43 protein-coding genes (1 of these 43 running past the window's edge) are annotated in these 57,671 nt (G+C 70.7%); 20 read left to right on the top strand and 23 right to left on the bottom strand.

Going from position 1 to position 57,671, the window contains the following annotated elements; all coding sequences use genetic code 11:
• On the top strand, positions 1 to 823 hold the 3' portion of the coding sequence (locus ABZ887_RS41280; protein WP_361302092.1) for a hypothetical protein. The gene continues 599 nt to the left of window position 1, outside the view; 823 of the gene's 1,422 nt are visible here — the last part of the coding sequence; the start codon falls outside the window, past its left edge; the stop codon is at positions 821 to 823.
• On the opposite strand, the gene ABZ887_RS41275 is transcribed toward ABZ887_RS41280, so the two are convergent.
• The 8 genes from ABZ887_RS41275 to tkt form a co-directional block, all read right to left on the bottom strand.
• Entirely contained in the window at positions 786 to 2,033 is a 1,248-nt protein-coding gene (locus ABZ887_RS41275) for an ROK family protein (protein WP_361302089.1), read from the bottom strand. The genes ABZ887_RS41280 and ABZ887_RS41275 overlap by 38 nt on opposite strands.
• A 206-nt stretch (positions 2,034 to 2,239) precedes the next feature.
• Complete coding sequence (locus tag ABZ887_RS41270) at positions 2,240 to 2,833, bottom strand: histidine phosphatase family protein (protein WP_361302086.1); 594 nt, start codon at positions 2,831 to 2,833, stop codon at positions 2,240 to 2,242.
• Positions 2,834 to 2,840: 7 nt separating this feature from the next.
• Positions 2,841 to 3,716 carry a phosphogluconate dehydrogenase (NAD(+)-dependent, decarboxylating) gene (gnd, locus tag ABZ887_RS41265; RefSeq protein WP_361302083.1) on the bottom strand — a complete coding sequence of 292 codons (876 nt, stop codon included), beginning with the start codon at positions 3,714 to 3,716 and terminating at the stop codon, positions 2,841 to 2,843.
• Position 3,717: 1 nt separating this feature from the next.
• Positions 3,718 to 5,364 carry a glucose-6-phosphate isomerase gene (gene pgi / locus ABZ887_RS41260; protein WP_361302080.1) on the bottom strand — a complete coding sequence of 549 codons (1,647 nt, stop codon included), beginning with the start codon at positions 5,362 to 5,364 and terminating at the stop codon, positions 3,718 to 3,720.
• Entirely contained in the window at positions 5,357 to 6,292 is a 936-nt protein-coding gene (opcA, locus tag ABZ887_RS41255; protein WP_361302077.1) for a glucose-6-phosphate dehydrogenase assembly protein OpcA, read from the bottom strand. Before opcA ends, pgi begins: the two co-directional genes overlap by 8 nt.
• Positions 6,289 to 7,857, bottom strand: a complete 1,569-nt coding sequence (gene zwf / locus ABZ887_RS41250; RefSeq protein WP_361302074.1) for a glucose-6-phosphate dehydrogenase — start codon at positions 7,855 to 7,857, stop codon at positions 6,289 to 6,291. Before zwf ends, opcA begins: the two co-directional genes overlap by 4 nt.
• Positions 7,857 to 8,999, bottom strand: a complete 1,143-nt coding sequence (gene tal / locus ABZ887_RS41245) for a transaldolase (protein WP_361302071.1) — start codon at positions 8,997 to 8,999, stop codon at positions 7,857 to 7,859. The genes zwf and tal overlap by 1 nt, the downstream gene beginning before the upstream one ends.
• Positions 9,000 to 9,031: 32 nt before the next feature.
• Positions 9,032 to 11,146, bottom strand: coding sequence for a transketolase (tkt, locus tag ABZ887_RS41240; protein WP_361302068.1), 2,115 nt, complete (start codon positions 11,144 to 11,146; stop codon positions 9,032 to 9,034).
• A gap of 145 nt (positions 11,147 to 11,291) precedes the next feature.
• Between tkt and ABZ887_RS41235 the strand changes: the two genes are divergently transcribed.
• Positions 11,292 to 12,188, top strand: coding sequence for an AraC family transcriptional regulator (locus tag ABZ887_RS41235; RefSeq protein ID WP_361302065.1), 897 nt, complete (start codon positions 11,292 to 11,294; stop codon positions 12,186 to 12,188).
• Between the two features lie 83 nt (positions 12,189 to 12,271).
• On the opposite strand, the gene ABZ887_RS41230 is transcribed toward ABZ887_RS41235, so the two are convergent.
• From ABZ887_RS41230 to ABZ887_RS41220, 3 genes are all read right to left on the bottom strand, one after another.
• Positions 12,272 to 13,681: a glycoside hydrolase family 16 protein gene (locus ABZ887_RS41230; protein WP_361302062.1), complete on the bottom strand. Its 1,410-nt coding sequence runs from the start codon at positions 13,679 to 13,681 to the stop codon at positions 12,272 to 12,274.
• Positions 13,682 to 13,915: 234 nt separating this feature from the next.
• On the bottom strand, positions 13,916 to 15,328 hold the full coding sequence (gene proS / locus ABZ887_RS41225; protein ID WP_361302059.1) for a proline--tRNA ligase: 1,413 nt from the start codon (positions 15,326 to 15,328) through the stop codon (positions 13,916 to 13,918).
• Between the two features lie 64 nt (positions 15,329 to 15,392).
• Positions 15,393 to 16,640 carry an Ig-like domain-containing protein gene (locus ABZ887_RS41220; RefSeq protein WP_361302056.1) on the bottom strand — a complete coding sequence of 416 codons (1,248 nt, stop codon included), beginning with the start codon at positions 16,638 to 16,640 and terminating at the stop codon, positions 15,393 to 15,395.
• Positions 16,641 to 16,959: 319 nt separating this feature from the next.
• On the opposite strand from ABZ887_RS41220, the gene ABZ887_RS41215 reads away from it, so the two are divergent.
• A complete protein-coding gene (locus ABZ887_RS41215; RefSeq protein ID WP_361302053.1) occupies positions 16,960 to 19,629 on the top strand; it encodes an FAD/NAD(P)-binding protein in 2,670 nt (889 codons plus the stop codon).
• Between the two features lie 149 nt (positions 19,630 to 19,778).
• On the opposite strand, the gene ABZ887_RS41210 is transcribed toward ABZ887_RS41215, so the two are convergent.
• Positions 19,779 to 20,210: a multidrug efflux SMR transporter gene (locus tag ABZ887_RS41210; RefSeq protein WP_361302050.1), complete on the bottom strand. Its 432-nt coding sequence runs from the start codon at positions 20,208 to 20,210 to the stop codon at positions 19,779 to 19,781.
• 46 nt (positions 20,211 to 20,256) lie between these two features.
• The gene (locus tag ABZ887_RS41205; protein ID WP_361302047.1) at positions 20,257 to 20,535 is read right to left on the bottom strand and encodes an SMR family transporter; all 279 of its coding nucleotides are present in this window, start codon (positions 20,533 to 20,535) and stop codon (positions 20,257 to 20,259) included.
• Between the two features lie 3 nt (positions 20,536 to 20,538).
• Here ABZ887_RS41205 and ABZ887_RS41200 point away from each other — a divergent pair, with 3 nt between their 5' ends.
• The 8 genes from ABZ887_RS41200 to ABZ887_RS41165 all read left to right on the top strand — a co-directional run bounded on the left by ABZ887_RS41200 (position 20,539) and on the right by ABZ887_RS41165 (position 27,610).
• Positions 20,539 to 21,777 carry an AMP-binding protein gene (locus ABZ887_RS41200; protein ID WP_361302044.1) on the top strand — a complete coding sequence of 413 codons (1,239 nt, stop codon included), beginning with the start codon at positions 20,539 to 20,541 and terminating at the stop codon, positions 21,775 to 21,777.
• Complete coding sequence (locus tag ABZ887_RS41195; protein ID WP_361302041.1) at positions 21,774 to 22,031, top strand: acyl carrier protein; 258 nt, start codon at positions 21,774 to 21,776, stop codon at positions 22,029 to 22,031. Before ABZ887_RS41200 ends, ABZ887_RS41195 begins: the two co-directional genes overlap by 4 nt.
• A 116-nt stretch (positions 22,032 to 22,147) precedes the next feature.
• Positions 22,148 to 22,522 carry an ectoine synthase gene (locus ABZ887_RS41190; protein WP_361302038.1) on the top strand — a complete coding sequence of 125 codons (375 nt, stop codon included), beginning with the start codon at positions 22,148 to 22,150 and terminating at the stop codon, positions 22,520 to 22,522.
• A gap of 82 nt (positions 22,523 to 22,604) precedes the next feature.
• Positions 22,605 to 23,813 carry an acyl-CoA dehydrogenase family protein gene (locus tag ABZ887_RS41185; RefSeq protein ID WP_361302035.1) on the top strand — a complete coding sequence of 403 codons (1,209 nt, stop codon included), beginning with the start codon at positions 22,605 to 22,607 and terminating at the stop codon, positions 23,811 to 23,813.
• A 26-nt stretch (positions 23,814 to 23,839) separates the two neighbouring features.
• The gene (locus tag ABZ887_RS41180) at positions 23,840 to 24,526 is read left to right on the top strand and encodes a transglutaminase-like domain-containing protein (protein WP_361302032.1); all 687 of its coding nucleotides are present in this window, start codon (positions 23,840 to 23,842) and stop codon (positions 24,524 to 24,526) included.
• A 74-nt stretch (positions 24,527 to 24,600) separates the two neighbouring features.
• Positions 24,601 to 25,410, top strand: a complete 810-nt coding sequence (locus ABZ887_RS41175) for a maleate cis-trans isomerase (RefSeq protein WP_361302029.1) — start codon at positions 24,601 to 24,603, stop codon at positions 25,408 to 25,410.
• Positions 25,407 to 25,643 carry a DUF6253 family protein gene (locus tag ABZ887_RS41170; RefSeq protein ID WP_361302026.1) on the top strand — a complete coding sequence of 79 codons (237 nt, stop codon included), beginning with the start codon at positions 25,407 to 25,409 and terminating at the stop codon, positions 25,641 to 25,643. The genes ABZ887_RS41175 and ABZ887_RS41170 overlap by 4 nt, the downstream gene beginning before the upstream one ends.
• 176 nt (positions 25,644 to 25,819) lie before the next feature.
• Complete coding sequence (locus ABZ887_RS41165; RefSeq protein ID WP_361302023.1) at positions 25,820 to 27,610, top strand: sulfatase-like hydrolase/transferase; 1,791 nt, start codon at positions 25,820 to 25,822, stop codon at positions 27,608 to 27,610.
• Between the two features lie 33 nt (positions 27,611 to 27,643).
• On the opposite strand, the gene ABZ887_RS41160 is transcribed toward ABZ887_RS41165, so the two are convergent.
• Genes ABZ887_RS41160 through ABZ887_RS41150 form a run of 3 tightly spaced genes read right to left on the bottom strand, consistent with a single transcriptional unit; the run spans position 27,644 to position 30,183 of the window.
• Positions 27,644 to 28,984, bottom strand: a complete 1,341-nt coding sequence (locus ABZ887_RS41160) for a lanthionine synthetase LanC family protein (RefSeq protein ID WP_361302020.1) — start codon at positions 28,982 to 28,984, stop codon at positions 27,644 to 27,646.
• A 9-nt stretch (positions 28,985 to 28,993) separates the two neighbouring features.
• Entirely contained in the window at positions 28,994 to 29,767 is a 774-nt protein-coding gene (locus tag ABZ887_RS41155) for an IclR family transcriptional regulator (protein ID WP_361302017.1), read from the bottom strand.
• The gene (locus tag ABZ887_RS41150; RefSeq protein ID WP_361302179.1) at positions 29,764 to 30,183 is read right to left on the bottom strand and encodes a MarR family transcriptional regulator; all 420 of its coding nucleotides are present in this window, start codon (positions 30,181 to 30,183) and stop codon (positions 29,764 to 29,766) included. The genes ABZ887_RS41155 and ABZ887_RS41150 overlap by 4 nt, the downstream gene beginning before the upstream one ends.
• Positions 30,184 to 30,413: 230 nt before the next feature.
• Between ABZ887_RS41150 and ABZ887_RS41145 the strand changes: the two genes are divergently transcribed.
• The 8 genes from ABZ887_RS41145 to fxsT (ABZ887_RS41110) all read left to right on the top strand — a co-directional run bounded on the left by ABZ887_RS41145 (position 30,414) and on the right by fxsT (ABZ887_RS41110) (position 42,934).
• Entirely contained in the window at positions 30,414 to 31,331 is a 918-nt protein-coding gene (locus ABZ887_RS41145) for an SDR family oxidoreductase (protein ID WP_361302014.1), read from the top strand.
• Positions 31,331 to 32,206, top strand: a complete 876-nt coding sequence (locus tag ABZ887_RS41140) for an amidohydrolase family protein (protein ID WP_361302011.1) — start codon at positions 31,331 to 31,333, stop codon at positions 32,204 to 32,206. Before ABZ887_RS41145 ends, ABZ887_RS41140 begins: the two co-directional genes overlap by 1 nt.
• 10 nt (positions 32,207 to 32,216) lie before the next feature.
• Positions 32,217 to 33,743: a long-chain fatty acid--CoA ligase gene (locus ABZ887_RS41135; RefSeq protein ID WP_361302008.1), complete on the top strand. Its 1,527-nt coding sequence runs from the start codon at positions 32,217 to 32,219 to the stop codon at positions 33,741 to 33,743.
• Positions 33,740 to 34,195, top strand: coding sequence for a MaoC family dehydratase (locus ABZ887_RS41130; RefSeq protein ID WP_361302005.1), 456 nt, complete (start codon positions 33,740 to 33,742; stop codon positions 34,193 to 34,195). The genes ABZ887_RS41135 and ABZ887_RS41130 overlap by 4 nt, the downstream gene beginning before the upstream one ends.
• A gap of 389 nt (positions 34,196 to 34,584) precedes the next feature.
• Positions 34,585 to 36,729, top strand: coding sequence for an FxsB family cyclophane-forming radical SAM/SPASM peptide maturase (locus tag ABZ887_RS41125; protein WP_361302002.1), 2,145 nt, complete (start codon positions 34,585 to 34,587; stop codon positions 36,727 to 36,729).
• A complete protein-coding gene (locus tag ABZ887_RS41120; protein ID WP_361301999.1) occupies positions 36,726 to 37,511 on the top strand; it encodes an AAC(3) family N-acetyltransferase in 786 nt (261 codons plus the stop codon). Before ABZ887_RS41125 ends, ABZ887_RS41120 begins: the two co-directional genes overlap by 4 nt.
• Positions 37,512 to 37,602: 91 nt before the next feature.
• Positions 37,603 to 38,913, top strand: a complete 1,311-nt coding sequence (locus tag ABZ887_RS41115; RefSeq protein WP_361301996.1) for a TIR-like protein FxsC — start codon at positions 37,603 to 37,605, stop codon at positions 38,911 to 38,913.
• On the top strand, positions 38,897 to 42,934 hold the full coding sequence (gene fxsT, locus ABZ887_RS41110) for an FxSxx-COOH system tetratricopeptide repeat protein (protein ID WP_361301993.1): 4,038 nt from the start codon (positions 38,897 to 38,899) through the stop codon (positions 42,932 to 42,934). The genes ABZ887_RS41115 and fxsT (ABZ887_RS41110) overlap by 17 nt, the downstream gene beginning before the upstream one ends.
• Here fxsT (ABZ887_RS41110) and ABZ887_RS41105 read toward each other — a convergent pair.
• On the bottom strand, positions 42,927 to 43,835 hold the full coding sequence (locus ABZ887_RS41105; RefSeq protein WP_361301990.1) for an alpha/beta hydrolase: 909 nt from the start codon (positions 43,833 to 43,835) through the stop codon (positions 42,927 to 42,929). The two genes, fxsT (ABZ887_RS41110) and ABZ887_RS41105, sit on opposite strands and share 8 nt — an antisense overlap.
• Positions 43,836 to 44,001: 166 nt before the next feature.
• Between ABZ887_RS41105 and fxsT (ABZ887_RS41100) the strand changes: the two genes are divergently transcribed.
• The gene (fxsT, locus tag ABZ887_RS41100) at positions 44,002 to 48,045 is read left to right on the top strand and encodes an FxSxx-COOH system tetratricopeptide repeat protein (RefSeq protein ID WP_361301987.1); all 4,044 of its coding nucleotides are present in this window, start codon (positions 44,002 to 44,004) and stop codon (positions 48,043 to 48,045) included.
• Positions 48,046 to 48,176: 131 nt separating this feature from the next.
• Here the strand turns inward: fxsT (ABZ887_RS41100) and ABZ887_RS41095 are convergent, their stop codons facing one another.
• The 6 genes from ABZ887_RS41095 to ABZ887_RS41070 all read right to left on the bottom strand — a co-directional run bounded on the left by ABZ887_RS41095 (position 48,177) and on the right by ABZ887_RS41070 (position 57,518).
• Positions 48,177 to 49,847, bottom strand: coding sequence for a PHP domain-containing protein (locus ABZ887_RS41095; RefSeq protein ID WP_361301984.1), 1,671 nt, complete (start codon positions 49,845 to 49,847; stop codon positions 48,177 to 48,179).
• A gap of 23 nt (positions 49,848 to 49,870) precedes the next feature.
• Positions 49,871 to 51,706: a LamG-like jellyroll fold domain-containing protein gene (locus tag ABZ887_RS41090; protein WP_361301981.1), complete on the bottom strand. Its 1,836-nt coding sequence runs from the start codon at positions 51,704 to 51,706 to the stop codon at positions 49,871 to 49,873.
• A 91-nt stretch (positions 51,707 to 51,797) separates the two neighbouring features.
• Positions 51,798 to 54,755: a glycoside hydrolase family 2 TIM barrel-domain containing protein gene (locus ABZ887_RS41085; RefSeq protein ID WP_361301978.1), complete on the bottom strand. Its 2,958-nt coding sequence runs from the start codon at positions 54,753 to 54,755 to the stop codon at positions 51,798 to 51,800.
• A gap of 11 nt (positions 54,756 to 54,766) precedes the next feature.
• Complete coding sequence (locus tag ABZ887_RS41080; protein WP_361301975.1) at positions 54,767 to 55,696, bottom strand: alkaline phosphatase family protein; 930 nt, start codon at positions 55,694 to 55,696, stop codon at positions 54,767 to 54,769.
• A 47-nt stretch (positions 55,697 to 55,743) separates the two neighbouring features.
• Positions 55,744 to 56,529: a carbohydrate ABC transporter permease gene (locus ABZ887_RS41075; RefSeq protein ID WP_361302176.1), complete on the bottom strand. Its 786-nt coding sequence runs from the start codon at positions 56,527 to 56,529 to the stop codon at positions 55,744 to 55,746.
• Between the two features lie 104 nt (positions 56,530 to 56,633).
• Entirely contained in the window at positions 56,634 to 57,518 is an 885-nt protein-coding gene (locus tag ABZ887_RS41070; RefSeq protein ID WP_361302173.1) for a sugar ABC transporter permease, read from the bottom strand.
• Positions 57,519 to 57,671 lie beyond the last annotated feature (153 nt).

Raw genomic sequence — 57,671 nt, 5'->3', positions numbered from 1 at the left:
GAGGCTGCTCGCCGTCGACCTGAACGCCGATCACCTCGCCGTCATCGTCCTCGACCCACACGGCAACCCCGTCGGCGAGCCCCACACGATTCCCATGGAGTTGACGGGCCCCGCCACCACACGGGACGGGCACCTGCGAGCGGCCGTCACCCTTCTTATCGCTCTTGCCCGCAGCAATGGCTGCACGGGGATCGTGGTGGAGAACCTGGGCTTCGCCAGCGCACGCTGGACTGGCCGGGAGACCATGGGTCGCGGGCGCCGGGGCAAGGCCTTCCGTCGCACCGTGGCCGGGATCCCCACCGCACGCTTCCGGGAACGGCTGCGCGGGATGGCCTACCACCAGGGCCTGGCTGTCATCGCCGTGGACCCCGCTTACACCAGTATCTGGGGCGAGAGGTACTGGAAGAGTCCGCTCCAGCAGCAGACGAAAACCACTGTCACCCGGCACCATGGTGCCTCGGTGGCGATCGGACGGCGTGGCCTGGGACACAGGATCCGGCGTCGGCCAGGTGTGACCGCACCCGACCAGAGGATCGGGCGGCGGAGAGCTACCGGCCAGGCCGTATCCCTGCCCAGGCCGCGCGGGACCACGAGTCCACCCAGGACAGCGGGCACGCCCCAGCAGGGCGGCAAGACCCGACCGTGCCGAAGTGACCAGCTCGTGCTGTTCCCGGACCTCGAAGACCGTTCGCGAGGTCACCAGGCCCCCACCGGCCCGGTTCACGGCGAGTTGGCGAATGCTCGCCAACTCCACAGGAACGGTCAAAACGGCATCCCTTCCGTCGTCATATGCGTGGTGAGGTGCGGCTTCTTGCCGTGGTGACGGTGCGTTTCGCCGCCCTCTGCCCCACGGACTGCAGGGCGCCCTCCAGTGCGAAGGTGGCCGCGCCCAGGCAGACCGGGTCGGTGGGCACGGGGGAGAGGACGATCTCGGTGGCGGCGAACGGCCGCCGCAGCGCGTGCCGTCGGACGGCCTCGCGGACTTCGTCGAGCAGCGGGGCGCCCAGCTTCTTGGCGACCCAGCTGCTGAGGACCACCACTTCGGGGTTGTAGAGGTTCACCAGGTCCGCGATGCCCGCGCCCAGGTAACGGGCCGTGTCGCGGACGACCTTGACCGCCACCGGGTCACCGGCCGCGACCCCGCGGGTCAGGGCGTCGATGGTCGCCGTCTGGTCCTCGGGGTGCAACAGGGTGCTGCGCGGACTGAGTTCGCGCAGGTTGAGCATGATGCCGGGCGCGCCGACGTACGTCTCCACACAGCCGTGGTTGCCGCAGTGGCACAGCCGGCCGTCCAGCACCAGCGTCGTGTGACCCCACTCGCCCGCGCTGTTGCTGACCCCCCGGTAGAGGCCGCCGCCGAGCACCAGCCCGGCCCCGACGCCCGTGCCGAGATTCACCACCACGGCGTCCTCGCGCCCGCGCGCCGCCCCGAACCACAGCTCGGCCACCGCGCTGGCCCGCAGCGGATTGTCCAGGTAGAGGGGGTAGGCGATGTGCTCGGCGAGCAGGTCGAGGAGCGGCACGTCGTGCCAGTCCCAGTTGGGTGCGTACTCGGCGATGCCGGTGGCCCGGTCCACCTGCCCCGGCACGCTCACCCCGACGCCCAGCACCCGCGCGCCCTCGACACCGGCCTGGGCCACCACCGAGCCGACGGCGGTGGCCACATGGGCGACGGCCTGCTCGGGCCGGCTCTCGCCGGGGCGCATGTCCTCCACCGCGCGGGCCAGCACGTTCAGCCCCAGGTCGAACAGTTCCACCCGGACGTACGTCTCCGCCATGTCGACCCCGATCAGCGCGCCGCCCGCGGAGTTGACGGCGACGAGCCCGCGGGGCCGCCCGCCCGCGGAGTCCTCGAAGCCGACCTCCGTGATCATCCGGAGGTCCGTCAACTCGCCGACCAGGGTGGCGACCGTGGCGACGCTCAGCCCGGTGGCGGCCGCCAGCGACTGCCGGGAGGTGGGGGACCGGGCGATGATCTGGCGCAGCACCTCGTAGCGGTTCGCGGTGCGGATGTCACGCGATGTGCGCTTCACGCGGCTGCCCCTCCCATCCCGTCACGGCCGTGCCGGGGCGTACGACGGCACCGGCGCGGCGTCAGGCTATGGGCTTCGCCGAACTTTCGACAAGGGGTTAGGAAAGGGGCCGTAGAAACTCGGGCGTGCTCGATGGTGTGCCCGATGGGCAGCCAACACGTCGTAACGGCCCGTCAGTTGTCACTGACGGGCCGTCACAAGGTTTTCTACGGCTGCTTGTTCCACTCGGTGATCACGGGCCACCCGTGCTCGGTGGACAGCCGGCTGACCGTGCCGGTCGCCAGCTGGAACAACCGGCCCTCGGCGGGCGGCAGTCCCAGGCGGCGCGCCGTCAGCACGCGCAGGAAGTGGGCGTGGGCCACCAGGATCACGTCACCCGTGCCGCCGTTGAGCGCCGCCTCGACCTTCCTGAGCACCCGGTCCGCCCGCGCGCCGATCTGCTCCGGCGACTCACCGGGGTGGCCCTCCGGGCCCGGCGGGACGCCGTCGGTCCACAGGTACCAGTCGGGCCGGGAGCGGTGGATCTCCGCCGTGGTGATGCCCTCGTAGCCGCCGTAGTCCCATTCGTGCAGGTCGGGATCTGGTACGACCCCGGTCAGACCGGCCAGTTCGGCCGTGCGTATCGCGCGGTCCAGCGGGCTGGACAGCACCCGTGCGTAGGTCCGCCCGGCGAGAAGCGGGGCGAGGGACTTGGCCTGTTCCTCGCCGTGCTGGGTGAGGGGCAGGTCGGTCCAGCTGGTGTGCTGGCCCGACACGCTCCACTCCGTCTCACCGTGGCGGACCAGGAGGAGGTCCCCCACGGCACACCTACTTCGACTCGACGGCGTGGCCGCCGAACTGGTTGCGCAGCGCCGCGATCATCTTCATCTGCGGGGAGTCGTCCTGGCGGGACGCGAACCGGGCGAAGAGGGAGGCCGTGATCGCCGGCAGCGGCACCGCGTTGTCGATGGCCGCCTCGACGGTCCAGCGGCCCTCGCCGGAGTCCTGCGCGAAGCCCTTCAGCTTGTCCAGGTGCTCGTCGTCGTCCAGGGCGTTGACCGCGAGGTCGAGCAGCCAGGAGCGGATGACGGTGCCGTCCTGCCAGGAGCGGAAGACCTCGCGGACGTTGTCCACGGACTTGACCTTCTCCAGGAGCTCCCAGCCCTCGGCGTAGGCCTGCATCATGGCGTACTCGATGCCGTTGTGGACCATCTTGGAGAAGTGCCCGGCGCCGACCTTGCCGGCGTGGACGTACCCGTACGGGCCTTCCGGCTTGAGCGCCTCGAAGATCGGGTGGAGCCGTTCGACGTGTGCCTTGTCGCCGCCGACCATCAGGGCGTAGCCGTTCTGCAGGCCCCACACGCCGCCGGAGACACCGGCGTCGACGAAGCCGATGCCCTTGATGCCGAGCTCGGCGGCGTGCTTCTCGTCGTCCGTCCAGCGGGAGTTGCCGCCGTCGACCACCGTGTCGCCCTCGGACAGCAGGTCCTTGAGCTCGTCGACGACGGACTGGGTGGCGTGGCCCGCCGGGACCATCACCCACACCACGCGCGGGGCGTCGAGCTTCTCGACCAGTTCTTCGAGGGACTTGACGTCGGAGACGTCCGGGTTGCGGTCGTAGCCGATGACGGTGTGGCCGGCGCGGCGGATGCGCTCGCGCATGTTGCCGCCCATCTTGCCGAGACCGATCAGTCCGAGCTGCATGTCAGTTCACTTCCTTGAGCGTGCGGTACGTCGAGACGAGGGCGGTGGTGGACGGGTCGAGGCCGGGCACGTCGGCGCCTTCGGTGAGGGCGGGCTCGATGCGCTTGGCGAGGACCTTGCCGAGCTCCACGCCCCACTGGTCGAAGGAGTCGATGTTCCAGATCGCGCCCTGCACGAAGACCTTGTGCTCGTAGAGGGCCACGAGCTGGCCGAGGACCGACGGGGTCAGCTCGCGGGCCAGGATCGTGGTGGTGGGGTGGTTGCCGCGGAAGGTGCGGTGCGCCACCTGCTCCTCGGCCACGCCCTCCGCGCGGACCTCCGCCGCCGTCTTGCCGAAGGCCAGCGCCTGCGTCTGCGCGAAGAAGTTCGCCATCAGCAGGTCGTGCTGCGCCTTGAGTTCACCGCTCAGCTCGGCGACGGGCTCGGCGAAGCCGATGAAGTCCGCCGGGATCAGCTTGGTGCCCTGGTGGATCAACTGGTAGTACGCGTGCTGGCCGTTGGTGCCGGGCGTACCCCACACCACCGGGCCGGTCTGCCACTGGACCGGCCGGCCTTCCCGGTCCACCGACTTGCCGTTGGACTCCATGTCCAGCTGCTGGAGGTAGGCGGTGAACTTGGAGAGGTAGTGCGAGTACGGCAGCACCGCGTGCGACTGGGCGTCGAAGAAGTTGCCGTACCAGACGCCCAGCAGGCCGAGCAGCAGAGGCGCGTTGGACTCGGCGGGGGCGGTGCGGAAGTGCTCGTCGACCAGGTGGAAGCCGTCCAGCATCTCGCGGAAGCGGTCCGGGCCGATGGCGATCACCAGCGAGAGGCCGATGGCCGAGTCGTAGGAGTAGCGGCCGCCGACCCAGTCCCAGAACTCGAACATGTTGTCCGGGTCGATGCCGAACTCCGTCACCTTGCCGGCGTTCGTCGACAGGGCCACGAAGTGCTTGGCCACCGCCTTCTCGTCGCCGCCCAGCCCGTCGAGGAGCCAGGTGCGCGCCGAGGTCGCGTTGGTGATCGTCTCGATCGTGGTGAACGTCTTCGACGCGACGATGAACAGCGTCTCCGCCGGGTCCAGGTCCCGGGTCGCCTCGTGCAGGTCGGCGCCGTCCACGTTGGACACGAAACGGAACGTCAACTCCCGTGCCGTGAAGGCACGCAGCGCCTCGTAGGCCATCGCCGGACCGAGGTCCGAGCCGCCGATGCCGATGTTGACGACGTTCTTGATGCGCTTGCCGGTGTGGCCGGTCCACTCGCCGGAGCGGACGCGCTCGGCGAAGGCGCTCATTTTGTCGAGGACGGCGTGCACGGCCGGGACGACATCGACCCCGTCCACCTCGACGACCGCGTCGCGCGGGGCCCGCAGGGCGGTGTGCAGGACCGCCCGCCGCTCGGTGATGTTGATCTTCTCGCCGCGGAACATCGCGTCCCGCAGCCCGAACACGTCGGTGGCGGTGGCCAGTTCCTGGAGCAGGGCGAGGGTCTCGTCCGTGATCAGGTGCTTGCTGTAGTCGATGTACAGGTCGCCGACCCGTACGACGTACCGCTCGGCGCGCGCCGGGTCGGCCGCGAACAGCTCACGCAGGACGGGCTGTCCTTCGGCCCGGTGGTCCTCCAGGGCGGCCCACTCGGGCCGCCGGGTGAGCTCGGGGGTGTCAGGCATGGGAGACGGTCTCCTTGGTGCCCTCGCCCTGAAGGGCGATGGCGTACATCTCGTCGGCGTCGAGGCGGCGCAGTTCCTCGGCGATGAGTTCGGAGGTGGGGCGGACCTTCAGGGCGAGGGTGCGCGGCGGCTGGCCCGGCAGGGTCAGGCTGGCCAGCGGTCCCTCGGGACGGTCGATGACGATCTCGCCGGTGGCGGTGCCGAGCCGGACCTTCGTGACGACCGGGCCGGGGGAGACCACGCGGTCCACCTTGACCTTCAGCCGTGCCTCCAGCCAGCGGGCGAGGAGTTCGGCGCTCGGGTTGTCCGCCTCGGCCTCCACGGCCGCCGAGGTCACGTCGGCCCGGGCCTGGTCGAGGGCGGCGGCCAGCATCGACCGCCACAGGGTGAGCCGGGTCCAGGCGAGGTCGGTGTCACCGGGCGCGTAGTTGCGGGCGCGGGTCTCCAGTACCTGCATCGGCCGCTCGACCGCGTACAGGTCGGTGATCCGGCGCTGGGCGAGCGCGCCCAGCGGGTCCTTGGACGGGGTGTCCGGGGCCTCCACCGGCCACCACACGACCACCGGGGCGTCCGGCAGCAGCAGCGGCAGCACCACCGAGTCGGCGTGGTCGGAGACCTCGCCGTAGGTGCGCAGCACGACCGTCTCGCCGGTGCCGGCCTCGGAGCCGACCCGTACCTCCGCGTCCAGGCGGGAGGTGGTGCGGTCGCGCAGGGTGCGGGCGTGCCGCTTGATGACGACCAGGGTGCGCGAGGGGTGCTCGTGCGAGGCCTCCTCGGCGGCCTTGATCGAGTCGTAGGCGTTCTCCTCGTCCGTGACGATCACCATCGTCAGGACCATGCCCACGGCAGGGGTTCCGATGGCGCGGCGACCCTGCACCAGCGCCTTGTTGATCTTGCTTGCCGTGGTGTCCGTGAGGTCGATCTTCATGGCCTGCGCCAGCTCCGTCCGTCTCGTGCGAGCATCTCGTCGGCTTCCTGCGGTCCCCAGCTGCCCGACTCGTACTGTGCGGGCTTACCATGCTTTGCCCAGTACGTCTCGATCGGGTCGAGGATCTTCCAGGACTCTTCCACTTCCTGGTGACGAGGGAACAAATTGGCGTCGCCGAGCAGCACGTCCAGGATGAGCCGCTCGTACGCCTCCGGGCTGGACTCCGTGAACGACTCGCCGTACGCGAAGTCCATCGTCACGTCCCGGATCTCCATCGACGTGCCCGGCACCTTGGAGCCGAACCGGACGGTCATGCCCTCGTCGGGCTGGACGCGGATGACGATCGCGTTGGCGCCGAGCTCCTCGGTGGCCGTGGAGTCGAACGGGGAGTGCGGGGCCCGCTTGAAGACCACCGCGATCTCGGTGACCCGGCGGCCCAGCCGCTTGCCGGTGCGCAGGTAGAAGGGGACGCCCGCCCAACGGCGGTTGTCGATGCCGAGCTTGACGGCCGCGAAGGTGTCGGTCTTCGACTTCGGGTCGATGCCGTCCTCCTGGAGGTAGCCGATCACCTTCTCGCCGCCCTGCCAGCCCTCGGCGTACTGCCCGCGCACGGTGTGCTTGCCGAGCTCCTCCGGCAGCCGCACCGACTTGAGGACCTTCAGCTTCTCGGTGAGCAGCGCGTCCGCGTCGAACGCGATCGGCTCCTCCATCGCGGTCAGCGCCATCAGCTGGAGCAGGTGGTTCTGGATGACGTCACGGGCCGAGCCGATGCCGTCGTAGTAACCCGCCCGGCCGCCGATGCCGATGTCCTCGGCCATCGTGATCTGCACGTGGTCGACGTACGACCGGTTCCAGATCGGCTCGTACATCTGGTTGGCGAAGCGCAGCGCCAGGATGTTCTGGACGGTCTCCTTGCCCAGGTAGTGGTCGATCCGGAACACCTGGTCCGGGTCGAACACGTCGTGCACGACCGCGTTCAGGTCCTGCGCCGACGCCAGGTCGTGGCCGAACGGCTTCTCGATGACCGCCCGCCGCCAGGACCCGGCCGGCGGCGTCGCCAGGCCGACCTTCTTCAGCTGCTGGACGACCTTCGGGAAGAACTTCGGCGGCACGGAGAGGTAGAAGGCGAAGTTGCCGCCGGTGCCCCGGGAGGAGTCCAGCTCGTCCACGGCCGACTTCAGCTGCTTGAACGCCGTGTCGTCGTCGAAGTCACCGGGGATGAACCGCATGCCCTCGGCGAGCTGCTGCCAGACCTCCTCGCGGAACGGCGTCCGGGAGTGCTCGCGCACCGCGTCGTGCACGACCTGCGCGAAGTCCTGGTCCGCCCAGTCCCGGCGGGCGAAGCCGACGAGCGAGAAGCCCGGCGGCAGCAACCCGCGGTTGGCCAGGTCGTAGACGGCCGGCATCAGCTTCTTGCGGGACAGGTCACCGGTCACCCCGAAGATGACCAGGCCCGACGGGCCGGCGACCCGCGGCAGGCGCCGGTCGCGCGCGTCGCGCAACGGGTTGTCCCAGTCGGCGGCGGGCACCACCGGCACCCGCACCTCCTTGGCGGTCTCGCTCATCACACCTCAACTCCCTTGCTGTCCAGGGACTTCGCGACGGCGTCCAGCAGGTCCTGCCAGGCCACCTCGAACTTGGCGACGCCCTCGTCCTCCAGCTTGCCCACGACCTCGTCGTAGGAGATGCCGAGCCGCTCCACCGCCTCCAGGTCCGCACGGGCCTGGGCGTAGCCGCCGGTCACCGTGTCGCCGTGGATGTCACCGTGGTCGGCGGTGGCGTCGAGCGTCGCCTCCGGCATGGTGTTGACGGTGCCGGGGGCCACCAGCTCGTCGACGTAGAGGGTGTCCTTGTACGCCGGGTCCTTCACGCCGGTGGAGGCCCACAGGGGGCGCTGCTTGTTGGCCCTGGCGCCGGCGAGCGCGGTCCAGCGGTCGGAGGAGAAGACCTCCTCGTACGCCTCGTAGGCGAGCCGTGCGTTGGCCAGTGCCGCCCTGCCCTTGAGCGCGAGCGCCTCGTCGGTGCCGATGACGGTCAGCCGCTTGTCGATCTCGCTGTCGACGCGGGACACGAAGAAGGAGGCCACGGAGTGGATCGTGGAGAGGTCCAGGCCCTTGGCGGCGGCCTGCTCCAGGCCGGCCAGGTAGGCGGCCATGACCTCGCGGTAGCGCTCCAGGGAGAAGATCAGCGTGACGTTGACGCTGATGCCCTCGGCGATGACCGCGGTGATCGCCGGGAGGCCGGCCTGCGTCGCCGGGATCTTGATCATCACGTTGGGGCGGTCGACCAGCCAGAAGAGCTGCTTGGCCTCGGCGACAGTGGCGGCGGTGTGGTGGGCGAGGCGGGGGTCGACCTCGATGGACACCCGGCCGTCCGTGCCATGTGACACATCGTATACAGAATGCAGGACATCGGCCGCGGCCCGCACATCCCGCGTCGTCATCATCCGTACGGCCTCGTCGACCGTGACGCCCCGCACGGCCAGGTCGGCGAGCTGCTCCTCGTACCCCTCGCCGGAGCCGATGGCGGCCTGGAAGATCGAGGGGTTGGTGGTGACGCCGACGACGTTCTTCGTGGCGACCAGCTCGGCGAGGTTGCCGGTGCTGATCCGCTTGCGCGACAGGTCGTCCAGCCAGATCGAGACGCCCTCGTCGGAGAGTCGCTTCAGTGCTCCCGCGGTGGCGGCTGCTTCGGTCACGTTGATCATCTTCCTCTTCTGAACTGTTTCTGGCTGGTGGATCAGGCGGTGCGGGCGGCGGCGAGGGACTCGCGGGCCGCGGCGGCCACGTTCTCGGCGGTGAAGCCGAACTCGGCGAACAGGGTCCTGGCGTCGGCGGAGGCGCCGAAGTGCTCCAGGGAGACGATCCGGCCGGCGTCGCCGACGAAGCGGTACCAGGTCAGGCCGATCCCGGCCTCGACGGCGACCCGTGCCTTCACGGCCGGCGGCAGGACGCTCTCGCGGTACTCGCGGGACTGCTCCTCGAACCACTCCACGGACGGCATCGACACCACCCGGGTGCCGACCCCCTCGGCCTCCAGGAGGTCGCGTGCCTCGACCGCGAGGTGAACCTCGGAACCGGTGGCGATCAGGACCACCTCCGGGGTCTCGGTCGACGACTCGCGCAGCACATAGCCGCCCTTGGCCGCGTCCGGGTTCGGCGCGTACGTCGGCACGCCCTGGCGGGTCAGCGCGAGCCCGTGCGGGGCGGGGTGCGTGGCGTGCCTCTTCAGGATCTCGGCCCAGGCCGTCGCGGTCTCGTTGGCGTCGGCCGGGCGGACGACGTTCAGGCCCGGGATGGCGCGCAGCGCGGCCAGGTGCTCGACCGGCTGGTGGGTCGGACCGTCCTCACCGAGCCCGATCGAGTCGTGCGTCCAGACGTAGGTCACGGGCAGCTGCATCAGGGCCGACATGCGGACGGCGTTGCGCATGTAGTCGGAGAACACCAGGAAGGTGCCGCCGTAGATGCGGGTGTTGCCGTGCAGGGCGATGCCGTTCATCTCGGCAGCCATCGAGAACTCGCGGATGCCGAAGTGGACGGTACGGCCGTACGGGTTGGCCTCGGGCAGCGGGTTGCCCTTCGGCAGGAAGGAAGAGGTCTTGTCGATGGTGGTGTTGTTCGAGCCCGCGAGGTCGGCCGAGCCGCCCCACAGCTCGGGCAGCACCGGGCCGAGCGCCTGGAGGACCTTGCCGGAGGCGGCGCGGGTGGCGACGGACGTGCCCTCCTCGAAGACGGGCAGCGCGTCCTCCCAGCCCTCGGGGAGCTGGCCGGCCACGACCCGGTCGAAGAGCCGCGCGTGCTCCTCGTTCCCGGTGCGCCACTCGGCGATCCGCTTGTCCCACGCGGCGTGGGCCTCGGCGCCCCGGTCGAGGGCCCGGTGGGTGTGGGCCAGGACGTCGGCGTCGACCTGGAAGCTCCGCTCGGGGTCGAAGCCGAGGAGGCGCTTGGTGGCGGCGACCTCGTCGGCGCCGAGCGCGGAGCCGTGCGAGGCCTCGGTGTTCCGCGCGTTCGGGGCGGGCCAGGCGATGATCGTGCGCATCGCGATGATGGACGGCCGCTCGGTCTCGGCCTGGGCCGTCTTCAAAGCTGTGTACAGGGCGTGAACGTCGACGTCACCCTCGGTGGTCGGCTCGATGCGCTGGGTGTGCCAGCCGTAGGCCTCGTACCGCTTCAGGACGTCCTCGGAGAAGGCGGTCGCGGTGTCGCCCTCGATGGAGATGTGGTTGTCGTCGTAGACGAAGACCAGGTTGCCGAGCCTCTGGTGGCCGGCCAGCGAGGAGGCCTCGGCGGAGACGCCCTCCTCCAGGTCGCCGTCGGAGACGATCGCCCAGATCGTGTGGTCGAAGGGGGAGGTGCCCTCGGCGGCCTCGGGGTCGAAGAGGCCGCGCTCGTAGCGGGCGGCCATGGCCATGCCCACGGCGTTGGCGACGCCCTGGCCGAGGGGTCCGGTGGTGGTCTCGACGCCGGCCGTGTGGCCGTACTCCGGGTGCCCCGGCGTCTTCGACCCGTGCGTCCGGAAGGACTTGAGGTCGTCCAGCTCCAGCTCGTACCCGGCGAGGAACAGCTGGGTGTAGAGGGTGAGCGAGGTGTGCCCGGGGGAGAGGACGAAACGGTCCCGGCCGGTCCACTCGGGATCGGCCGGGTCGTGGCGCATCGCCTTCTGGAAGATCGTGTACGCGGCCGGGGCCAGGCTCATCGCGGTGCCGGGGTGCCCGTTGCCGACCTGCTGCACGGCGTCGGCCGCGAGGAGGCGCGCGGTGTCCACGGCGCGCCGGTCGAGGTCGGTCCACTCGAAGCTGTCGCCGAAGCCGTCGTCGAAGCCGTCCGATGTCTGCGTGCTCGTCTCCGTGCTCATCTTCAAGAAGTCCTCGTTCGAAGCGTTCTGGCTGGCCTGACGCGTTCAAAAGTAAAAGTCTGACTTTTGGGAGGGAAGGTCGGGGTGTGTCAGCCTGTGGTGAAAGTGGGACACGGATCTTCGACAGGGACGGCACGAGAAGGACATGGCGGACAGAACGCCCAACGGGGCAGCCGACGGTGACGGGATCAGGACCTTCCCCTTCCCGGTGGATCTGAGCGTCGGCGGCGTCGGCATGCAGGTCGGCACGATGGGGACGGAACGCCTGTGGCACGCCGACGCCCCGCTGGAGCGCGTCCACCGCATCGACTTCCACGTGGTCATGCTCTTCACCGAGGGCCCGGTCCGCCACATGATCGACTTCGCCGAGTACGAGGCCCGGGCCGGCGACCTGCTGTGGATCCGCCCGGGCCAGGTGCACCGCTTCTCGCGGACCTGCGAGTACCGCGGCAGCGTCCTCACCATGCAGCCCGGCTTCCTGCCCCGGGCCACCGTCGAGGCGACCGGCCTCTACCGCTACGACCTGCCGCCCCTGCTCCGCCCCGACGCTCCGCACCTCGCCGCGCTCCGGGCGTCCCTCGCCCACCTGCAACGCGAGTACGAGGACACGGAGACCCTCCCCCCGAGCCTGCACGCGTCCGTGCTGCGGCACTCCCTCACGGCGTTCCTCCTCCGCCTCGCCCACTTGGCGGCCAGTTCGGCGGAGGCGGCCCGCCGCCAGGCCGACACGACCTTCACCCTCTTCCGGGACGCGGTGGAGAAGGACTTCGCCACCAACCACAGCGTCAGCGCCTACGCCGACGCCCTCGGCTACTCCCGCCGCACCCTGGTCCGCGCGGTCCGCGCGGCGACCGGCGAGACCCCCAAGGGCTTCATCGACAAGCGGGTCGTCCTGGAGGCCAAGCGCCTCCTGGCTCACACGGACCTCCCGATCGGCCGCGTCGGTGCGGCGATCGGCTTCCCGGACGCGGCGAACTTCTCCAAGTTCTTCCACCTGCACACCGGGCAGACACCGGTGGCGTTCCGGGCGGAGCTGCGCTGACCTGGGCGGGCCGGGCAGCGCGACGGCGCCGGAGGGAATCCCTCCGGCGCCGTGCGCCCGACTGCCGTGTCAGTGACGCCGTGTCAGTGGCCGAAGTCGAACCAGTTCACGTTCACGAAGTCCGCCGACTGGCCGCTGCTGAAGGTGAGGTAGACGTCGTGGGTGCCCGTCACCGAGCTGATGTTGGCCGGGATCGTCGTCCAGGTCTGCCAGCCGCCCGTGTTGGCGACGGAGAAACTGCCGATGGGGGAGTTGGAGGCGCTGTCGAGCCGGACCTGGACCGTGCCGCTCACCCCGGAGGCCGCGCCGCTCGCCACCCTCGCGTAGAACTGGGTGGCCGCCGTGGAGCCGAAGTTGACGCCCTTGTAGAGCGCCCAGTCGCCGTTGGCGACGTACCCGATGTCCTGGCCGCCGCCGGTGTCGGTGGTGGTCTCGGCGGTCACGCCGGACTGGCTGTCGTACGACTCCGCCTGGATGGCGCTGTACGCGTCCCGGCTGCCGGTCGGCGGGGTGGTGGTACCGCTCCCACTGGCCTGCAGGACCTGGACGTAGTCGACGACCATCGGGTGGCCGGACTCGGTGGCGCTGGTCGGTCCGCCGCCGAACGCGTCCGGGAAGCCGCCGCCCATCGCCACGTTCAGGATGACGAAGAAGCCGTGGTTGGTGGCGTTCGCCCAGGTGGTGGCGTCGACCTGACTGGACGTCACCGTCTGGTAGTTGACGCCGTCGACGTAGAAGCGGATCGCTTCGGGGCTCACCGAGCGGTCCCACTCCATCGTGTAGGTGTGGAAGCCGGACTGGCAGGTGGTGTTGGGGCAGGCGGTCGAATTGCCCAGGCCTGTCGTCTCGTTGCAGGGGCCGCCCGGGTTGGTGCCGCAGTGCATCGTCGCCCAGACCTTGTTCAGGCCCTGCACGTTCTCCATGATGTCCAGCTCGCCGACGCTCGGCCAGTTCTGGTAGTTGCCCCGGTAGGGCGCGCCCAGCATCCAGAACGCGGGCCAGTAGCCGTAGGCGGCGGTGCCGGTGACGTTCGGCATCTGGATGCGGGCCTCGACGCGCAGCTTGCCGCCGGCCGGGGGCTGGAAGTCGGTACGGGTGGTCTCGATGCGGCCCGACGTCCAGTTGCCGGCCGAGTCCCGCACCGGCGTGATCTTCAGGTTGCCGCTGCCGTCCAGGGCGACGTTGGTGGTGCTGGAGGTCATCGTCTCGACCTCGCCGGTGCCCCAGTTGGCGGCCCCTCCGGGGTACGAAGTCCCGGTGTCGTACTGCCAGTTGGAGGTGTTGACGCCGGTGCCGGCGGTGCCGGTGAAGTCGTCGAGGAAGACCTGGCTCCAGCCGGACGGCACGCTGGGGGCGGAGGCGTTGGCGGGGAGGGTGGCGGTGGTGGCGGCCGCGACCGCCAGGCCCATGGTGGCGAGCGCGGCGAGAAGGGCGCGGCGGAACGAGCGCCGCCGTCTGTGATCCGCAGGGGCTATACCGGAGGTTTCACTCATGGGGGTGCCTCTCGGGTACGGAGGGGGGTGCGCGGGTGTGCCTCCGAGAGCGCCGGAATTGGCCGAGACTGGTTGAGAGCGCTCTCAAAGTGGGCCCAATGTGCTCTCCGTGCCTTCGGCCGTCAAGAGTTAAAACAAAGAATCACCTTGTTTCTCAACGGAGTTCAGGCGGTGAAGCCGCTCGCCTGCGGTGCCGCACCGGCTCACCGGCTCACCGGGCGGCAGTGGGCGGGGTCAGTACGCGCGGGCCACGACAGCGACGTTGCCCGGCTGGTCGTCGCTCTCGGGAACGGAACCGTCCGCGGCGACCAGGCACCGCACGGACACTCCCTGTTCGGCGAGTCTCGCCTCGCCCTCCACGCCCAGCGTTTCCCAGGCGATGCGCGCCCAGCCGGTGCTCGCCGCCTCCGCCGCCTCCTCGACCGTGGTCACCTCGACGGTGCGGTCCCTGCGGCGCTCACGGGACTGCGCCAGCAGCAGCGCCTGGTCGTCCTCCAGCACCTGGGGCAGGACCTCGGACAGTGCCCCGATCGGCGTCGGCTCCTTGCTTCCCGCCAGGCGGCGGACCAGCACGGCCGTACCGTTCTGCAGGTCGCGCGGTCCGACCTCGACGCGTACGGGCACCCCCTTGAGCTCCCAGTCGACCGCGCGGCGGCCGAAGGGGATGTCGACACGGTCGTCGACGTGCACGCGGATGCCGGCCGTCCTCAGCCGGTCCCCGACCTCACGGACCGCGGCCAGGACCGCGTCGTCGTCCTTGACGGCCACGACGACCACCTGGACCGGGGCCAGCCGCGGCGGGACGCGGAGGCCGTCGTCGTCGCCGTGCATCATCACCAGTGCGCCGACCATTCGGGTCGTGGAGCCCCAGGACGTCTGCCAGACGTACTCCTCACGGCCGTCCTTCGACAGGTACCGCGTCGCGAACGCCTTGGCGAAGTTCTGGCCCAGTTCGTGACTGGTGGTCATCTGGAGGGCCTTGCCGTCGCCCATCATGCCCTCCAGGGTGAGCGTGTTGATCGCGCCGGCGAACCGCTCCCTGACCGTCTTGCGACCCGGTACGACATCCATGGCGAGGACGTTCTCCAGGAAGTCGGCGTACACCTCCCGGTGGATGCGCGCGGCGTAGTCCCGGGCGTCCTCGTAGGTGGCGTGTGCGGTGTGACCTTCCTGCCACAGGAACTCCGTCGTACGAAGGAACACGCGCGGCCGGAGTTCCCAGCGGACCACGTTCGCCCACTGGTTGATCAGCAGCGGCAGGTCGCGGTAGCTCTGCACCCACTTGGAGAAGTAGTCGTTGACGATCGTCTCGGAGGTGGGACGGACGACGACGGGCTCCTCCAGCTCCTTGCCGCCGCCGTGGGTGACGACGGCCAGCTCGGGCGCGAAGCCCTCGACGTGGTCGGCCTCCCTGGTCAGGTACGACTGCGGGATGAAGAGCGGAAAGTACGCGTTCTGGGCGCCGGCCGCCTTGATCCGGGCGTCCAGGTCCTGCTGCATCCGTTCCCACAGGCCGTAGCCGTACGGTCGGATGACCATGGTGCCGCGCACCGGCCCGTTGTCGGCCAGCTCGGCCTTGCCGACCAGGTCCTGGTACCAACGGGGGAAGTCGTCCGCCCGGCGGGTGAGAACGGGTGCCTTTGCCATGGCGCGCAGCGTAGAACCCGGCTCCACCGGGGCGCGAACCGATTACTGGACCGAGCGACAGTCCCTAGACCGCGCTGCCCGCCTTCCAGTCCGCCCAGGACAGGTTCCAGCCGTTGAGGCCGTTGGAGGCCTCGACGGTCTTCTCGCCGGAGTTCTTGACGATCACCACGTCGCCGAGGATCGAGCTCTCGTAGAACTTGTAGCCCGCCACCGAGGAGTCGCTCGCGCCCTTGGCGTCGTGCAGGCCGACACAGCCGTGGCTGGTGTTCTCGCTGCCGAAGACCGAGGTGGACGCCCAGTAGTTGCCGTGCACGAAGGTGCCGGAGGTGGTCAGGCGCTGGGCGTGCGGGACGTCGGAGATGTCGTACTCGTCGCCGAGGCCGACCGTGGAGGACTCCATCCGGGTCTGCTTGAACCGCTCGCTGATCACCATGATCCCGGACCAGGTGGTGTGCTGGGAGTTGCCGCCGGAGACCGGGTAGGAGGCGTAGGTGGCGCCGTCCCGCTTCACGGTCATCTGCTTGGTGGAGAGGTCGACCGTGCTGATCTGCTCGCGGCCGATGTGGAAGGTGACGTCCTTGGACTGCACGCCGTAGATGCCGTCCGAGCCCTCGACGTCCTTCAGCTCCAGGCTCAGCGTGATCTTGGTGCCCTTCGCCCAGTACGTCTCCGGGCGGAAGTCGAGGCGGGTGTCGCTGAACCAGTGCCCGACGACCTCGACCTCCGGCTCCGCGGTCACGGTGATCGCCTTCTGGACCGCCGCCCGGTCCTTGACCGCGTGGGTGAAGTTGATCGACACCGGCATGCCGACGCCGGACGTGGAGTCCGCCTCGGGCGTGAAGTAGCCGATGAACGTCTCGCCGGGGGACTTCGTGGTGAAGGTGGCCACCGTCTCGTCGGTCGCGCCCTGCGCCTTCGCCGTCACCGTGTACTTCGTGCCGGAGAACGGGTTCTTCGCCGACGTCCACTTCGTCTTCGCGGCGTTGAAGGTGCCCGACAGCGTCGCCCCGTCGTTGCCCGCGACGGTCACGGAGGCCAGCGTGCCGTCCGCCACCGTGACCTCGACCGGGGTGGTGAAGTCGGCCTTCTTGGTGCCGGAGACGGGACTGACCGTGATCGTCGCCTTCTTGGTCGCGGACTTCACGGAGGCCGTGGCGCCCTTGCCGTCGGTGGTGGCCGCGGCGTCCGTGGAGGAACTGCATCCGGCCAGCGCGGCCCCCGCGGGCACCGCGCCCAGAGCGGCGAGGATCCCGCGCCGGGACCACTTCCCCGACTGCCGTCCGGACCCGTTCGATATGTGCTGGACGCCCACGACACGCCTTCCTGACTTGTACACCTGTGTCAGGGCATCCTGCGCTCGTTGTATGGGTGGTTCCTTTGAATCACGGGTCTGCCCGCTGAGATTCCGATGAGGAGCGGGGAGGTCACGCTGCGCAGCCGCGGTCAATCCCCTGCGGACCGGGGCGAGTCGGCCGGAACCCGGGTTGTCCCGTCCCTCCGATCGTGAACAGAGTATGAACGCCCGACCGGCGGCCTGAGTTTCCGGTGAGATCACCTTCCCGGCCTGGCTTCCCCACCTATCCGATCGGAATAGTGAAGAAGCAGTACGCCGAACCCGCCGGAGGTATTCCGTGACCGACGTCCGCAAGCGGCACAACGTGGCCATCGTGGGAGCAGGCGCGGCGGGCACCCTCACCGCCGTCCAGCTCTGCGAGACGGCGCACCGCCGCCGGACTCCGCTCGACCTCGTCCTGATCGACCCGGCCCCGGAGGCGGGCCGGGGCACCGCCTACGCCACCCGCGACCCCAGGCACCGGCTCAACGTGCCCGCCGGCAACATGAGCGCATACCCGGACGACCCCGGGCACTTCGTCCGCTGGCTCTGCCGGCACGGCGAACCCACCGTCACCGGCGCCGACTTCGCCACCCGCTACCGCTACGGCGCCTACCTCGCCGACACCCTCGGCCAGGCTCTCGTCCGCGCCCACGGCACGGTCGCCGTACGGCGGCTGCGCAGCCTCGCGGAGAGCTGTACCGGCACCCCCGACGGCTGGGTGGAACTCCACCTCGCCGACGGGGGACCGCTGGCGGTGGACAGCGCGGTCCTGGCCACCGGCCCCGCCGGGGCGAGCGCCGGCTGGGCCCCGCCCGCCCTGCGCACCTCACCCCGGTTCGTCGCCACTCCGTGGGCGCCGGGCGCCCTGGACCCCGTACGGGACAGCCCCGAGGACGTCCTCCTGGTCGGCACCGGCCTGACCGCCGTCGACCTCGCCCTCACCCTCGACCGGCCCGGCCGCACCATGCACACCCTCTCCCGCAGCGGACTGCTGCCCCAGCCGCACGCCCTCGGCCCGGCCGGCGCCATGCCCGCCCCGGACGGCCTCGACGACACCTCGCTGGGCCGGCTGCGCCGCGCGGTCTACCGCCACCTGAGCCGCTCCGTACGCACCCACGGCGACTGGCGGCCCGGCCTGGACAGCCTGCGCCCGCACACCGCCCGGCTCTGGCGCAGCCTCACCCCCGACGAGCGCGAGGAGTTCCTGACCCGCGAGGGCGCCCTGTGGAACACCCACCGCCACCGCATGGCCCCCGCCACCGCCGAACACGTCTCCCGCGCCCGCACCGCGCGCCGCCTGCACGTCCACACCGGGACGGTGGTGCGCGCCACGGACACCGAACAGGGCCCCCTTGCAGTCGAGTTGTCCGGCGGCCAGACGCTGCGAGTGGGCTGGGTGATCGACTGCACCGGACCCGGCCGCCGCCTCGACTCCCCCCTGTGGCAACACCTGTTCGCCTCCGGCACGGCCGCCCCGGGACCGCTCGGCATGGGCGCCGCCACCCGCGACGGACAGCTCCTCGACGAACGGGGAAGCGCCGGGCTGCCGCTGTTCACGCTGGGCGCCCCGCGCCGGGGCGAGCTCTGGGAGACCACGGCGATCCCCGAGATCCGGGTCCAGGCCGCCGAACTGGCCCAGCGGCTGCTGCCGTTCCCGGAGCGCCGGCGGGGCTCGCGGCGGCCGGTGGACGGCCACGGGCTGCCCCTGTCCACCCACGCCGAGGCGGCCGCCGCCTACCGCGGCGGCCTCGACCGGGTCCTCAAGGTGCGCTCCGGCGCCGAGGACGCCTTCGCCCGCGCGGTCGCCCTCGACCCCGGCTTCGCGCTCGGCCACGCGGCCCTCGCCCTGCTGGGCCACGAGTGCGCCGCCGCCGTCGACGTGCCGCGCGCCCTCGCCGACGCCCAGCGCAGCGCCCGCGAACGCGCCGACGAACGCGAGCGGTCCTTCGTGGACGTGGTCACGCGCCGGGTGACCGGCGACGACGGCGACGAGGCGCTCGTACGGCATCTGCGGGAGCACCGGGGAGACGCGCTGGCGCTCGCGGCGGCCGTGCCGACCATCGCCTTCTCGGGGGTGAGCGACCTGCAGGACGACGACGCCCTCAGGCTGCTCGACCTGACCTCACCCGCTTACGACGGCCACTGGTTCCACACCTCGCTGCTGGCCTTCCTGCGCCAGGAACAGGGGCGGTTGCACGAGGCGGGCGAACTGGCCCACCGGGCGCTCGCCGCCGAGCCCGCCTCCGGACACGCGGTGCACGCCCTCGCGCACGTCCACTACGAGTCCGGGGCGCACGAGGCGGGCCGGGACTGGCTGGACGGGTGGGTGTCCGGGCGCGGCCGGGGCGCGGTGCACCGGGCGCACTTCTCCTGGCACATCGCCCTGCACGAACTCGCCCTCGACGACCCGGCCGCCGTCCGCCGGCGGTGGTTCGCACAGCTCGCACCGGGCCGGGTGGTGAGCGGGGTACGGGCCCTCGTCGACTCGGGGTCGCTGCTGTGGCGGGCCCGGGTGAGCGACAGCTGGCAGGGGGACTTCCCGGTCGCGGGGGTGCTGGAGGCGGTGGAACGCGACGTACTGGAGCGGCCGCAGACCGCGTTCACCGCGATGCACGCGGCCGTCGCCCTCACCGCCGCCGGGGACCTGGCCGCGCTGCGCCGGCTGCGCGACCACGCCGCCGGCGCCGACGAGGTGCAGCGCGAGGTGGTCGCCCCGCTGTGCGAGGCGTTCGCCGCGCTCGTCGAGGAGCGCTTCCAGGAGGCGGCCCGGGGGCTCGACGCGCTGCTGCCGGTGCTGCGCCGGGTGGGCGGCAGTGCGGCCCAGCGCGAGGTGGTGGAGGAGACCCTGCTGTACGCCCTGGTCTCGGACGGCCGCTGCGAGGCGGCACGCCAACTGCTCGACGCCCGCCTCGACCGCACCCACGCCCCGCGCGACCTGCGCCTGCGCGCGGGGCTGGCCTCCTGAGCGGTCAGGAGGCCGAGCCCGGCGGTCCGGGTCGACGGGAAACGGTGGCGGTTTCCGGCCTACCAGGACCGACCGGCCTACCAGGCCCGGCCGACCTGAACTGACCGGCCGACCTGCCCCGGACCACCGCCGCGCCCGGCCCGTGCCCCTCAGCGTTCGGCGCCCTGGGGCTCCTGGAGCCGGGCGGCGGTCGGTCGGCTGTCCCGGGCGCCGTCGACGGGCTCCTGGGTGCTCGTCGGCCGGTCGGCGAGCTTGAGCCAGACCACTCCGATGATGATGACGCCCAGCCACAGGGCCTGGACCGGCGTGAGGGCCTCGTCGAAGAAGACGGGGCTCAGCAGCGCCGCACCGGCCGATCCGATGCCGGCCCAGACGGCGTAGCCGATACCGACGTCGATGGCGCGCAGCGCGACGCTCAGTGCCCAGAGCGTCAGAAGGAAGAACACGACGGCGACCAGCGACCACGTCAGACGGGTGAAGCCGTGGCTTCCGCCGACGGACAGCGCATAGCCGACTTCGAACCCTCCGGCGAGCAGAAGCATGAGCCAGGCGTTGGCCGAGGAGCGGCCGGTGTTCGACATGAGGTGAGTCCTCTCGTGAAGATGGGGCGGGCGACGGCGCGGATCCTCAGGCGGCACCGCTGAGCTGCAGGCCGACGACGCCGGTGATGATGACGGCGATGCCGAGGGCCTTGCGCCAGTCCAGTCGCTGGCCGAAGAGCGCCGCCCCGAGCAGGGTGATGCCGACGCCGGCGACGGACGTCCAGATGGCGTAGCCGACACCGACGTTGAAGGTCAGCAGGGCCCTGCTGAGGAAGTAGGTCCCGATCGCACCGCTGAGCAGGGTCACGACGGTCCACTTGCGGTTCTTGAAGCCCTGTTCCTCGCCGCCTTCCGGGTCGGCCACGCGGTGCTGGCGCCCTCGCCCGAACTGGGCCCCGCCGCCCGTGCGACGCTCGCCGCGCAGGCCCGGTGCTCCCGGACGCTGACCGTCGACGCCCAGGGTGTGCTCGACACCGCTCCGGTCGAGCCGGACGAGGAGGCCGCCCGGGACTTCGACACCGTGGACCCCGCCGCCGCGCCCCTGCTGCTCACCACCTCCGGCTCCACCGGCACCCCGAAGATCGTGCCCGTCCCGGGCGACGGCTTCGAGCGGTTCGCCGACTGGGCGGCCGGCCGGTTCCGCCTCACCGGCCAGGACACACTGCTCAGTTACGCACCGCTGAACTTCGACCTCTCCCTGCTCGACGTGTGGACCGCGCTGCGGCTGGGCGCCCGGGCCGTTCTCGTCGAGCAGGAGCACAGCGCGGACGCGCGCCACCTGCAGGACCTGATCACCCGGCACCAGGTCACCTTCGTCCAGGGCGTGCCGATGCTGCACCGGCTGCTCGTCCAGGACGGTGCCGTGCATCCCGCGGTCCGCACGGTCGTCTTCACCGGGGACGCGCTGCCGGAGGCACTGCTGCGACAGCTCGGCACGGCCTTCCCCGGCGCCGGCTTCCACAACGTCTTCGGGTGCACCGAGACCAACGACAGTTTCCTCTACGACGCCGATCCCGCCGTCGCCGGTGACCAGACCCCCATCGGCCGACCGCTGCCCGGGGTGCGGGCCCTGCTGCTGGACGCCGAGGGACGGGTCCTCGACGGCCCCGGCACCGGCGAACTCCTCGTGACCACACCGTTCCAGACCTCCGGCTACCTCCAACGCTCCCGCAACGAAGGGGTGTTCGTACCCGCCCCGGACGGCGGCGGCGAGGTCTTCTACCGCACCGGCGACCTCGTCACCCGGGACGCCGACGGCCTGCACCGGCTGCAGGGGCGTACCGACTTCCAGGTCAAGGTCCGCGGGGTGCGGACCAACGTCCAGGAGGTCGAGAACGTCCTGGCGGCCCACCCCGAGGTCGCCGAGGCCGCCGTCGTCGCGATCCCCGACCCGGAGGCCGGCTACCGGCTGCACGCCCAGGTGACCCGGCGGCCTGGTACCTCGCTCACCTCGCTGAGGCTGCGCTCGCACAGCGCCGAGCGCCTGCCCCGGCACGCCATCCCGTCCTCCGTGCACGTGGGCGACACCCCGCTGCCGCGCACGTCCACCGGAAAACCCGACCGCAACCTCATCAAGGCAGCACGACAGAAGGGAAATCCCGCATGACCTCCCTGACGGACGAGATTCGCGGCTACGTGGTCGCCGAGTTCCTCGACGGAGAGGACACGGCCGACCTGACCGCCGAGTTCGACCTCATCGACAACGGCGTGGTCGACAGCCTCGGCGTGGTCCGGATCGTCTCGCACCTCTCCCGGACCTATGCGATCCCGATCGACGACATTCCGCTGACCCCGGACAACTTCCGCAGCATCGGCGCCATTTCGGCATTCGTCGAGACCGCGGCGAAGACCGCCGCCTGAGCCGAGCCGACTTCCGGACTTCCGCGGAGATCCCGGCATCAGAGAACCCGGCACGAACTCCGGAGCGCTTCCAAAAAAAGCCTCCGGACGAACCCCTCACACACCAGGAGACACGAATGATCGTCCGCAGCACCAGCGAGCTCCCCGCCGTCGAGTGGGGCAACGGCACCAGCCACCGGCTGCTCACCGAGGCCGACGGCATGGGCTTCACCGTGTGCGAGACGCTGGTCCGCAAGGGCACCACGAGCGCCCTGCAGTACCGCCGCCACCTTGAGGCCTGCTACTGCACGGGCGGCTCAGGCGAGGTCGTCACCGCGTCCGGCGAACGCTACAAGATCACCGAGGGCACCATCTACGCCCTCGACGAGAACGACGCGCACTATCTCGTGGCCTCCGACTACGAGGACCTGAGACTCATATCCGTGTTCAGCCCGGCCCTGCGCGGCGACGAGAAGCACACGCTGTCCCCGGACGGCTTCTCCCAGTACTGAGTTCCGCGATCCGGGGCCCGCCCCGCCGGCCGCGGCGCGGGCCCCGGCCCCGACCAGCGACGTACCGGAAGGCAGCACACGTATGACACCCGCACCGTCCGCACCGCGGACCACCGACACCGACACCGACTCCGACACCCGCACCGACACCCGCATCGGCACCGGCACGGACACCGGGCCGGACCCTTACGCCCTCGCCGCCCCCTGGGCTGACGAACTCAACCACGACGTCGAGGAGTGGGACGCCCGGGCGGAGTTCCCCTGGGAGAAGTGGAAGACCATCCAGCGCTCCGGGTTGCTCACCGTGCCGTTCGAGACGCGGTACGGCGGCCGTGGCGGCACCCTGACCGACACGATGCGCGCCCTCGAAGGGCTCGGGCGCACCTGCCGTGACGCCGGCCTCGGTTTCTCCGCCTCCACACAGATCGTCAGCGTCGGCGTCCCGCTGCAGGCGTTCGGCTCCGAGGAGCTCAAGGACCGCTTCCTGCCCCCGGTCGTCACGGGCGACCTGATCACCGCGCACGCCATCACCGAGCCGGGTAACGGCTCCGACGCCCTGAACATCTCCACCACCGCGACCCGGGACGGCGACGACTACGTCGTCGACGGCGGCAAGATGTTCATCACCAACGCCCCGATCGCCGACCTCTTCCTGCTGTACGTGCGCACCGGGAAGCCCGGCCCGTTCGGCCTGAGTGTCTTCCTCGTCGAGCGGGACACCCCCGGCCTCAGGGTCGGCGAGCCGCTCGGCAAGATGGGGCTGCGCACCTCCCCGCTGAGCGAGGTGACCTTCGAGCGGCTGCGGGTGCCCGCCACCCGGCGCATCGGCCAGGAGGGCGCCGGCTTCCTGATCCTCGACCACGTGATGAAACGGGAGATCCTCTTCTCCTTCTCCCTCACGCTCGGCGAGATGGAGCACCGGCTGGAGCGCGTCCTCAAGTACGCCAAGTCCCGCCGTCAGTTCGGCGAACCGATCGGCGCCTTCCAGGGCGTCGCCCACAAGATCGCGGACATGAAGATCGCGGTGGAGACCGCCCGCAAGTGGCTCACCGACACCGGCGCCAAGGTGGCGTCCGGCCAGGACGCCGCGATCGACGTCGCCGCCACCAAGACCGTGGTCAGCGAGGCCAACAAGCGCACCGCGCTCGACGCCGTCCAGATCTTCGGCGGCCAGGGCTATCTCACCGCCACCGGAATCGAGCGGGACGTCCGCAACGCGGTCGGCGGAACCATCTACTCCGGCACCAGCGAGATCCAGCGCAACCGCATCGCCTCCCTCCTGGGCCTGTGAGCCGGAAGCCGACGAAAGGGTCACCCATGAACGCACTCACCCCGGACGACGTGCGAAGGCTCACCGCGCCCACCGACTTCCTCGACTATGACAGTGAGCCCGTCCAGTCCTTCGTCGACGAGGCGGTCACCGACCGCGGCGCCGACAAGCGCCGGCTGGCCGTCGAGCTCTACCACGCCGTCCGTGACGACGTCTTCTACGAGGTGTACGGCGCCGACCTGTCCGAGCAGGGTCTGCGGGCCAGTCACACCGCGGCCACCCGCAAGGGCTTCTGCCTGCACAAGTCGGCGCTGTACGCGGCGGCCTGCCGGGCCGTGGGCATCCCCGCCCGCGTCCACTACGGCGACGTGCGCAACCACCTCGCCTCGGACCGGCTGCGCGCCCACATCGGCGGGGACGTCTTCTTCCACGGCCTCAACTCGGTCCACCTGGACGGCAGGTGGGTCAAGGCCACCCCGGTCTTCAACAAGATCCTGTGCCGCCTGTACGGCATGAAGCCGCTGGAGTTCGACGGCACCGCCGACAGCCTGCACCACCCCTTCGACGACCAGGGCCGCCAGAGCATGGAGTTCCTGACCGACCACGGCGGCTTCGACGACGTTCCCTACGAGTTCGTGATGGCGAACATGCGCCGCAAGCACCCCGGCTTCCTGAACACCGACGGCACCGGCACGGTCCGCGGCGGCTCGCTGGCCGCCGAGGCCTCCGCCTGATGCGGCCCGACGGCCCGACCGGCACCGACGCCCCCGACGACTTCGACGGACCCGGACCACGAGGAGACACGGAGATGAGCACCATCCGCGCCCGGCAGGACGGCTGGGAGGCGCGGGCCCGGATCGGCCTGGTCGTGCCGCACGCGGACGTCGGCCCGGAGTCGGAGTTCCAGGCGATCGCGCCCGAGGACGTGTTCGTGCACGGCTCACGCGTCCACTTCGGCGCGATGCGGGCCGGCGGCGAGATGGACCCGAAGATCCCGCACGACCCGGTGCGGGCCTTCGTGGAGCCGCCGCACATCGACGACGCGGTGGAACTGCTGGCCGCCGCCCCGCTCGACGCGATCGCGCTGGGCTTCACCAGCTCCGCCTACGTCCTCGGCGCGGCCGGCGAGAAGGACCTGTTCGCCCGGCTCGCCCGGGTCACCCGCGGGCTGCCGCTCACCGGCACCACCACGGCGGCCGTGGCCGGCTTCACCGCGCTCGGCGCCCGCCGGATCGCCCTCGTCAACCCGCCGTGGTTCGACGACCGGCTGTCCGGGCTCGGCGCCGACTACTTCACCGAACAGGGCTTCGAGGTCGTCCACCACGGCCCGTGCGGGCTGCCCAGCAACCAGAAGCTGATCACCCCCGGGGCGCTGTCCGAGTGGATCCGCACCACGGTCGCCGGGCACCGGCCCGACGCCGTCCTCGTGGCCGGCAACGGCATCCGCGCGGTGGGCGTCGTCGACGCACTGGAGGCGGAACTGGGCTTCGCGGTCCTGACCGCCAACCAGGTCCTGTTCTGGCACGCCCTGCACCTGGCCGGAGCGGCCGGGGCGGCCCACGGGATCACCGGGTACGGGCGGCTGTTCTCCGCCGAGCCGCCGGGCGGCCCGGCATGAGCCTGCTGGCGGCCGACGGACACGTCGCCCTGTTCGTCACCGACGAGGGGGACGCCCACCGGATCCCCCTCGTCTGCTGGCGCGACGACGGCACCTCCGTGCACGGCATGGTCCTCCACCGGGGCGCCCTGCACCGGGCCGAACACGTCCCCGGCTTCCGCCGCTACGCCCACCCTCTGGAGGACGACACGCCCGTACCCCGCACGGGGGCGCCCCAACCGGCACCCAGGTGACCGGGGCCCGCGCCCGTCTGTGATCATTCTGATGTCGTGGAGCGGGAACCTCCGGCCCCCGGATTACCTCTCACGAGTCGAAACAGAGCGTTCACAGCGTGTGCATGGTCCTGGACGGACGGCAGCGATCACCATCGGTCCAGGACCACGTGCCGCCGTCACACCGGGGGATCCGCATGCCCAGCCGCCGCCGCTTCCTCACCGGGGCCGCCGCCGCGCCCGTCGCGCTGGCGGCGGTCGGCGGGTGCGAGGACGGGGACGCGGCACAGCCGGCCGCCGAGCACCCCAGGCCCACCGTCAAACCCGCCGTGGCGGCCCCGGCCGCGCAGCACCCGTCCGACCGGCTCAACTTCGTCGTCATCCTCGCCGACGACCTCGGCTACGGCGAACTCGGCTCCTACGGCCAGCAGCTGATGCACACCCCGCGCCTGGACGCCCTCGCCGCCGAGGGCCTGCGCTTCACCCAGGCCTACGCGCCCGCCCCGGTGTGCGCGCCCTCGCGCTGCTCCATGCTCACCGGTCTGCACGGCGGGCACGCGACCGTGCGCACCAACCCCTGGGGCCCCGGCGGCCAGGGCGCCCTCACCGACCGGGACTTCACGTTCGCGGAAGCGCTCCGGGCGCTCGGCTACCGCACCGGCCTGATCGGCAAGTGGGGCTTCGGACCCAACACCCCGGGCATCACGCCGAGCCACCCCAACGCCCGTGGCTTCGAGGAGTTCTACGGCTACCTCACCCACCACCACGCCCACGACTACTTCCCCGAGTACCTCTGGCACAACGGTACCCGCGAGGAGATCCCGGCCAACAAGGACGGCGCCCAGCAGGTCTACGCCCCCGACCTCATCTCCGAACGCGCCCTCGGCTTCCTGAACACCCACCGCGACGAGCCGTTCCTGCTCTACCTCGCCCCGACCGTGCCGCACGCCCCCAGCAAGGACCCGCACGTCGGCGCGTACGCCGACCGCCCCTGGACCGGGCCCAACAAGCGGCACGCGGCCCAGGTCACCACCTTCGACACCCTCGTCGGCGACGTCACCGACAAGCTGACGGCGCTCGGTCTCGCCGACAACACCGTCGTCCTCGTCACCAGTGACAACGGCCCGCACGAGGAGGCGGGCACCGACCCCGACCTCTTCGACGGCAACGGCCCGCTGCGCGGCTACAAGCGGAACCTGTACGAGGGCGGCATCCGCGTCCCCTTCATCGCCTGGTCACCGCGGCACGTCAAGGCCGGCACCACCGACCGGCCCACCCCGCTCACCGACCTGCTGCCCACCCTCGCCGACCTCGCGGGCGCCCCCGCCCCGGCCGACGTCGACGGCCTCTCCATCGCCCCGCTGCTGCGCGGTTCCGCCGCTGCCGCCCGCCACGACAGCCTCTACTTCTACCGCAACCACGACGGCGTCACCGCCCGCCAGAACGCCGCCGACCAGGGCCGCGGCGACCGGCTCGCCGAGGCGCTGCGCAGCGGCGACCTCAAGGCCGTCCGGTTCGCGCCCGGCCAGAACCGCCGGGTCCCGGACGACCAGTGGGACGTGGAGCTGTACGACCTCGCCCGGGACCCCGGCGAGGAGCACGACCTCGCCGCCGCCCGGCCCGCCCGGGCGGACGCGCTGGTGAAGCTGATGCACGCGTCGTGGGCGCCGGTCTACCCGCGCAAGCCCTTCGGCGTGACCCTCGAAGTCGGCGGACGGGGAACGGAGTTCACGGTCACCGCCACGCTCGCCAACGGTTCCGCGCGCCCCTGGAACGCCGCCCGGCTCACCCTCGACACCCCGAGCGGCTGGCTGGTCCACGCCCGGGACACGGCCACCGCGCCCCGCCTCGACCCCGGCGAACGCCACACCGTCCACTGGCGGGTCACCCGCCCCCAGGTCTCCACCGCCACGACCCTCACCTGCCGGGGCACCGCCCACCACGGGGACGACGAGATCACCTACACGGCGACGGCGACGCTCACCTGACCGGCGCCGGCCGCTCGCCCCGCACCCGCGCACTCACCTGACCAGCGTCGGCCGCTCAGCCCTTACCCGCGCCGGTACCGCCCACCACTGGTCCGGGCGGTCCACGACCGAGGCGTCCGGACCGGTGTCGAGGTACCGGGCGAGGCGCAGCAGGTAGGCCGCGATGCCCGCCGCGCCCTGCATCCAGGAGGTGCCCGGCGGCAGCAGCGGGGACTCGATGCGGTACTCGACGAACCGCCAGCGGGCGCCGGCCCCGTCCCGGACCGCCCGCTCCACGAGCGCGTCGCCCATCCGCACCGCGGCGCCCACCAGCGTGTCCGCCCGCGGCGTCCCCGCGAGGTCCTGCGCCGCGTCGAGGAGGACGTCCCCGACGCCCGCCGTCCCGCAGCAGCGGCCGTCGTTGTCCCAGAAACCGGGACGCAGCCGCTCCGGGAGCCCCGAGGTGAGGATCGAGGTCAGGCAGCGCTGCCGCAGCTCCTCGACGTCGTGCCCCGCCACCTCGGTGACGCCCGCGTGGGCGAGCGCCGCGAACAGGTGCGAGGTGCCGGCCGGACCGTGGCACCAGGTGTACGTCACCGGCTCCACCTCCCGCTTCGACGGCGGGATGGTGTGCGGGACGACGAAACCGCCGTCCGCGAGCGAGCCCATGGCCAGCACATGGCGGGCCGCGTCCACGGCGGCCGCGACGAAGTCCTCACGGTGCAGTGCCGCGCCCGCCACCGCCAGTGCGGCGCCCACCCCGGCGGCGCCGTGCGAGTAGTTCGGGCAGCGCCATTCCGTGCTCGGCGAGATCCCCCAGTCCAGGCCCGTCTCCGTGCGGTCCGCCATCCGCAGCAGGGCCTCGCCGCCGGTCGTCGCGATCGCCTGCGCGTACTCGCCGCCCGCCCAGACGGCCGTCATCACCACGCCCGCGACGCCCATGATGATGTCGGTGAGGGGCGCGTCCGAATCCGGCACGAAGGCGGTGGTGGTCCGCCAGCCCTCGGGGGTCGCGAGTTCGGCCAGCCGCCGCAGCACGACCGCCTCGCTGCCAGGGGTGAGCAGGCGCAGCGCCGTGGCATGGCCCGCCAGGCCGATGTAGAGGGAGGGCTCGGTCACGACGGGTGCCTGCGCCGACAGCCGGCTCACGATCCCGCCCGCCAGGGTCTGTTCCGGCGCGCTCAGTGCCCGGTACCGCGCGATCTCCGCCAGTGCCGGGGCCAGGCCCGCGATGCCCGCGTACAGCGAGTCCCGGTCCTCGTCGGGCGAGGGGGCCTCGGGGTCCTCCTCCGGCACCGACTCCGGCAGCCAGGGGCCCTCGTCCTCCCGTACCTGCCCCAGCACCCATGCCCAGGCGGCCTCGCCCAGTTCTCTGTACACGTCACTCGTCGTCACCCGGACACGTTACCCGGCCTCTGAGGGCGTCCGGTCCGGCTGCCAGCCCAGCGCCCGGGAGATCCCGCGGGCCGCCAGCCGCACCGCCGGGACCAGCACCGGTACCTGGGCGTCGGCCTCGGGCACCACCACCGAGACGGCCGCGACCACCTGCCCGGTCGTCCCGCGCACCGGAGCCGCCACCGACAGCGCGTCGTCGGTGACCTGACGGCTGCTCACCGCGGCACCCGTACGCCGTACTTCGGCCAGCGAGCGGCGCAGCCGGTCCGGATCCGTGACGGTGTACGGCGTGAAGGATGCCAACGGGCCCGCGCAGTAGTCCTGTTGGAAGCCGGGCGGCTCGTGTGCGAGCAGGGCGAGCCCCACCCCGGTCGCGTGCAGCGGCCAGCGGGCGCCCACCCGGATGTGCACGCCCACCGCCGAACGTCCCGACAGCCACTCGATGTAGACGACCTCGGCCCCGTCCCGCACCGCCAGCTGCACGTTCTCGTGGGTGGCCTCGTACAGGTCCTCCAGGTACGGCAGGGCGATCTGCCGCAGCGCCAGACCGCGCGGCGCCAGCGCGGCCAGCTCCCAGAGCCGCAGGCCCACGTGGTAGAGGCCGTCCGCGTCGCGTTCCAGCGCGCCCCATACGGTGAGCGCCCCGACCAGCCGGTGCGCGGTGGTCAGGGAGAGCCCGGCCCGGCGGCTGATGCCGGACAGGCTCAGCGCCGGATGCCCGTGGTCGAAGGCGGCCAGCACCGCGAGCAGCCGGTCGGGCGCGGACCGGGCGGCGGCGGTCATGGCCGGTCGGCGACGCGCAGCAGCAGCGTGTGGAGCGCGGCCCGCTCGGCGGGCTCCAGCGGGCCCAGCAGGTCGTTCGTCACCCGCTGGCCGGCCTCGTCGGTGTCCCGCAGGAACTCCCGCCCGGCCTCGGTCAGCACGACGATGCGGCTGCGGCGGTCGTCGGGGGAGGGGCGCCGCTCGGCGAAGCCCAGCTTCTCCAGGTCGTCGACCAGGCCGACGATCGCGCTCGGGTCGTAGCCGAGCCGGGCGCTCAGCTCCCGCTGGAGCGAGCCCTCCGAGCCGGCGAGGAAGCGCAGCACCGCGTAGTGGCGCAGCCGCAGCCCCGACTCCTGCAGGAACGTGTTGAAGAGCTGCCCCGAGCGCAGGCCCAGGCGGTACAGCAGGTAGCCCGTGTCCGCGTGCAGCCCGCGCATCCACGGCTCGTCCGCGTCGATCGAGGTCGGTTTCTCGGTGTGCCGGCGAGTGATGGCGGTCTCCCTGGTACGGGCCCCGGCGACGGGGCGGGCGGTCGGACAGATTCCAGCATGAGGCACCCGTAGGTCGGCAACAACTATTGACGACAACAATTATTGCTCTTAGCTTCGATCTCGAAAGCCGCAGGTGGCCCCCGGGGCCGCCACCGTCGTCTGTGAAGGGACCGACCGTGCCCACCATCGATCTCACCGGCAAGGCCGCCGTCGTGACCGGCAGCGGCCGGGGCCTGGGCCTCGCCTACGCCCATGCCCTCGCCGCCCACGGCGCCTCAGTGGTCGTCAACGACGTGGACGAGACCGTCGCCGAGCAGGCCGTGAAGTCCATCGCCGAGGCCGGCGGCACCGCCGTCGCCGAGGTGGTCCCGGTCGGCACCGCCGAGGCCGCGGACCGGCTCGTGAACCGGGCGGTCCAGGAGTTCGGCCGCCTCGACATCCTGGTCACCAACGCGGGCATCCTGCGCGACAAGGTGCTGTGGAAGATGACCGACGACGACTTCGACGCGGTGATCGCCACCCACCTCAAGGGCACCTTCACCTGCGCCCGCGCCGCCGCCGTCCGGATGCGCGAGCAGGGCGAGGGCGGCACCCTGATCCTGGTCGGCTCCCCGGCCGGCCAGCGCGGCAACTTCGGCCAGACCAACTACAGCGCCGCCAAGGCCGGCATCGCCGCCATGGCCCGTACCTGGTCGATGGAGCTGGGCCGGGCGGGCATCACGGTCAACGCGATCGTCCCGGTGGCCGCCACCGCGATGACCGAGACCATTCCGGCCTTCGCCCCGTACGTCGAGGCCATGAAGAACGGCGAGCCGCTCCCGGGCTTCCTGCGCAGGGGCGAGGGTTTCGGCACCCCCGACGACTGCGCGGCCGTCGTCCCCTTCCTGGCCTCCGAGGCCGCCCGGGGCATCACCGGCCAGGCCATCGGCATCGGCGGCGACAAGGTGGCACTCTGGTCGCATCCCCAGGAGATCAGGGCGGCCTACGCGGACGGCGGATGGACCCCGGACACCCTGGCCGACGCCTTCCCCACCTCGGTCGGCGCCGAACTCCAGACGGTCGGCATCCCGGCGCCCAAGCTCCCGGAGGCGTGATGGACATCGAGGCTCTCACCGCCATCGACGTCCACACGCACGCCGAGGTCTCCTCCCGCGGGCACTCCTCCCTCGACGACGACCTGCACGAGGCCTCCGCCGCCTACTTCAGGACGGAGGGCAAGCGGAAGCCGACCATCGAGGAAACCGCCGCGTACTACCGGGAGCGGAACATGGCCGCCGTGATCTTCACGGTGGACGCCGAGTCCGCGACCGGCACCGCGCCGGTACCGAACGAGGAGGTGGCGGAGGCCGCCGCGGCCAACGCCGACGTGCTGATCCCGTTCGCCTCCGTCGACCCCTTCCGCGGGAAGGCCGGCATCCGCCAGGCCCGCCGCCTGGTCGAGGAGTACGGGGTGAAGGGCTTCAAGTTCCACCCCAGCATCCAGGGCTTCTTCCCGAACGACCGCGCGGTGGCGTACGGCCTGTACGAGGTGATCGAGGAGACCGGCACCATCGCCCTCTTCCACACCGGCCAGACCGGCATCGGGGCCGGTGTCCCGGGCGGCGGCGGGATCCGGCTGAAGTACAGCAACCCGCTCCACGTGGACGACGTGGCGGCCGACTTCCCGCACCTGAAGATCATCCTGGCGCACCCGTCCTTCCCCTGGCAGGACGAGGCCCTTGCCGTCGCCACCCACAAGCCGGGCGTGCACATCGACCTGTCCGGCTGGTCGCCGAAGTACTTCCCGCCGCAGCTGGTGCAGTACGCCAACACGCTGCTCAAGGACAAGGTGCTGTTCGGCTCCGACTTCCCCGTCCTCACCCCCGACCGGTGGCTCGCCGACTTCGCGAAGCTGCCGATCAAGGACGAGGTCCGGCCGAAGATCCTCAAGGAGAACGCCGCCCGCCTGCTCGGGCTGACCACGTCGTAAGGGGCCGCAGATGCGCAACGAGGGACTGGGGTCGTGGCCCGCACGCCGGGCCCGCAAGACCCCGTACCGCACGGCACTGGTGTTCGGCGGGCAGCCGACCGACTACCGCACACTGCACGCACGCACCACCCGGCTGGCCCACGCCCTGCGCGCCCGGGGCATCCGCCGCGGCGACCGCATCGCCTACCTCGGCCCGAACCACCCCGCCTACCTGGAGACCCTGTTCGCGGCCGGCACCCTCGGCGCGGTCTTCGTCCCGCTCAACACCCGCCTGGTGGGCCCCGAGATCGCCTACCAGCTCGCCGACTCCGGCGCCAAGGCCCTGCTCTACGGGCCCTCGCACGCCGGCCTGGTCGCCGGCCTGCCCGGCACCACCGACGTCCGGACGTACGTCGAAGTGGGCCCGGAGTACGAGGAGTTGCTGGCAGCCGCGGCCGAGGACCCGATCGACGAACCCGTCGTCCCCGACGACACCTGCATCATCATGTACACCTCGGGGACGACCGGGCGCCCCAAGGGCGCGATGCTCACGCACGGCAACCTCACCTGGAACGCGCTCAACGTGCTGGTCGACACCGACCTGATCGCCAACGAACGGGCCCTGGTCTCGGCTCCGTTGTTCCACACGGCGGGCCTCAACATGCTCACCCTCCCGGTCCTCCTGAAGGGCGGCACCTGTGTCCTGGTGGAGTCCTTCGACCCGGAGGCCACCTTCGACCTGATCGAACAGCACCGGATCACCTTCATGTTCGGGGTCCCCACCATGTTCGACCAGGTGGCCCGCCACCCCCGCTGGCCGGACGCCGACCTGTCCTCGCTGCGCATCCTCACCTGCGGCGGCTCCCCGGTCCCGACCCCGCTGATCGCTCTCTACCAGGCACGGGGACTGACCTTCCTGCAGGGCTACGGCATGACCGAGGCCGCACCCGGCGCCCTCTTCCTCGACGCCGAGCACGCGATCAGCAAGGCCGGCTCGGCCGGCGTGCCGCACTTCTTCACCGACGTACGGGTGGTGCGGCCCGACCTGACCCAGGTCGACGTCGGCGAGCCCGGCGAGATCATGGTCCGCGGACCCCATGTCATGCCCGGCTACTGGGGGCTGCCGGAGGAGACCGCGGCCTCCTTCGCGGACGGCTGGTTCCGCAGCGGGGACGCGGCCACGGTCGACGAGGACGGCTACGTGTTCGTCGTCGACCGACTCAAGGACATGATCATCTCCGGAGGCGAGAACATCTACCCCGCCGAGATCGAGGACGTGCTCCTCGCCCACCCCGGCATCGTCGAGTGCGCGGTGATCGGCGTACCGGACGACAAGTGGGGCGAGGTGCCGCGCGCGGTGGTCGTGCCCCGCGAGGGCGCCGTCCTCGACCCCGACGAGGTGCTCGCCTCGCTGGCCGGGCGGCTCGCCAAGTACAAGGTCCCCAAGTCGGTGGTGCTCGCGGACGAACTCCCGCGCACCGCCTCCGGAAAACTCCTCAAGGCCCGCGTGCGCAAGCGCTACGGCTCTCCCGACTCCCAGCCAAGGAACCCCACATGACCGTCACCGTCAACGGCCTCGACGAACTGAAGAAGCTCGCGGGCAGCGACCTGGGCACCAGCGACTGGATCGAGGTCACCCAGGACCGCATCGACACCTTCGCCGACGCGACCGGCGACCACCAGTGGATCCACGTCGACCCGGAGCGGGCGGCCGCGGGCCCCTTCGGCGCCCCGATCGCCCACGGCTACCTCACCCTGTCGCTGTTCATCCCCCTGTTCACCGAGCTGCTGGACGTCCAGGGCGTCACCACGAAGGTCAACTACGGCCTGAACAAGGTGCGTTTCCCGTCCCCCGTGAAGGTCGGCTCCCGCATCCGCCTGGCCGGCCGCCTGACGGAGGTCGAGGAGGTGGCGGGCGGCGTGCAGATCGCCGTCGACGGGACGATCGAGATCGACGGCGGGACCAAGCCCGCCGCCGTGCTGCAGAGCCTGTCGCGGTTCTACGCCTGAGGGGGTGCCCGCGGGATCCCTCGGTGTCCTTTGCCGACGACTTGGGAATGAAACACGGCGAACCCATCAGTCAGCAACCGAGATTGGAGGGCGGTACGGTTTTCTCGCTGACATACGTCATGTTGCCGTCATAGTGAACACTGCTGTGACAGACCCATGCGCCGAGGGAGAGCCGTGACCATTCCAGCAAGGACCACCGCGGCAACGACCGTGCAGTCGTCGGTCGCTGCCGGGTCCCCCAGGACCGCCCTGCGTCTTGACACTCCGTCCGATCCGAAAAGCGTTCGCGGTGTGCGGCGGGCCCTGTCGTCCACCCAGGCGGCCAGGGGAGCCGGAGTGACGTTTCAGTCCTCCATTTGAACGCACCCCTGTATCCGGCCGGTGCCGTCATGACCAGCCCCGTTGTCCCATTGCGGCAGCTTGTGCTGAAAGTGCACAGCAGGTGCGATCTCGCGTGTCGGCACTGCTACGTCTACGAGCATGCCGACCAGAGCTGGGCGTCCAGACCTCGGGTGATCTCCGAGGAAATCGTCTCCCGGACGGCTCAGCGCTTGGCGGAGCACGCCGAAGCTCATGGACTGGCCTCCGTGCAGGTGATCCTGCACGGAGGCGAACCCTTGCTGGCCGGCCCGTCCCGCCTGAGGTACGTCTGTGAGCAGCTACGCACCGCGCTGGACAGGGTGAGCGACCTCGAACTGCGTGTACACACCAACGGCCTCCGGCTCACCGAGCGGTACCTCGACCTGTTCGCTGAGCACGACGTCCGCGTCGGCATCTCACTCGACGGCGACCGTGCGGCCAACGACCGCTATCGCCTCCACCGCGACGGCCGCAGCAGCCATGCCGAGGTGCTCGCCGCGATCGCCCGCCTCGGGCAGGACCGCTACCGGCACCTCTTTACCGGGATCCTGTGCACGGTCGATGTCCGCAACGACCCCGTCGCTGTCTACGACGCCCTTGCCGGGCTGCGGCCCCCGCACATCGACTTCCTTCTCCCGCACGCCACCTGGGACGCCCCGCCGCTGCGCCCCGACGGCGTGGCCACCCCGTACGCCGACTGGCTGCTCGCGGTCCATGACCGGTGGACCGGACAGGGCTGCCCGGTGCCCGTGCGGCTCTTCGACTCGGTGATCAGCACCCTCGGCGGCGGACCGGCCCGGACCGAGTCGATGGGGCTGGAGTCGGCCGACGTCGTCGTGGTCGAGACCGACGGCACCTATGAACAGGCCGACTCCCTCAAGACGGCATACGACGGAGCGCCGGTCACCGGCAAGAACGTTTTCCAGCACAGCCTCGACGAGGTCTCCCGCCACCCGGGCATGACCGCACGCCAGCAAGGGATCGACGGCCTGTCCGCCGTGTGCCGACGCTGCCCCGTGGTCAGATCCTGCGGCGGCGGGCTCTACGCACACCGATACCGCGGCGACGACAGCGGATTCGACAACCCGTCGGTCTACTGCGCCGATCTGAAACGGCTCGTCGAGTCGCTGGGCGACCGCACCGGTATCGACATCGGCCGCCCGCTCGACGGTTTCGACGCTCTGGCGGACGGCACGGACGACGGCACCGCGGTGCGCGCCCTCGTCGAGGTCCGGCAGGGCGTCACCCTGGGTCTTCTGAAAGAGCTCAATACTGAACTTCCGGATTCCCAAAGGAAGTTGTGGAACCCCGCGTGGCAGCTCGCCCTTGACCTGCAAGCCTGCGACGAGGTACAGCTCGCAGCCCTCCTGGTGCACCCCTTCACCCGGCCCTGGGCGGTGCGCTGCCTTGACGGCGCGGCCTCGCCCGACCACTTGGCCTCGCTGGTCGCCGCAATGGTCCTGCCCACCGGCATGGTCGACGCCGTCGAGGTACCGGTGACGAACGGTTTCGCCGAACTGCCCGGAGCCGGCCGGCTTCACCTCGAAGGAGTCGGCGGAACGGTCCGGCTGACCCCGGGCGACCTGGGCGGACCCCACTGGGAGCCGGTACGACGGCTGAGGCCGGGACGGCTGGAGCTCGCCCTGGACGACATCGATCCGTACCGGGACTGTTTCGACGCCCCGGTAAAGTCTCGGCTGACGGACCACGAGGTGGTGCTCTGGCGCGAAGTCCTCCCCCGGGCATGGGATGTGATCGCCGAGACCCTGCCGGGCGTCGCGGCGGGCATGACGACCGGGCTCCGAGTGCTGACTCCGCTCGCCGCCCCGCCAGGGGGCCACCCCATCGCTGGCGGCGGGTTCGCCGCCCTGGGCCTCCATCTGGAAGCCGGGGGTTCCCACGCCCCCGAACCGGCCCGGGTCGCCGCTGATCTGGTCCGCGGCTTCCGGCTCGGACTCCTGGACGTCCTACTCGACGAGTGCGAGCTCTACGACGAGCGGGACACGCGGACCGGCGCACTGCTCGCCGACATCTACGGACGCGTTGCCACCGACACCCTGTTCGATACCCGGTCGGCCGTCGCCACCCGGGCCAGGTGGCATGAGCTGTCGGAGTCCGGCTCGCTGACGGTACTCGGCCGAAGGTTCGTCCAGGGTGTGGGACGGTCGCTGTGAGCGGGGGCGTCGAGGGAAACTCCCTGGCCCGCAGCCTTGTGGACCTCGGTGTGCGCCCCGGAGCCACCGTCCTCGTGCATGTCTCCCTGCGTCGAGTCGGCGCCGGCCCCGAGGCCTTCCTGGCCGCACTGCTCGACGTTCTCGGCCCTGAAGGAACCGTCGTCGTGCCGGCATTCACCGCCGGGAACTCCGACACATCTCCGGACTACCTCGACCGCACCCGAGGCATGACGCACCGCCAGCGGGTCCTGCACCGTGCACTGATGCCGCCGTTCGAGCGGGACAGGACGCCTTCCGAGAGGATGGGGGCGTTCGCCGAGGCCGTGCGCCGTGCCCAGGGAGCGGTACGCAGCGCTCATCCGCAGACCTCGTTCGCAGCGCTCGGGGCGCGGTCCGGGGAACTGATGGGGCGACACGACGAGGAGTGCCACCTCGGGGAGCGCTCACCGCTCGCACGACTGGAGCGGGCCGGCGCGTACGTGCTGCTCCTCGGGGTCGGGTACGAGGTGTGCACAGCGTTCCACCTCGGTGAGTACAGGGTCCCGCACCCTCCGCGGCGGCTCTACCGATGTGTCGTGCTGCGCGGCGGAGTGCGGACATGGATGTCGTACGAGGATGTCGCCCTCGACGACCGTGACTTCGGCATTCTGGGCAGCGAGTTCGAGGCCGGCGGGACAACGGTGGTCGCACGGGGGCGGTTCGGCGACGCGCAGGCAGTGTTGTTCCCGCTTGCGCAGGCCGTGGAGTTCGCCGTCTCATGGCTGGCCGGAAATCGCCAGTAGTGCATTTTCACGGAATGGTCACAAAGCGCTGAGATCTCCTTACACTGAGTGTCCGTGTTGCACAGGGCAGGGCCGGGGATCGGGGGAGCGCGTGCAGCCGACGGAGCCGATGGGGGCGGACGACACTGCGCCCTACTTCTTCCTCAGCTACGCCCATGTGCCTCGGGACGAGTCCGACGCGTCCGATCCGGACATGTGGGTGCACCGGCTGTTCCGTGATCTGTGCGAGCACATCCGGGCGATGACGACGGTCCAGGCGGGAGCGGCGGGCTTCATGGACCGGCGGATGAGAGCCGGTCAGATCTGGAACCGGGAACTGGCGAACTCGCTGACGGGCTGCCGGGTCTTCGTGCCCCTGTACTCGCCCCGCTACTTCATCAGCCCTTGGTGCGGCAAGGAATGGACCACGTTCGGGCTGCGGGAGGCCCGATACATAGAGCCGACACAATACGGGTTGCCCAGCGCCGTTGTGCCGGCCCTGTGGGTGCCGGTGCCGGATCACCGGCTTCCGGACTGCGTCCGGGAAATCCAGTTCTACGGACCCGAACACGGTGCGCGCTACCGGATGTTCGGACTCTACGGACTGACCAAGATCAACTCGTTCCGCAGCGATTACCAGAAAGCCGTGCTGCATCTCGCCAGACGCATCGTGGAAGTGGGAGAGAGCATAGAGGTGCAGAAAGGCGACCCGGAGGCGCTGCACACCGCGCAGGACGCATTCACGCTGCGCCCGCGAACCCGGCCGACGACCGGGCGCAGGCTGCGGATCAGCGTCGCAGCCGGTTCGCGTCGGCGGTTACCCGATGGGCGTAGTCCTGAGTACTACGGTGACACGCCTCTGGATTGGCGGCCCTATCAGCCCGAAATGCCGCACCCGCTGCGCCAGGTGGCTTCCGACATAGCCGAAGAGCTTGCATTCCAGCCCGATGTGCAGGAGTTCGATCACCTGCAGGAGCCCTCTGACGGCCCGGAGGTGCTGCTGCTGGACCGCTGGTGGCTGCGTGACCCCGAACACCGGGCGCGGTTGGGTGAGTTCGATGGCGACAATCGGAAGGCGACCGGACTCGTGGTGCCCTGGAACAGCACGGACCCGGACGATGATGCGGACGGGCGAGACGCGGCCACCGAGGTCGAGTCAGCCCTGCCGCGCCGGACCCACCGTCAGATGCAGGCCGGTCGGCCGACCGTACTGGGGCCGGACTGCCGGTCGTTCAGCGACGAGTTCCCGCGCGTTGTGCACTGGGCGGCGGCCGAGTACTTGAGACGGGCCCCCGTTCGGACCCCGCCCGGCGATGCTCCGCCGCGTTTCCGCCTGGGCGCGGTGAACAGTCAGGACGGCCGGCCATCCCAGGGACGCGGACGGGAAGCCGGGGAGGAAGGTCACGATGATCAGCTTCGATGAGAAGGGCCGCCGTGAAGGCCGGATCGTGACGTTCTACTCGTACAAGGGCGGCACCGGGCGGACGATGGCCCTGGCGAACGTCGCCTGGATCCTGGCCGCCAACGGCAAACGCGTGCTCGCCGTCGACTGGGACCTGGAGGCGCCCGGACTGCACCGCTTCTTCCACCCGTTCCTCGACCCGGCCACCATCGGGGCGACCACCGGTGTCATCGACATGCTCGCCGACTACACCTGGGCGGCCACTGACGACGGTGAGGGCGAGCCCGAGCCCCGTCCCGACGACTGGCACCGCGAGTACGCCCGCATCCAGCGCCACGCCGTGTCCCTGGAGTGGCCGTTTCCCGAAGGTGGCACTCTTGACATCGTGTTGGCCGGCCGGCAGAACCGCGACTACTCGGCGATGGTCACCACCTTCGACTGGGACAACTTCTACGGCCGGCTCGGCGGCGGACTGTTCTTCGACGCGTTGCGCGAAGAGATGCGCTGCACCTACGACTACGTCCTCATCGACAGCCGCACCGGGTTCTCCGACATCGCCGACATCTGCACCGCCCACCTGCCCGACCTGCTCGTGGACTGCTTCACCCTCACCGACCAGAGCATCGATGGGGCGGCCAGGGCGGCACGAGACATCACCGAGCGGTTCAACAGACGCCGCATCCGGATCCTGCCCGTGCCGATGCGCATCGACGAGGGGGAAAAGGAAAAGGCGGACGTGGGCCGTTCACTGGCCCGGGCAAGGTTCCACGGGTTCCCGTCCGGCATGTCGGAGGACGAACTCGCCTCCTACTGGGGCTCGGTGGAGGTGCCCTACCGTCCTTACTACGCCTACGAGGAGACCCTGGCCGTCTTCGGCGACGCGGCCGGTACCTCGGCGTCGCTGCTGGCGGCCTTCGAGCGGCTCACCCGTGCGATCTCCGACAATGCCGTGACCGCGCTGCCGCGCATGGTGGAGGACGTACGACTGGACATCAAACGGAAATTCACCCGGACACGCTCCTCGTTCTCCGTCGACCTGCATCTCAGCTATGTCGCCGAGGACCGGATGTGGGCCGAGTGGATCGCGGCCGTGCTGTCGCGGGCGGGGCTCCGGGCGGTGCTGAAGTACGTGGGCTGCGAGGGCGACGGCGCGAAGGCACCCGCAGATCGGACCGTGGTCATCGTGTCTCCGGCGTACCAGCGTTCGGCGCGGGCTCTGCAGGTGTGGGAGACGGCCGCCGGCAACGATCCCACCGGACGTCGCCAGGTACTCGTGGTACGCGTCGGTGACGTCCTCCCGGCACGGGCATCCAGTGAGTGGGCTGCGGTCGACCTGGTGCGCAGCAACGCGGTGGACGCCGCTGGTGCGCTGCTACGAGTCCTGGGCAAGCCACCGCCGCGTGCCGAGCACGCCGACGCCGATGTCCGTTTCCCGGACCTCGTGCCCAGGACCTGGAACGCCTCGCCACGCAACACCTCTTTCACGGGCCGCACCGCGGTTCTTGAGCACCTGCGCGACCGCCTCGGCGATCAGGCGTTCGGCGGCTCCCGGACGCCGTTCACGCTTTATGGTCTCGGCGGTGTCGGCAAGACGCAGATCGCCCTGGAGTACGCACATCGCTTCGCCGCCGCCTACGACCTGGTGTGGTGGATCCCCGCTGAGCAGGGCGAACTCATCGTGTCCGCGCTTGCCGATCTGGCTTCGGCACTGGGCCTACGGGTCGGCGATGACGCGGCTCAGGCTGCCGAGCAGGTATGCGAGTACTTGCGGCAGAGGAGTGCGACGCTGCGCTGGCTGCTGGTCTTCGACAATGCCGACGAGCCGCAGGAGGTCAGCCCCTACCTTCCCGGCGGTGGCCATGTATTGATCACTTCCCGCAACCAGAACTGGCGAGAGCACGGCGAAGCACAGGAAATCGCCCCCTTCCTCCGTGAGGAGAGCATCGAGCACCTGCTGCGCCGGGTCACCGGACTCACCGCCGAGGACGCCGACCGGGTCGCCGAGGCCCTGGGTGACCTGCCCCTCGCCGTGGAACAGGCCGGCGCCTGGCTCGCCGAGACCGGGACGCCTGTCGGCGACTACCTCACCGAACTGGAGCAGCAGATCGAGAGAACCCTGTCGTCCAGTCAACCCGCCGACTATCCGCAGCCCGTCGCCGCGACGTGGAACGTCTCCATCGAGCGCCTCAACGAGCGCTCGCCGGCCGCCGTCCGGCTGTTGCAGCTCTGCGCGTTCTTCGCAGCCGAGCCGATCTCCGACAAGCTGCTGTACGGCGATGAGATGATCCGCGTCCTTGCGGCCAAGGATCCCTCGCTGCAGGAAAAGGTGGTGCTCGGGCGGGTGATCCGCGAACTGGGCCGGTTCGCTCTCGCCAAGGTGGAGAGCTCGCCGGGCTCGATCCAGGTCCACCGACTGGTACAGGCGGTAGTCCGTTCCCAGCTGACGCCCCAGGAACAGCGAGAGTCCCAGCACGTCGTGCACCGCATTCTCGTCGGCGCCCGTCCTTCCGGAGAGGAGCCCATCGACGACCCCGAGAACCAGCTGGCGTACGCGGCGATCTGGCCGCATCTCGATGCGTCCGAGGCCGGCACCTGTGATGAACCCGAGACCCGCCAGCTTCTCATCGACCGCGTCCGCTACCTGTGGAAACGAGGGGATCTCAACGCCGCCCTCACGGTCGGCGAAGAGCTGCGGAAACTGTGGGAAGGCCAGGTCGAGCTGAGCCGCGAAAGGATTGCCCGGGCAGAGGATTTTGGAGAGACGAGCCCTGCGGTCTCATCGGACGGCCATGTGCCGCGGGTGCCGTCCGAAGAACTGCGCTATCTCACCAGTCTCCAGATTCAGCTACTGCGCCTGCGCTTCCACATTGCCAACGTGATGCGTTCGCTCGGCAAGTTCAAGGAAGCCGCGTCGCTGGGCTCGGCCACGCTGGCGGGCCAGCGCGAACTGCTGGCCGCCGGGCATCCGCACATCCTGATGACCGCCAGCGGCCTCTCCGCCGACCTCGGCGCCATCGGTCGCCTGGACGATGCACTGGCGATGGCCACCGAGGCGTATCTCGGTTTCAAGGAGGACTTCGGCGACGACCACCCACGTACTCTCACCGCCAACAACAACCGCGCGCTGTGTCTCAGGCTGCTCGGCCGTTACACCGAGGCCCGCGACATCGACGAGATGATCTACTACCGGCGGCGCAATGACCTGGGCGCTCAGCATGCGCACACCCTCGTCAGCCTCTCCAACCTGGGGCGAGACCTCCGCGAGATCGGTGAATATGCCTCTTCGATCTCCCTGCTGCGCGGCGCCTACGACGCGTACCGGGAACGGTTCGGGGAGGTCTATCCCGAGACCCTGCGCGTCGCCAAGAGCCTTGCGGTATCGCTGCGCAAGGCAGGCCAGGTGGACGAGGCGAGGGCGCTGACCTTGCAGACGCGCGAGTACTACCGGTCACGGGGCACCCCGACGACCACACCGGATGTACTGGACTGCATCCTCAATTACGCAACCGACTTGCATGCCACCGGGGACACGCAGGCGGCCCTTGAGCAGGCCGAGAACATCGTGCGGGACTATCAAGGCGTGTTCGGGGACGCTCATCCGTCCACACTGGCCGCGGTGAACGACCTCGGGATCTTCATGGACGGGGCGGGCGAGGCCGACGGGGCGCGGACGCAGTTGGAGAAGAACTTCGGAATGCTGCGGAAGGTACTGGGCGACGGCCACCCGTTCACGCTTGCCTGCGCGGTCAACCTCGCCAACGCCCTTGCGAGAGCCGGAGAGTTGCCGAAGGCAGAGGAACTGGAGCGAATGGCGATCGCCGGGTTCCAGGAAGCCTTTGGGCGCAAGCATCCGGACAGCATTCTGTCGCGGGCCAACCTGGCGGTGACGCTGCGGTCGCTGCAGCGGATTCCGGAGGCCGACCAATTGCAGGAGAGCGCGCAAGCCGAACTTGAACGGTTGCTGGGGTCGGAGCACCCGCAGACGGAGAGGGTGCGGGACGGCAAGCGTGTCCACCGAGACCTTGAGCCTCCCACTATCTGACGAGACGCCACATGATCTCCGGCACCGACTGGCGCCTCCGGCTGAGCAGCCAGGACACGATGTCCGGAAGTACCCGCAGCGAGGCGAAGTGAGCTGCCCTGGGGTGCAGTACGGCCGTGCCGTCAGGGATGCGATCGGCAAGCCAGCGAGTATGACTGACCGGTGCGAACACGTCCTTCTCACCATGCCACAGCAGGACGGGCACGGAGATCGAGTCCAGGGAGAACCCCCAGGGCGCACAGAAGGACAGCGCGTCGTCCACCCATCCGTCGGCCGAGACGCGCAGCGCCTCCCGGTAATTGTCCATCAGCATCGCCCGGATCCTCGCGTCGGCCACCACGCGCCGGTCCGACTCGGTGAGCTCCCAGCGCAGTTGGGTGAGCAGGCGGCGCGGGTCGGCGCGGATGGCCGCGGACCGTTCGCGCAGGCTGGCAGCGAGCTTCTCGGGTCCGGCGAGGGCGTGGGCGTACTCCTGCACGTTGGAGGCGGCCATGCCGGCGAACCAGTCCAGGCCGTCGGCGTCGCGCGGGGCGATGCTGACCAGTACGGCGACCCGGGTCACCCGGTCCGGCATCAGGGCGGCACAGGCCAGAGCGTGCGGGCCGCCGCCGGAGCGACCGACCACGGCGAACCTGTCGATGGCGAGAGTGTCCGCGATGGCGGCGACGTCGGCGGTCGCATGGGCGACCTGACGGTTGGGGAGCCGGTCGGAGCGGCCGTAGCCGGGGCGGTCGTAGCTGATGAGCCGCACCCGCTGGTGGTAGAGCTCCATCGGCCGGGGCGTCGGGCCCAGCCGACTGCCCGGGGTGCCGTGCAGCAGAAAGACGGGGGATCCCTGGGGATCTCCGGTGATCTCGACGGCCAGACGACGCCCGTCACTCGTGTAGACGTCGGTATGCATGCGCGGCCTCCTGGAGCCTCTGTCAACTGCGGTATGCCCTGTCGTCGTGAAGAAGCCAACCCCATGGTGAACCAGATGATCCTGATAGATCCGGCCTTTGCGACATCACGTGACACGCGTGGCACCGCGGCGGTGCACCGGGCACACAACGAAGGGGGAGTCCACCGTGAGCATCCCTGACGAATCGGAGGGCCGTGAAGGCCGGATCGTGACGTTCTACTCCCACAAGGGCGGCACCGGGCGGACGATGGCCCTGGCGAACGTCGCCTGGATCCTGGCTGCCAACGGCAAACGCGTGCTCGCCGTCGACTGGGACCTGGAGGCGCCCGGACTGCACCGTTTCTTCCATCCGTTCCTCGACCCGGCCACCGCGGGCGCCACCACCGGTGTCATCGACCTGCTCACCGACTACGCCTGGGCGGCCACCGACGACGGTGAGCCGCGCCCCGACGACTGGCATCGCGAATACGCCCGCATCCAGCGGCACGCCGTGTCCGTCGACTGGCCGTTCCCCGGCCACGGCACTCTCGGTCTGGTGTCCGCGGGCCGCCAAAACCGCGAATACCCGGCGATGGTCTCCGCCTTCGACTGGGACAACTTCTACGACCGGCTCGGCGGCGGACTGTTCCTGGAGGCACTTCGCGAGGACATGCGGCGCACCTACGACTACGTCCTCATCGACAGCCGTACCGGTCTCTCCGACATCGCCGACATCTGCACCGCCCACCTGCCGGACCTGCTCGTGGACTGCTTCACCTTCAGTGACCAGAGCATCGATGGAGCGGTCAGGGCGGCACGAGACATCACCGCGCGGTATCGCAGCCGACGCATCCGTATCCTGCCCGTGCCGATGCGCATCGACGAGGGCGACAGGGAGAGGACGGACGTGGACCGCTCCCTCGCCCGCGCCGAGTTCAACGGGTTTCCCGCCGGGATGACCGAGGAGGAACTGAGCGCCTACTGGCACTCGGTGGAGGTGCCGTACCGGCCGTACTACGCCCACGAGGAGATCCTCGCCACCTTCGGCGACGAGGCCGGAACCCCGACCTCCCTGCTCTCCGCTTTCGAGCGGCTGACCAGCGTGATCAGCGACCAGGCCGTCACCGCCCTGCCGCGCATGGATGACGACGTACGCCTCGGCATCAAACGGAAGTTCACCCGCACCCGCTCCGCCCTCCCCGCCGATCTGCACCTCAGCTACGTGGCCGAGGACCGGATGTGGGCCGACTGGATTGCGGTGCTGCTGTCCCGGGCCGGGTTCCGGGTCATCCCCAAGTACGTCGGTGGCGAGGGCGACGGCGCCGAGAAGCCCGCCGACCGGACGGTCGTCGCGGTCTCCCCGGCCTACCAGCGTTCCGCGCGCGCCCGCCAGGTCTGGGAGACGGCCACCGGCAACGACCCCACCGGGCGCCGGCAGGTCGTCGTGGTCCGGGTGGGCGACTTCCGTCCGGCGCCCACGTTCAGCGAATGGGCGTCGGTCGACCTGGTGCGCACCAACGAGAAGAACGCCGCCTCTGCGCTGCTGCGGGCCCTCGGCAGACCGCCGCTGCCCGTCGAACTCTCCGACGACACGATCGCGCCCGACGCCCGCTTCCCGGACACCGTTCCCAGGATCTGGAACGTGTCCCCGCGCAACGCGACCTTCACCGGCCGCAGCGCGCTGCTGGAACGTATCCGCGACGACCTCGGCAGCAGCGGCTCCGGCTCCTCCTCGGCGGCCTACGCGCTGTACGGCCTCGGCGGGGTGGGCAAGACCCAGATCGCGCTGGAGTACGTCCACCGGTTCGCCGCGGACTACGACCTGGTGTGGTGGATCCCCTCCGAGCAGAGCGAGCTCATCGTCTCCGCGCTGGCCGACCTCGCCCCCAAACTGGGCCTGCGCATCGGAGACGACGCAGCCCAGGCAGCCCAGGAGGTCCGCGACCATCTGCGCCAGTCGTCCTCGACGCTGCGCTGGCTGCTGGTCTTCGACAACGCCGACGAACCGCGGGAGGTGAGCCGTCACTTCCCCGGCGGCAGCGGCCACGTCCTGGTCACCTCTCGCGACCATGCCTGGCTCCAGTACGGTGACGCCCTGGAGATCGACCCGTTCCTCCGTGAGGAGAGCATCGAGCACCTCCTGCGCCGGGCGGCGGGCCTCACCGCGGATGACGCCGACCGGGTCGCCGAGGCCGTCGGCGACCTGCCGCTGGCTCTGGAACAGGCGGGCGCGTGGCTCGCCGAGACCGGTACCCCGGTCGACGAATACCTGGTGGAGCTCGGCGAACAGGCCGAGCGCGTGCTGTCGTTCAGCACGCCCGCCAACTACCCCGAACCCGTGGGGGCCACCTGGAACGTCTCCATCGAACGCCTCAAGGAACGCTCCCCGGCCGCCGTGCGTCTGCTGCAGCTGTGCGCGTTCTTCGCCGCCGAACCGGTCTCGATGAAGCTGCTCTATGGCGACGAGATGATCCGCGTCCTGGCCGCCGAGGATCCCTCCCTCCAGGAGAAGATGGTGCTCGGCCGGGTCATCCGGGAGATCGGCCGGTTCGCCCTCGCCAAGGTGGACCGCTCCCCGGGCTCCATCCAGGTGCACCGGCTGGTGCAGGCGGTGATCCGCTCCCAGCTCACGCCCGTGGAGCGGCTGGAGGCGCAGCATGTCGTGCACCGTATCCTCGCCGGCGCCCGGCCTTCCGGCGAGGAACCCATCGACGACCCGGAGAACCAGGCCACGTTCGCCGCGATCTGGCCGCATCTGGACGCCTCCGAGGCCAGCGCCTGCGACGAGCCCGAGACCCGCCAGCTTCTCATCGACCGTGTCCGTTACCTGCGGAAACGCGGCGATCTGAACGCTGCCCTCTCCTTCGCCCAGGGCCTGCACGCCCTGTGGGAGGGGCAGCTGCGGGCCGGCCGCGAACGCGTTGGGGAGCTTACGGCGTCCGGCAGCCAGGCCGTCCGGCCGGCGGCCCACGACGGCCGACCGCTGCGCTCCCTCGCCGAGGAGAAGCGCTATCTCACCAACCTGCAGATCCAGCTGCTGCATCTGCGGTTCCACATCGCGAACGTCCTGCGCTCGCTCGGCAAGTACGTGGAGGCGGAGAAGCTGGGCTCCGCGACCCTGGCCAGTCAGCGCTCACTGCTCAGCCCCGGGCATCCCCACATCCTCATGACCGCCAGTGGCCTGGCGACGGACCTCGGCAGCGTGGGCCGCTTCAAGGATGCCCTGGAGATGGCCACCGAGGCCTATCTCGGTTTCAAGGAGAGCTTCGGCGAAGACCATCCGCGCACTCTGAGTGCCAACAACAACCGTGCCGTGTGCCTGCGGCTGCTCGGCCGCTTCAACGAGGCACGCGACGTCGACCAGGAGATCTACGACCGGCGTCGCAACGACCTGGGCGCCCAGCACCCGCACACCCTCATCAGCATCACCAACCTGGGCCGCGACCTGCGCGAGACCGGCGAGTACGACGCGTCGATCTCACTGCTGCGCAGCGGCTACGAGTCGTACAAGGACTTGTTCGGAGAGGTGTATCCGGAGACCCTGCGCACCGCGAAGAGCCTCGCGGTCTCGCTGCGCAAAGCCGGGGTCGTCGAGGAGGCGCGGACCCTGACCCTGCAAACCCGCGAGCACTACCGGCTGCGGGAGACCCCGCCGTCCACGCCGGACGTGCTGGACTGCACCCTCAACTACGCCATCGACCTGTACGCGACCGGCGCCCGCGAGGAGGCCCTCGCGCTGGCCCAGGACATCGTGCGCCAGTACCGCAAAGCGCCCGGTAAACAACATCCGGCGACGCTGGCGGCCGTGAACAACTGCGGGATCTTCCTTCGTGGGTCCGGTGCGGCCGAACAGGCGCGCACGCTGCTGGAACGCAACCTCGAGACCCTGCGCAGGGTGCTCGGCGACGGCCACCCCTACACGCTTGCCTGCGGGGTGAACCTCGCCAACACGTTCGCGGAACTGGACGAACTGCACCAGGCGGAGGAACTGGAGCGGCTCGCCGTCGCCGGTTTCCAGGCGGCCCTGGGGCACAAGCATCCGGACACGGTCGTCTCCCGGGCCAATCTGGCGGTGACCCTGCGCGCCCTGGGCAGGATCCCGGAGGCGGAGCAGTTGCAGGAGGGCGCACAGGCCGAGCTGGAACGGCTGCTGGGAAAGGAGCACCCGCACGCCGTGACCGTGCGGGAGGGCAAGCGGATCCACCGGGACCTGGAGCCGCCCGGTTTATGACACCTTCGATACGTGCGGCGACCCGTTTTCCGCCAAGCCATGATGCCCGGCGAGACCTGCGGGCGACGCGCAGCGCGCTGCCCGCAGGGCCGAATGGTGCCGTGTCGCCGAGGGAACGGCGACACGCGCCGTCAGGAACCCACCACGTCCACGAAGACGGGGTTGGAATAGAACCATGTGTCCGCCCACGGGTCGCCGTTGCCCGGCTCGTGCGGGATCGGGCCGTGCGGGTCGATCGCCGCGCCCAGATAGCCCGTTCCGTTGCGCTTGCCGTCGCTGCCGCGCAGCCGGACGTAGAACGACTCGTCGCCCGCGGTGACCGGGATCCGCAGGGTGTACGTGCCCCTGCGGCCGGACACGTCCTTCGACTGCACGACCTTCGTGTCCGGCGCCTTCCAGGTGTCGCGGTCGGCGACCGCACCGCGCACCGCGCCCCGGATGACGTCGACGTGCGCCAACTGGGGCAGGATTCCCTGGGCGTTGACCCGGGACGCGGTCGTCACCGTCACGTTCAGGGTGAGCCGCTCGCCCTTGCGGACCCGCAGCCGGCCGCCGAGCGTGACACCGGCGCCGTGGTCGCAGTCCCGCGTCAGCCGCACGTCCAGCCCGTCGAGCAGGTGCCCGTGGTCCAGCCAGACCCGGCCCGCGCGCAGGCCCGCCATCACCGCGCGGTAGCCGTACCGGGTGACGCCGACGTGGGTCCGGCTGAACTCGCCGGGCCAGAAGTCGCTGCCGGGCTGCGGGGTGTCGGTGTTCACCGGGTCGGGCAGCTTGCCGGTGTTGTCGAAGTTCTGCCCCGCCGGCCAGTCGCCGTTCTTCCAGGTGTCGAAGACCGTGCGGTGGTTGTCGGAGTTGGTGGTGATGGTGAACAGGCGACCCTCCGACAGCATCGCGTCCCAGAGGCCGCCGACCGTGGCCGTCGCCCAGTCGAAGCCGCCGTACGTCAGGTACGCGTCCGCCGGGTAGCCGGCCCAGGACTGCGCGGAGGGCTTGTTCTCGTACTCGCCGCGGATCGAGGTGGCCCCGCGCCAGCCGGGGATCGCGGCACCCTGGGCGCCGGGCGCGCCCTCCATGCCGATCATGATCTCGGCGGCCGCGTCCCGCCAGTTGCGCATCTCGTGCGGGGAGTCGATGCCGAGCCGCAGCGGGTGGTTGGCGAGGACCAGCACGTCGTCGACGTAGCCGGTACGGCGCTGCTCGGCCAGCCACTGGATGGCCTTGACTGCATGGGCCTCGTTGCGGGCGGTGTCGGCCGCACCCGCCGACCCCTCGGTGTAGCCCAGGAGCTTGCCGTCGTAGGCCAGCTCGAACTGCGTGAGCAGGTCGGTCTCGTGCGGGCCGGGCGCAGCGAACACCGTGCAGTGCTCGGCGGCCGGGATGTACCACTCCAGGCCCTGGAAGATCAGCTGGCGCGGGTTCGCGGCACGCGCCTTGAGGATCTCCGCGTGTTCCAGCTTCGCGCCGTAGTAGGCGTGCCCGAAGTTGGAGTGCTCGTTGAACACCATCCAGTCCAGGCCGTACTTGGCGGCCGCCTGGGCCTGCTGGGAGAACGTGTACTTGGCGTCGTGGCTGTACACGGAGTGCACGTGGTGGTCGCCGACCAGGTAGGCGAGGCGCGGGTCCTCGCCGCCCAGGCCCCGGCCGGACGCGGCGAACGCGGGGGTCGCCGCCGACCCGAGCGCGAACGCGGCGCCGAACAGGCCCGCGCGGCGCAGGAGTCCGCGTCTCGACATGCCCTGCGGGTCGAGGTCGGCGGTGGAGACGGAGGGATCGGCCCAGGTGGGCAACTGCTGCTCGGTCATGAAGATGATCCTCGTAACGGGGGTCAGTGGGTCATGAAGGAGGAGACGGGCAGAGCCCGGGAGACGATCCGGACGTCGCCGAGGCGGCCGTGCAGGATCTGGTCGATCTTGTCCGCGTACTCGTAGCCGCCGAGCAGCCAGGGCTTCCCGGACGAGGCGATGCCGACCGCGGCGGCGTGCGGATTGCGGGCCACCGGGCAGCCCTGCACGTACATCGTGGTGTGCTTGCCGTCGTTGACGACGGCGAGGTGCCACCAGATCTCCGGGTCGGTCTCGTCGCCCCAGTTGGTGGCCAGCTGCTGCTGGTTGAGCGGATGGACGGCCCACTGCGGGCCCGGGCCGTCGGAGATGGAGAGCGTGGCGAGCGGCTCGTCCGGGTCGTCCGTGACCGTGCCGACGGAGCCGTTGCGGCCGGTGCGGCTGACCAGACCGGACCAGGCGTTGTGCGAGGCGTCCCAGTCCGCGGGCAGCCGGTAGAACGCCTCGATGGTGTAACCGTCCTTGAACGTCTGCGAGTTGAGCGGGGCGCCGTCGACCGTCCGCAGGTAGGCGCCCTTCAGCGGCGACTTGTAACCCGTGAACTCCAGGCTGCCGTGGCCCGGCTGGTCCGGGTGGTGGTCCGCGGACCAGCCGAGGGTGCCGCCGCCCACCGAGACCACGGTGAGGTCGTTGCCGTTGCCGGACAGGTCACGGACCGTGCCGGAGACCGCCGAGTCGAACCGCCAGTAGGCGGCGGTGCCCCGGACCAGCAGCTGCGACGCGGGCCGCGCCGGACGGACCGGCACCGGGTCGAAGCCTTCGAAGCGGTCCGCGAAGTCGATGTCGACGGAGAAGCGGTCCCCGTCGCCGCTCAGCTCCATCTCCTGCCGCTCCAGCTCGTTCAGGCCCCTCTTGGCCCGGCCGAGGATCCACGGCGAGACCGTCTCCACGTCGATGACGTTCCGGTCCAGGTCGAAGTGGTAGAGGCGGATCATCGCCGCGCCGCCGAAGTACCGGTTCTGGTAGTTCGTCAGGTGCAGGTGCACGTCGTTGCCGGCCGCGTTCTTGCGGGTCGCGCGGCGGGCCGGCCAGAAGTGGCCGTTCAGGGTGAGGAAGATCTGGTCGTGCTCGTTGATCAGCTGGTCCCACAGCTGCTGCCCGTACGACGACAACGCGTCGTCGTCCACGACCAGTTCGTGCGTGGTGAGGATGACCGGCGTCTTCGGGTGCGCGGCGATGACGTCCTTCGCCCAGGCGTATCCCTTGGCCGACAGCCGCCAGTCCAGCGCCAGCACGAGCCACTCGCGCCCGCCCGCCCGGAACAGGTGGTAGGTGTTGTAGCCGTCCGAGGAGGCCCCGCCGAAGGTCGGCCTGTCCTTGAAGCGCTGCGGCCCGAAGGTGTCCAGGTACGGCGTGGCACCGCGCTGGTCGTCCGTGGACGACCTGATGTCGTGGTTGCCGGCCAGCACGCTGTAGCCGACCCCGCGCCGGTCGAGGATCTCGAACGCCTTGCCGATCGCGGCGAACTCCTCCGTCGCCCCGTTCTGGGTGAGGTCGCCGAGGTGGGACAGGAAGACGATGTTGTCGTCGGACTGGCCGCCGTGCTCCAGCAGGTAGCGCAGCGACGCCTCGATGGGCGCCGGGTTGATGCTCGGCCCGTCGAAGAGGTACTGGGTGTCGGGCATCACCGCGAGGGTGAAGCGCCGGCTCTCCGGGTCGGGCCGCCGGCGGGAACCGGAGGAGGACGCCTCGGCGACCGTGGGCAGGGCGACCCCGGCGGTGGCGGCGGCGCCGAGGAGTGCGGTGGCTCTGAGGAAGTTGCGTCGTCCGGCTCCGGCCTGCGCGGCCTCGCCCTGAGGGTGGTCATGCGAAGTACACATGTGTGCTCCGTGGGTGTGCGGAAGTGACGGCGAAGGGCGTGGGGGGATCTCGGAGGACGGATCGGGAACGGCGGATCGCGGTGGGCGGATCTCACAGCACGCGCAGGGTCCAGCTCCAGCGGTGGATGCCCGGTGCGACGAGGTAGGAGGGGAAGGTGTCGGGACCGCACGACGCCGTGCCGAGGCCCCGGTGTGCGGCGTCGATGTGGACCACGCAGCCGCTCCGCGGCACGAGTTCGTCGTGGTGCGTGACGGCGGTGAGGTCCTCGGCGCGGTAGCGGCTGACCGAGACCTGGCGGGGCCCGTCCAGCTCGACCGCGAGTCCGGTGGCGTCCGGCGCCGACAGCGTGAACCGCCGTACGCCGTGCCGGCCACCGCTCTCCTGGGGCCGCAGGTAGGGCGTGAACAACTCGTCCACGGGCAGCGAGTGGTGGCCGACCGGGGCGCCGGCGGCTCGGTCCGGGTACGACTCCCAGGGACCCTGACCGAACCACTCCAGCAGGTCGAGCCCGGCCACCGTCTCGAAGACCGAGCCGACCCGGGCCACGTCGTCGAACTCTTCGGGGAGTTCGGCCGACTCGTCGACCCTGACGCCGCCCTCGACCGGCGTGAACTCCTGCCGGTGCCGCACGACCCCGACGGTGCCGGCGTACTCGGCGAGCACGCTGACCCGGTCGCCGTCCCGGCGCACGGACACCACCTTGCGCACCAGCCGGTCCAGACCCCAGGCGCGCCAGCGCAGCGCCATCCCGCCCAGCTCGTCGTTGTCGGTGGGCGCCCGCCACAGCGACAGCTCCGGTGCGGCCGTCAGCAGCGGATGCAGCAGCAGCCCCTCGCCGTCCACCTCGACGGCAGGCCCGGCCGGCACCGGCTGCCCGAGCGGGTCCGCCGCCCGGAGCCTGATCTGCGGCGCGCAGATCTCCGTACCGGCCGGCGCCCACGCCTGCTCCTCGGCGACCGTCACCCGCAGCGTCAGCCACGCCTCGCCGCCGTCCGCCGGCACCTCGAACGGCAGCGGTACGGCCGCCGTCTCGCCGGGGCACAGCTCGGGCAGCTCGGCCGGGCCGGTCAGGGTACGGCCGTCGGCCAGCGCCAGCTCCCAGGTGCCCCTCAGCCAGTCGAAGCCCCGGAAGTGCTGGTGGTTGGCGAGCACGATGCCCTCGTGCCGGAAGCACCGGATGCGGACCGGCGCCGCGATCTCCCGGTGCTCGTACATGGCGGGCTTGGGCGTGCGGTCGGGGAAGACGATCCCGTCCGCGACGAACGCCCCGTCGTGCAGGGCCTCGCCGAAGTCGCCGCCGTACGCCCAGCGGTGGCCGGGCGCGGCGACACCGTTGTCGTACAGTCCGGCGCCCGTGCGCCCGACCGGTCTTCCGTCGCTCACCCGCTGGAGAATTCCGTGGTCCCAGAACTCCCAGATGAACCCGCCCTGAAGCCCCGGAGTGGACTCGATGGCGGCCCAGTGGTCCGCAAGCGTGCCGTTGCTGTTGCCCATCGCGTGCGAGTACTCGCACTGGATCAGCGGCTTGGTCTGCTCCCCGGACAGGGCGTGGGCGACACAGTCCTCCAGCGGCGCGTACATCGGGCAGGCGATGTCGGAGGCCACGTCCGGGTCCGCCCAGCCGCGCTTGGCCGCGCCCTCGTACTGGAGCGGCCGGGTCGGGTCGTGTCGGCGTACCCAGCCGGCCGCCGCGTCGTGGTTCGCCCCGTAGTCGGACTCGTTGCCCAATGACCAGATGATGACGCAGGGGTGGTTCTTGTCGCGGAGCACCATGCGCGAGACCCGGTCGACGAAGGCGTTCAGGTAGCGCGGGTCGTCGGCGATCTCGTGGGCGTGGTCGTGGGACTCGACGTCCGCCTCGTCCACGACGTAGAAGCCCAGTTCGTCGGCGAGGTCGTACAGGGCCGGGTCGTTCGGGTAGTGCGAGGTGCGGATCGCGTTGAACCCGAACCGCTTCAGCACCACGAGGTCCGCGCGCATGTCGTCGTAGGACACCGTCCGCCCGGTGAGCGGGTGGAAGTCGTGCCGGTTGACGCCCCGGACGAACACCCGCTCGCCGTTGACGAGCAGGTCCCGGCCGACGATCTCGACGTCCCGGAAACCGATGCGGTGGTACGACGTGTCGGCGACCGTGCCGTCGGCGCGGTGCAGCCGGACGGTGAGCCCGTACAGCTCGGGCTGCTCGGCGTTCCAGGTGCGCACGTCGGGCACGACGGCGTGGATGCGGGCCTCGCCGAGGAAGTCGGAGACCCGGTCGTCCTCGGTGTTGAGCCGGTCGAACTCGGCGTCCTGCGCGAGCGCTTCGCCGTCGAGGTCGCCGGTGACGTACCAGCCGTCGGGCAGCGCCCGGTCGCCCGCCGCGTTGCGCACCTGGCAGTCCACGCGCAGCTCGCCGTCCCGCCGGGCCCGTACGGTCACGTCCGCGAGCCGGAACGGGTCGGTCGCGTACAGCAGTACCGGGCGGGTGATCCCGCCGTGCCACCAGTGGTCCTGGTCCTCGATGTGCGAGGCGTCCGACCACTTGACGACGGTGAGCCGTAGCACCGACCGCTCGCCGGGGCGGACGGCGTCGGTGAGGTCGAACTCGGCGGCCAGGTGCGAGTCCTTGGAGACGCCCACCGGCCGCCCGTCGACGTGCACGAGGAGCACGCTCTCCGCCGCGCCCACCTGGAGCACGATCCGCCGCCCGGCCCACTCGGCGGGGACGTCCAGCTCACGCTCGTAGACCCCGGTCGGGTTTGCGGCGGGGGAGTCCGGCGGGAACGCACGGAACGGCATGGTGACGTTCGTGTACTGGGGCAGGTCGTCGGTGTCCTGCACGGTCCAGGCGCCGGGGACGTGTGCCGTGGACCAGGAGCCGCCGACCGGTGCGTCCGGAGCGGGCAGCAACTGGAAACGCCAGTCGCCGTCCAGGGGGAGTGCTCCGGTGCGCCGGTCGACGGCGTTCATGGGGAGCCGTCCCCAGGAGGTCACCTCGGGTGCCTCCCAGGGGCGGAGGGCGATCAGGGGATCGGCGGGCCGGGGCCCGGGGATCGACGGACCGTTCATCGGCGGGTGGCTCACTTTTCTGGCGACGTGGGTGGGGTGGCTGGCGTGGGTGGCGTGGTGGGCCCGGGCAGGACGCGTCCCTCCCAGCCCCAGGCGGGGTCGACGGGGATGCCGAGCCGGTCCAGGACGGTGGGCGCGATGTCGACGAGGCGGGGCGAGTCGAGCAGGGTCGCGCCGGTCGCGCCGGGCTCGGCGAGGATCACGAAGACCTCCCGTTCGGCACGCGTGTCGCCGCCGTGGCCGCCGCTGTCGAGGTGACCGTGGTCGGTGGTGACCAGTACGGTCCACCGCTCGCCGGAGCCGCGGGCGTCGATCGCCGCCAGCAGCCGTCCGAGGTGGGCGTCCTGGGCGAGCAGGGCGTCGTCGTAGGCGGCGGAGAGCGGGCCGGTGGCGTGGCCGGCCTCGTCGGTCGCGCCGAAGTAGACGAACAGCAGGTCCGGGTCGTGCTCGGTGAGCCAGCGGACGGCGGTGCGGGCGACGAGGTCGTCCGCGGTCGCGTAGCCGTCGGTCTCGCCGTCGTGGTGCACCCGGCGGCCGACGGCGGGGCCGAGGGTGCCGCGGTGGACCAGCTCCGGCCAGGAGACCGCGGCGGCGGTGCGCAGGCCGGGGCGGGCGGTGGCCGCGCGGCTGAGGAAGTCGGGGTGGCGGGTGTAGTCGGCGCCGACGAAGTCGTTGCCGGTCACCCCGTGGCGGTCCGGCCACACCCCGGTCAGCACGCTCGACCAGCCGGGGCCGGAGTCGGTGTAGGCCATGCTGGTCGACGGCCCGTCCTCGGCCTGGCCGTCCGCCTCGCCGTAGGGCAGCAGGCTGGTGCCGTGGGCGCCCGCGGCCAGCAGGCCGTGCAGGACGGGCGCGCGGGCACCGGGCCGGGTCAGCCGGTCGTGGCGCAGCCCGTCCATGCCCACCACGAGCACCCTGCCGTCCCGGCCGCTGTCCCTCACCGGATTCCTCCTCTGTCCTGCGCGTGCTGCGTGGGCCGGGCCGCGGATCAGGTGCCCTGCACCGCGCCCTCGGTGGCGCCCGCGATGAAGCCGCGGGCGAAGATGGCGAAGACCAGCACCAGCGGGAGCGACGCCATCAGCACCCCGGCCATGACCATGCTGTAGTCGGTGGTGTGGCCGACGTTGAGCTGCGCGAGCTCCACCTGGAGGGTCACGTGGTCGGGGTTGGTGAGCACGATGAGCGGCCAGACGTAGTCGTTCCAGGCCCCGACGAAGGCGTAGATGGCGAGGAAGGACAGCGCCGGCCTGATCATCGGCAGCGCGATGTTCCAGTACTGGCGGAAGAACCCGGCGCCGTCGATGCGCGCGGCGTCGAGGAGTTCGTCGGGCACGCCGTTCTCGATGTACTGGCGCAGCCAGAAGATGCCGAAGGCGTTGGCCAGCGCGGGCGGGACCAGCGCCTTGAGCATGCCGACCCAGCCGATGTTCGACATGAGGATGAACTGCGGCAGGATCGCCAGCTGCAGCGGCAGCATCATGAACAGCAGCAGGGTGCCGAAGAGCACCTTGCGGCCGGGGAAGTCGAACTTGGCGAAGGTGAAGGCCGCCAGCGAGTCGATGAACAGCACCAGGACGGTGGTGACGGTCGCGACGACGATCGTGTTGAGCATCGACCCGAAGAAGTCGATGGTGTCGAGCACGTGCCGGACGTTCTCCAGCAGGTGGGAGCCGAAGGTGAACTTCGGCGGGCTCTTGTAGATGTCCTGCGTGGTGTTGGTCGCCATCACGATCGTCCACAGGAACGGGAAGACCGAGAGCAGGACGGCCGCCATCAGGACGATGTGCGCGGTCAGGCCCTTGGGGCGGCGCAGCCGCCTCGCGCGCGGGGCCGGCCGCGTCGGGTCGGCCGTCGGTTCGGGCGTCGGGTCGGCTGTGGTCACGGCTTCCTCCCTCGTTGGGTGATGCGCCAGTTGACGGCGACGAGGACGATGATCAGCAGGAAGAAGGCCCACACGATGGCCGCGCCGTAGCCGTAGTCGTTGTTGAGGAAGGCCGACTGGTAGAAGTACAGGAGCGTCGTGAGACCGGCCTGTCCCGGGCCGCCGAGGTTCGCGTTGGCGGCGTTGTTGGCGAACAGGACCTGGGGTTCGCTGAAGCTCTGCAGACCGTTGATCGTCGAGATGATGACGGTGAACAGGATGATCGGCCGCATGATCGGGACGGTGATCTGGAAGAACGTGCGGACAGGGCCGGCGCCGTCCATCTTCGCCGCCTCGTAGATCGAGGTGGGGATCGCCTGGAGACCGGCCAGGTAGATGATCATGTTGTAGCCGGTCCACATCCAGGTCATCAGCAGCGAGATGACCACCTTGATCAGCCACGGGTTGCTCAGCCACGGCACGGGCGAGATACCGACCGTGCCCAGGATCGCGTTGACCAGGCCGAAGTTGTTGCTGAACACCGCGCCGAAGAAGATCGCCACGGCCACGATCGAGGTGACGTTCGGTACGTAGAGGGCGATCCGGTAGAAGCCCTTGAAGCGGCGCACCGAGTGCAGCAGCGTGGCCAGCACCAGGGCGCCCAGGAGGGTGGGCACGGTGGACAGCACCCAGATCACCAGGGTGTTGCGGATCGACAGCCAGAACACCGGGTCCGACCACAGGAACCGGAACTGCTGCAGGCCCACGAACTGCATGTCGCCGAGGCCGTCCCAGCGCTGGAAGGCCAGGTACAGCGAGTAGAAGACCGGGAAGAAGGAGAAGGCGGCGAAGACCAGGTAGAAGGGCGAGATCGCCAGGTACTGCCGCCAGTACGACAGCAGCCCGCGCCGCCTGGGCCGTGCGGTGGTGCCCGCGGGCGTGGCGCGCCGCGGGCGGAACCGGGCCGGGCCCGGCCCGGCGGGGGGGGGGGGGGCGGCTGGTAGTCGGCGTTCCAGGTGTCGACGCCCTCGGAGTGGTGCGCGTCGGTGCGGTGC

Origin of the sequence: Streptomyces sp. NPDC047061 (genome assembly GCF_040643955.1) — a bacterium.
Lineage (GTDB): Bacteria > Actinomycetota > Actinomycetes > Streptomycetales > Streptomycetaceae > Streptomyces.
This window is presented reverse-complemented; position numbering and strand designations above follow the sequence as displayed.

Bases quoted from the DNA above. Each gene is read 5' to 3' on its own strand.
- ABZ887_RS41125 (WP_361302002.1), top strand. From the start codon at position 34,585: ATGACCAGCCCCGTTGTCCCATTGCGGCAGCTTGTGCTGAAAGTGCAC.
- ABZ887_RS41170 (WP_361302026.1), top strand. From the start codon at position 25,407: ATGAGCCTGCTGGCGGCCGACGGACACGTCGCCCTGTTCGTCACCGAC.
- ABZ887_RS41195 (WP_361302041.1), top strand. From the start codon at position 21,774: ATGACCTCCCTGACGGACGAGATTCGCGGCTACGTGGTCGCCGAGTTC.
- pgi (WP_361302080.1), bottom strand. From the start codon at position 5,364: ATGCCTGACACCCCCGAGCTCACCCGGCGGCCCGAGTGGGCCGCCCTG.
- ABZ887_RS41135 (WP_361302008.1), top strand. From the start codon at position 32,217: ATGCGCAACGAGGGACTGGGGTCGTGGCCCGCACGCCGGGCCCGCAAG.
- ABZ887_RS41090 (WP_361301981.1), bottom strand. From the start codon at position 51,706: ATGTGTACTTCGCATGACCACCCTCAGGGCGAGGCCGCGCAGGCCGGA.
- gnd (WP_361302083.1), bottom strand. From the start codon at position 3,716: ATGCAGCTCGGACTGATCGGTCTCGGCAAGATGGGCGGCAACATGCGC.
- proS (WP_361302059.1), bottom strand. From the start codon at position 15,328: ATGGCAAAGGCACCCGTTCTCACCCGCCGGGCGGACGACTTCCCCCGT.
- ABZ887_RS41075 (WP_361302176.1), bottom strand. From the start codon at position 56,529: ATGGCGGCCGTCCTGCTCTCGGTCTTCCCGTTCCTGTGGACGATCGTG.
- ABZ887_RS41175 (WP_361302029.1), top strand. From the start codon at position 24,601: ATGAGCACCATCCGCGCCCGGCAGGACGGCTGGGAGGCGCGGGCCCGG.
- ABZ887_RS41140 (WP_361302011.1), top strand. From the start codon at position 31,331: ATGGACATCGAGGCTCTCACCGCCATCGACGTCCACACGCACGCCGAG.
- ABZ887_RS41105 (WP_361301990.1), bottom strand. From the start codon at position 43,835: ATGCATACCGACGTCTACACGAGTGACGGGCGTCGTCTGGCCGTCGAG.
- tal (WP_361302071.1), bottom strand. From the start codon at position 8,999: ATGATCAACGTGACCGAAGCAGCCGCCACCGCGGGAGCACTGAAGCGA.
- ABZ887_RS41185 (WP_361302035.1), top strand. From the start codon at position 22,605: ATGACACCCGCACCGTCCGCACCGCGGACCACCGACACCGACACCGAC.
- ABZ887_RS41085 (WP_361301978.1), bottom strand. From the start codon at position 54,755: ATGAACGGTCCGTCGATCCCCGGGCCCCGGCCCGCCGATCCCCTGATC.
- ABZ887_RS41235 (WP_361302065.1), top strand. From the start codon at position 11,292: ATGGCGGACAGAACGCCCAACGGGGCAGCCGACGGTGACGGGATCAGG.
- ABZ887_RS41155 (WP_361302017.1), bottom strand. From the start codon at position 29,767: ATGACCGCCGCCGCCCGGTCCGCGCCCGACCGGCTGCTCGCGGTGCTG.
- ABZ887_RS41150 (WP_361302179.1), bottom strand. From the start codon at position 30,183: ATGCGCGGGCTGCACGCGGACACGGGCTACCTGCTGTACCGCCTGGGC.
- ABZ887_RS41095 (WP_361301984.1), bottom strand. From the start codon at position 49,847: ATGACCGAGCAGCAGTTGCCCACCTGGGCCGATCCCTCCGTCTCCACC.
- fxsT (WP_361301993.1), top strand. From the start codon at position 38,897: ATGATCAGCTTCGATGAGAAGGGCCGCCGTGAAGGCCGGATCGTGACG.
- opcA (WP_361302077.1), bottom strand. From the start codon at position 6,292: ATGAAGATCGACCTCACGGACACCACGGCAAGCAAGATCAACAAGGCG.
- zwf (WP_361302074.1), bottom strand. From the start codon at position 7,857: ATGAGCGAGACCGCCAAGGAGGTGCGGGTGCCGGTGGTGCCCGCCGCC.
- ABZ887_RS41210 (WP_361302050.1), bottom strand. From the start codon at position 20,210: ATGTCGAACACCGGCCGCTCCTCGGCCAACGCCTGGCTCATGCTTCTG.
- ABZ887_RS41180 (WP_361302032.1), top strand. From the start codon at position 23,840: ATGAACGCACTCACCCCGGACGACGTGCGAAGGCTCACCGCGCCCACC.
- ABZ887_RS41230 (WP_361302062.1), bottom strand. From the start codon at position 13,681: ATGAGTGAAACCTCCGGTATAGCCCCTGCGGATCACAGACGGCGGCGC.
- tkt (WP_361302068.1), bottom strand. From the start codon at position 11,146: ATGAGCACGGAGACGAGCACGCAGACATCGGACGGCTTCGACGACGGC.
- ABZ887_RS41165 (WP_361302023.1), top strand. From the start codon at position 25,820: ATGCCCAGCCGCCGCCGCTTCCTCACCGGGGCCGCCGCCGCGCCCGTC.
- ABZ887_RS41130 (WP_361302005.1), top strand. From the start codon at position 33,740: ATGACCGTCACCGTCAACGGCCTCGACGAACTGAAGAAGCTCGCGGGC.
- ABZ887_RS41190 (WP_361302038.1), top strand. From the start codon at position 22,148: ATGATCGTCCGCAGCACCAGCGAGCTCCCCGCCGTCGAGTGGGGCAAC.